At 72.5% G+C, this 57,671-nt stretch carries 49 protein-coding genes, 1 tRNA gene and 1 pseudogene (2 of these 51 cut by a window edge); 41 read left to right on the forward strand and 10 right to left on the reverse strand.

The window, feature by feature from the left end:
• Positions 1-75, reverse strand: partial view of a sugar phosphate isomerase/epimerase family protein gene (locus tag IE124_RS01260; protein WP_229832009.1) — the 5' portion only. Its footprint begins 861 nt before the window's first position; the window shows 75 of its 936 coding nt (coding positions 1-75); its start codon is at positions 73-75; the stop codon falls past the left edge of the window.
• A 231-nt stretch (positions 76-306) separates the two neighbouring features.
• On the opposite strand from IE124_RS01260, the gene iolC reads away from it, so the two are divergent.
• The 6 genes from iolC (at position 307) to IE124_RS01290 (ending at position 9,558) form a co-directional block, all read left to right on the forward strand.
• Positions 307-1,254 carry a 5-dehydro-2-deoxygluconokinase gene (gene iolC / locus IE124_RS01265; RefSeq protein WP_189504703.1) on the forward strand — a complete coding sequence of 316 codons (948 nt, stop codon included), beginning with the start codon at positions 307-309 and terminating at the stop codon, positions 1,252-1,254.
• Between the two features lie 303 nt (positions 1,255-1,557).
• Positions 1,558-2,352, forward strand: coding sequence for a 5-deoxy-glucuronate isomerase (iolB, locus tag IE124_RS01270; RefSeq protein WP_189504701.1), 795 nt, complete (start codon positions 1,558-1,560; stop codon positions 2,350-2,352).
• A complete protein-coding gene (gene iolD, locus IE124_RS01275) occupies positions 2,349-4,220 on the forward strand; it encodes a 3D-(3,5/4)-trihydroxycyclohexane-1,2-dione acylhydrolase (decyclizing) (RefSeq protein ID WP_189503870.1) in 1,872 nt (623 codons plus the stop codon). Before iolB ends, iolD begins: the two co-directional genes overlap by 4 nt.
• Positions 4,221-4,234: 14 nt before the next feature.
• On the forward strand, positions 4,235-5,746 hold the full coding sequence (mmsA, locus tag IE124_RS01280) for a CoA-acylating methylmalonate-semialdehyde dehydrogenase (RefSeq protein WP_189503871.1): 1,512 nt from the start codon (positions 4,235-4,237) through the stop codon (positions 5,744-5,746).
• A 192-nt stretch (positions 5,747-5,938) separates the two neighbouring features.
• Complete coding sequence (locus IE124_RS01285; RefSeq protein ID WP_189503872.1) at positions 5,939-8,686, forward strand: CocE/NonD family hydrolase; 2,748 nt, start codon at positions 5,939-5,941, stop codon at positions 8,684-8,686.
• The gene (locus tag IE124_RS01290) at positions 8,683-9,558 is read left to right on the forward strand and encodes an ABC transporter permease (protein WP_189503874.1); all 876 of its coding nucleotides are present in this window, start codon (positions 8,683-8,685) and stop codon (positions 9,556-9,558) included. Before IE124_RS01285 ends, IE124_RS01290 begins: the two co-directional genes overlap by 4 nt.
• 26 nt (positions 9,559-9,584) lie before the next feature.
• Here IE124_RS01290 and IE124_RS01295 read toward each other — a convergent pair whose 3' ends face one another.
• Positions 9,585-10,304 (reverse strand): helix-turn-helix transcriptional regulator, encoded by a 720-nt coding sequence (locus IE124_RS01295; protein WP_189503877.1) that lies wholly within the window; start codon positions 10,302-10,304, stop codon positions 9,585-9,587.
• Positions 10,305-10,519: 215 nt separating this feature from the next.
• Here IE124_RS01295 and IE124_RS01300 point away from each other — a divergent pair, with 215 nt between their 5' ends.
• The 4 genes from IE124_RS01300 to IE124_RS01315 all read left to right on the forward strand — a co-directional run bounded on the left by IE124_RS01300 (position 10,520) and on the right by IE124_RS01315 (position 16,108).
• Positions 10,520-12,166, forward strand: coding sequence for a vWA domain-containing protein (locus IE124_RS01300; RefSeq protein WP_189503879.1), 1,647 nt, complete (start codon positions 10,520-10,522; stop codon positions 12,164-12,166).
• A 33-nt stretch (positions 12,167-12,199) separates the two neighbouring features.
• Positions 12,200-12,676: an anthrone oxygenase family protein gene (locus tag IE124_RS01305; RefSeq protein WP_189503881.1), complete on the forward strand. Its 477-nt coding sequence runs from the start codon at positions 12,200-12,202 to the stop codon at positions 12,674-12,676.
• Positions 12,677-12,973: 297 nt separating this feature from the next.
• Positions 12,974-13,918, forward strand: coding sequence for an AfsR/SARP family transcriptional regulator (locus IE124_RS01310; protein ID WP_189503883.1), 945 nt, complete (start codon positions 12,974-12,976; stop codon positions 13,916-13,918).
• Between the two features lie 165 nt (positions 13,919-14,083).
• Positions 14,084-16,108, forward strand: coding sequence for a helix-turn-helix domain-containing protein (locus tag IE124_RS01315; protein ID WP_189504705.1), 2,025 nt, complete (start codon positions 14,084-14,086; stop codon positions 16,106-16,108).
• 58 nt (positions 16,109-16,166) lie between these two features.
• On the opposite strand, the gene IE124_RS01320 is transcribed toward IE124_RS01315, so the two are convergent.
• Positions 16,167-17,426 (reverse strand): IS701 family transposase, encoded by a 1,260-nt coding sequence (locus tag IE124_RS01320; RefSeq protein WP_189503885.1) that lies wholly within the window; start codon positions 17,424-17,426, stop codon positions 16,167-16,169.
• Positions 17,427-17,795: 369 nt separating this feature from the next.
• Here IE124_RS01320 and crcB (IE124_RS01325) point away from each other — a divergent pair, with 369 nt between their 5' ends.
• Positions 17,796-18,218, forward strand: coding sequence for a fluoride efflux transporter CrcB (gene crcB, locus IE124_RS01325; RefSeq protein WP_189503887.1), 423 nt, complete (start codon positions 17,796-17,798; stop codon positions 18,216-18,218).
• Complete coding sequence (gene crcB, locus IE124_RS01330; protein ID WP_189503889.1) at positions 18,215-18,568, forward strand: fluoride efflux transporter CrcB; 354 nt, start codon at positions 18,215-18,217, stop codon at positions 18,566-18,568. Before crcB (IE124_RS01325) ends, crcB (IE124_RS01330) begins: the two co-directional genes overlap by 4 nt.
• 125 nt (positions 18,569-18,693) lie before the next feature.
• Here crcB (IE124_RS01330) and IE124_RS01335 read toward each other — a convergent pair whose 3' ends face one another.
• Positions 18,694-19,842 carry a winged helix DNA-binding domain-containing protein gene (locus tag IE124_RS01335; protein WP_189503891.1) on the reverse strand — a complete coding sequence of 383 codons (1,149 nt, stop codon included), beginning with the start codon at positions 19,840-19,842 and terminating at the stop codon, positions 18,694-18,696.
• A gap of 342 nt (positions 19,843-20,184) precedes the next feature.
• On the opposite strand from IE124_RS01335, the gene IE124_RS01340 reads away from it, so the two are divergent.
• The 3 genes and pseudogenes from IE124_RS01340 to IE124_RS01350 all read left to right on the forward strand — a co-directional run bounded on the left by IE124_RS01340 (position 20,185) and on the right by IE124_RS01350 (position 21,849).
• Positions 20,185-20,574: a hypothetical protein gene (locus IE124_RS01340; RefSeq protein ID WP_189503893.1), complete on the forward strand. Its 390-nt coding sequence runs from the start codon at positions 20,185-20,187 to the stop codon at positions 20,572-20,574.
• Between the two features lie 63 nt (positions 20,575-20,637).
• Positions 20,638-20,922 (forward strand): annotated as a pseudogene (locus tag IE124_RS01345) (esterase-like activity of phytase family protein); the annotation flags it as partial.
• Between the two features lie 93 nt (positions 20,923-21,015).
• Positions 21,016-21,849, forward strand: coding sequence for a hypothetical protein (locus IE124_RS01350; RefSeq protein ID WP_229832011.1), 834 nt, complete (start codon positions 21,016-21,018; stop codon positions 21,847-21,849).
• A gap of 67 nt (positions 21,850-21,916) precedes the next feature.
• Here the strand turns inward: IE124_RS01350 and IE124_RS01355 are convergent, their stop codons facing one another.
• The gene (locus IE124_RS01355; RefSeq protein ID WP_189503897.1) at positions 21,917-22,819 is read right to left on the reverse strand and encodes a LuxR C-terminal-related transcriptional regulator; all 903 of its coding nucleotides are present in this window, start codon (positions 22,817-22,819) and stop codon (positions 21,917-21,919) included.
• Positions 22,820-23,112: 293 nt separating this feature from the next.
• Here IE124_RS01355 and IE124_RS01360 point away from each other — a divergent pair, with 293 nt between their 5' ends.
• The 14 genes from IE124_RS01360 (at position 23,113) to IE124_RS34600 (ending at position 37,718) form a co-directional block, all read left to right on the forward strand.
• The gene (locus IE124_RS01360; RefSeq protein ID WP_189503899.1) at positions 23,113-23,274 is read left to right on the forward strand and encodes a hypothetical protein; all 162 of its coding nucleotides are present in this window, start codon (positions 23,113-23,115) and stop codon (positions 23,272-23,274) included.
• 109 nt (positions 23,275-23,383) lie between these two features.
• Positions 23,384-24,667 (forward strand): lysine N(6)-hydroxylase/L-ornithine N(5)-oxygenase family protein, encoded by a 1,284-nt coding sequence (locus IE124_RS01365; protein WP_229832013.1) that lies wholly within the window; start codon positions 23,384-23,386, stop codon positions 24,665-24,667.
• Between the two features lie 16 nt (positions 24,668-24,683).
• On the forward strand, positions 24,684-25,049 hold the full coding sequence (locus IE124_RS01370) for a cupin domain-containing protein (RefSeq protein ID WP_189503901.1): 366 nt from the start codon (positions 24,684-24,686) through the stop codon (positions 25,047-25,049).
• On the forward strand, positions 25,046-26,617 hold the full coding sequence (locus IE124_RS01375; protein ID WP_189503903.1) for a class I tRNA ligase family protein: 1,572 nt from the start codon (positions 25,046-25,048) through the stop codon (positions 26,615-26,617). Before IE124_RS01370 ends, IE124_RS01375 begins: the two co-directional genes overlap by 4 nt.
• Positions 26,614-27,855, forward strand: a complete 1,242-nt coding sequence (locus IE124_RS01380) for an ATP-grasp domain-containing protein (RefSeq protein WP_189503908.1) — start codon at positions 26,614-26,616, stop codon at positions 27,853-27,855. Before IE124_RS01375 ends, IE124_RS01380 begins: the two co-directional genes overlap by 4 nt.
• Positions 27,852-28,670: a dimethylargininase gene (ddaH, locus tag IE124_RS01385; RefSeq protein ID WP_189503910.1), complete on the forward strand. Its 819-nt coding sequence runs from the start codon at positions 27,852-27,854 to the stop codon at positions 28,668-28,670. Before IE124_RS01380 ends, ddaH begins: the two co-directional genes overlap by 4 nt.
• On the forward strand, positions 28,663-28,986 hold the full coding sequence (locus tag IE124_RS01390; protein ID WP_189503912.1) for an avidin-fold protein: 324 nt from the start codon (positions 28,663-28,665) through the stop codon (positions 28,984-28,986). The genes ddaH and IE124_RS01390 overlap by 8 nt, the downstream gene beginning before the upstream one ends.
• Position 28,987: 1 nt before the next feature.
• Positions 28,988-30,241 carry an ATP-grasp domain-containing protein gene (locus IE124_RS01395; protein ID WP_189503913.1) on the forward strand — a complete coding sequence of 418 codons (1,254 nt, stop codon included), beginning with the start codon at positions 28,988-28,990 and terminating at the stop codon, positions 30,239-30,241.
• Between the two features lie 4 nt (positions 30,242-30,245).
• Positions 30,246-31,331, forward strand: coding sequence for an FAD-dependent oxidoreductase (locus IE124_RS01400; RefSeq protein ID WP_189503915.1), 1,086 nt, complete (start codon positions 30,246-30,248; stop codon positions 31,329-31,331).
• An 88-nt stretch (positions 31,332-31,419) separates the two neighbouring features.
• Positions 31,420-32,316, forward strand: a complete 897-nt coding sequence (locus IE124_RS01405; protein ID WP_189503917.1) for an isocitrate lyase/PEP mutase family protein — start codon at positions 31,420-31,422, stop codon at positions 32,314-32,316.
• A 31-nt stretch (positions 32,317-32,347) separates the two neighbouring features.
• On the forward strand, positions 32,348-33,739 hold the full coding sequence (locus IE124_RS01410) for an FAD-binding oxidoreductase (protein WP_189503919.1): 1,392 nt from the start codon (positions 32,348-32,350) through the stop codon (positions 33,737-33,739).
• Complete coding sequence (locus IE124_RS01415; RefSeq protein WP_189503921.1) at positions 33,736-35,019, forward strand: MFS transporter; 1,284 nt, start codon at positions 33,736-33,738, stop codon at positions 35,017-35,019. Before IE124_RS01410 ends, IE124_RS01415 begins: the two co-directional genes overlap by 4 nt.
• A gap of 91 nt (positions 35,020-35,110) precedes the next feature.
• A complete protein-coding gene (locus IE124_RS01420) occupies positions 35,111-36,376 on the forward strand; it encodes an ATP-grasp domain-containing protein (protein ID WP_189503923.1) in 1,266 nt (421 codons plus the stop codon).
• A gap of 37 nt (positions 36,377-36,413) precedes the next feature.
• Positions 36,414-37,718, forward strand: a complete 1,305-nt coding sequence (locus IE124_RS34600; RefSeq protein WP_229832015.1) for an MmcQ/YjbR family DNA-binding protein — start codon at positions 36,414-36,416, stop codon at positions 37,716-37,718.
• 25 nt (positions 37,719-37,743) lie between these two features.
• On the opposite strand, the gene IE124_RS01435 is transcribed toward IE124_RS34600, so the two are convergent.
• Entirely contained in the window at positions 37,744-38,196 is a 453-nt protein-coding gene (locus tag IE124_RS01435) for an Lrp/AsnC family transcriptional regulator (RefSeq protein WP_189503925.1), read from the reverse strand.
• Between the two features lie 112 nt (positions 38,197-38,308).
• Between IE124_RS01435 and IE124_RS01440 the strand changes: the two genes are divergently transcribed.
• The 5 genes from IE124_RS01440 to IE124_RS01460 all read left to right on the forward strand — a co-directional run bounded on the left by IE124_RS01440 (position 38,309) and on the right by IE124_RS01460 (position 42,447).
• Complete coding sequence (locus tag IE124_RS01440; RefSeq protein WP_189503927.1) at positions 38,309-38,926, forward strand: LysE family translocator; 618 nt, start codon at positions 38,309-38,311, stop codon at positions 38,924-38,926.
• A gap of 215 nt (positions 38,927-39,141) precedes the next feature.
• Positions 39,142-39,783 carry a hypothetical protein gene (locus tag IE124_RS34605; RefSeq protein ID WP_229832017.1) on the forward strand — a complete coding sequence of 214 codons (642 nt, stop codon included), beginning with the start codon at positions 39,142-39,144 and terminating at the stop codon, positions 39,781-39,783.
• A gap of 284 nt (positions 39,784-40,067) precedes the next feature.
• Positions 40,068-40,709, forward strand: coding sequence for a fasciclin domain-containing protein (locus IE124_RS01450; protein WP_189503930.1), 642 nt, complete (start codon positions 40,068-40,070; stop codon positions 40,707-40,709).
• 401 nt (positions 40,710-41,110) lie between these two features.
• Positions 41,111-41,698 carry an ECF RNA polymerase sigma factor SigK gene (gene sigK / locus IE124_RS01455; protein WP_370468726.1) on the forward strand — a complete coding sequence of 196 codons (588 nt, stop codon included), beginning with the start codon at positions 41,111-41,113 and terminating at the stop codon, positions 41,696-41,698.
• On the forward strand, positions 41,695-42,447 hold the full coding sequence (locus IE124_RS01460) for an anti-sigma factor (RefSeq protein ID WP_189503934.1): 753 nt from the start codon (positions 41,695-41,697) through the stop codon (positions 42,445-42,447). Before sigK ends, IE124_RS01460 begins: the two co-directional genes overlap by 4 nt.
• Before the next feature lie 240 nt (positions 42,448-42,687).
• Here the strand turns inward: IE124_RS01460 and IE124_RS01465 are convergent, their stop codons facing one another.
• Complete coding sequence (locus IE124_RS01465) at positions 42,688-44,535, reverse strand: TerD family protein (RefSeq protein ID WP_189503936.1); 1,848 nt, start codon at positions 44,533-44,535, stop codon at positions 42,688-42,690.
• A 250-nt stretch (positions 44,536-44,785) separates the two neighbouring features.
• A tRNA-Arg gene (locus IE124_RS01470) sits at positions 44,786-44,858 on the reverse strand.
• 302 nt (positions 44,859-45,160) lie between these two features.
• On the opposite strand from IE124_RS01470, the gene IE124_RS01475 reads away from it, so the two are divergent.
• From IE124_RS01475 to IE124_RS01505, 7 genes are all read left to right on the forward strand, one after another.
• A complete protein-coding gene (locus IE124_RS01475; protein WP_189503938.1) occupies positions 45,161-46,777 on the forward strand; it encodes a dynamin family protein in 1,617 nt (538 codons plus the stop codon).
• A gap of 1 nt (position 46,778) precedes the next feature.
• On the forward strand, positions 46,779-48,650 hold the full coding sequence (locus IE124_RS01480; protein WP_189503940.1) for a GTPase: 1,872 nt from the start codon (positions 46,779-46,781) through the stop codon (positions 48,648-48,650).
• Positions 48,651-48,807: 157 nt separating this feature from the next.
• A complete protein-coding gene (locus IE124_RS01485) occupies positions 48,808-49,266 on the forward strand; it encodes a single-stranded DNA-binding protein (RefSeq protein ID WP_189503942.1) in 459 nt (152 codons plus the stop codon).
• Positions 49,267-49,490: 224 nt separating this feature from the next.
• On the forward strand, positions 49,491-50,966 hold the full coding sequence (locus IE124_RS01490) for a Cys-Gln thioester bond-forming surface protein (protein WP_189503944.1): 1,476 nt from the start codon (positions 49,491-49,493) through the stop codon (positions 50,964-50,966).
• A 386-nt stretch (positions 50,967-51,352) separates the two neighbouring features.
• The gene (gene ettA, locus IE124_RS01495; protein WP_189503947.1) at positions 51,353-53,017 is read left to right on the forward strand and encodes an energy-dependent translational throttle protein EttA; all 1,665 of its coding nucleotides are present in this window, start codon (positions 51,353-51,355) and stop codon (positions 53,015-53,017) included.
• A 2-nt stretch (positions 53,018-53,019) separates the two neighbouring features.
• Positions 53,020-53,442 (forward strand): acyl-CoA thioesterase, encoded by a 423-nt coding sequence (locus IE124_RS01500; RefSeq protein ID WP_150270159.1) that lies wholly within the window; start codon positions 53,020-53,022, stop codon positions 53,440-53,442.
• Positions 53,439-54,104: a DUF8010 domain-containing protein gene (locus IE124_RS01505; RefSeq protein ID WP_189503949.1), complete on the forward strand. Its 666-nt coding sequence runs from the start codon at positions 53,439-53,441 to the stop codon at positions 54,102-54,104. Before IE124_RS01500 ends, IE124_RS01505 begins: the two co-directional genes overlap by 4 nt.
• 233 nt (positions 54,105-54,337) lie before the next feature.
• Here IE124_RS01505 and IE124_RS01510 read toward each other — a convergent pair whose 3' ends face one another.
• Both IE124_RS01510 and IE124_RS01515 read right to left on the reverse strand, forming a co-directional pair.
• Positions 54,338-55,309, reverse strand: a complete 972-nt coding sequence (locus tag IE124_RS01510) for an ABC transporter ATP-binding protein (RefSeq protein WP_189503951.1) — start codon at positions 55,307-55,309, stop codon at positions 54,338-54,340.
• A protein-coding gene (locus IE124_RS01515) for an FtsX-like permease family protein (RefSeq protein ID WP_189504713.1) crosses the window boundary here: on the reverse strand, positions 55,306-57,671 show its 3' portion. The gene runs 448 nt beyond the window's last position; the window shows 2,366 of its 2,814 coding nt (coding positions 449-2,814); its start codon lies off the right edge, out of view; its stop codon occupies positions 55,306-55,308. The genes IE124_RS01510 and IE124_RS01515 overlap by 4 nt, the downstream gene beginning before the upstream one ends.

A 57,671-nucleotide genomic window follows, 5' to 3' on the forward strand; every position in this document is an offset into this window, starting at 1 on the left:
CGGGGCGGAGCCGATACGGATGCGGGAGGGACTCGACGGCGACGGGGGCAACGACGGCTTCGGCGGCTTCGTCATGCCTGCCACCTTGACCGGGGCGCGAGAGCAGCGTCAAGCGGGCGGGCGCTCGGGCGGCGCGGCCGGGCCGGGGCGTCCGCGCTGCGTCCGTGCCGTATCCGACCGCCCTCCGCCCCGCGTCCGAATGTCCGGACATGTCGTTGACACGCCTCCGGACGGCCGACTAGACCTGAGGGCGGGGCCGGAGGCGAAAGGTGGCGCGTGGAGACGGAGCCGTACGAGCTGATCACCATGGGGCGCCTCGGCGTGGACCTGTACCCGCTGCAGAGCGGCGTCGGGCTCGACCGCGTCGAGACCTTCGGGCGGTTCCTCGGCGGCTCCCCGGCCAACGTGGCCGTCGCCGCCGCCCGGCTCGGCCGCCGCACCGCCCTCGTCTCCCGCACCGGCGCCGACCCCTTCGGCACCGCGCTCCACCACGACCTCAAGCGCTTCGGCGTGGACGACCGCTGGGTGACCGAGGTCGCGGCCTACCCCACCCCCGTCACCTTCTGCGAGCTCTTCCCGCCCGACGACTTCCCGCTCCACTTCTACCGCCGGCCCAAGGCCCCCGACCTGGAGATCCACCCGCACGAGCTCGACCTCGCGGCGATCCGCGCCGCCCGGGTCTTCTGGGCGACCGGCACCGGCCTCTGCGCCGAACCGAGCCGCGCCGCGACCCTGGAGGCCCTGCGCGCCCGGTCCGGCCGGGAGGTGACGGTCCTCGACCTGGACTGGCGGCCCGTCTTCTGGACGGACCCGGCCGAGGCCCGCCCGCACTACGCCGAGGCCCTGCGCCACGCGACCGTCGCCGTCGGCAACCTCGACGAGTGCGAGGTCGCCACCGGGGAGCGCGATCCGCACGCCGCCGCCCGCGCGCTGCTCGCCACCGGCACGGTCCGGCTCGCCGTCGTGAAGCAGGGGCCCGAGGGCGTCCTCGCGCTCGCCGCCGACGGCACGTCCGCCGAGGTGCCGCCGCTGCCCGTGGAGGTCGTCAACGGGCTCGGCGCGGGCGACGCCTTCGGCGGGGCGCTCGTCCACGGCCTCCTCGCCGGCTGGGACCTCGAACGGATCCTGCGCCACGCCAACGCCGCCGGCGCGATCGTCGCGGGCCGCCTCGCCTGCTCGTCCGCCATGCCGTACGCGGAGGAGATCGCCGAGGCGCTCGCCGCGGGCACGGGAACGATCCCGGAAAGGGGGTAGGGATCCGCCATGATTCCCGCGCACGACCCCACCTCCGACCTCACCCCCAGCACCACCCCGGAGCCCGCCTCCGGCTCCACCCCGGAGCCCGCTCCCGGCGCCACCCCGGAGCCCGCTCCCGGCGCCACCCCGGAGCCCGCTCCCGGCGCCACCCCGGAGCCCGCTCCCGGCGCCACCCCGGAGCCCGCTCCCGGCGCCACCCCGGAGCCCGCTCCCGGCGCCACCCCGGAGCCCGCGCCCGGCTCCACCCCTGACCCCGTCTCCGACCTCACCCCCGGCACCTCCCGCGCCGCGCGTCTCCATCTGCCCGCCGGCTCCGCCGCCCACGGGCCGTACGCGCTCCGCGTCGACCCGAAGCAGGCCGGCTGGGAGCACTCCGCCCTGCGGGTGCTCACCCTCGGGCCGGGGGAGACCCACTCCTTCGAGAGCGGGGATTCCGAATGGGTCGTGCTTCCCCTCGCCGGTGCCTGTAGCGTGCGCGTCGACGGCGAAGTCCTCGAACTCCTCGGCCGCGACAGCGTGTTCACGGCCGTGACCGACTTCGCCTACGTACCGCGCGACGCCCACGCCCAGATCGCCTCCGGCGCGGGAGGCCGCTTCGCTTTGGCAGGAGCGAAGTGCGAGCGACGACTCCCCGCCCGCTACGGCCCCGCGCCGGAGGTTCCCGTCGAGACGCGGGGCAGCGGCAACCGCGCCCGCCAGGTGCGGAACTTCGCCGCCGCAGGCGCCTTCGCCTGCGACCGGCTGATCGCCGTCGAGGTCGTCACCCCCGGCGGGAACTGGTCCTCCTACCCGCCCCACAAGCACGACGAGCACCGCCCGGGCACCGAGTCCGTCCTGGAGGAGATCTACTACTACGAGATCGCCGGCCCGCACGGCCTCGCCTACCAGCGGATCTCGCCCTCCCGGCCGGGCGGAGCCGAGCTCCTCGCCGAGGTCCGGGACGGCGACGCCGTCCTCGTACCGGACGGCTGGCACGGGCCGTCGATCGCCCAGCCGGGTCACGATCTCTACTACCTCAACGTCATGGCGGGCCCCGGCGCGGAGCGGGAGTGGAAGATCTCCTTCCATCCGGACCACACGGAGGGGTACGCATGAGCATCCGGCTGACCGTCGCCCAGGCCCTCGTCCGCTTCCTCGCCGCCCAGTACACGGAGCGCGACGGCGAACGACGCAGGCTGATCGCCGCCACCTGGGGCATCTTCGGCCACGGCAACGTCGCCGGGATCGGCCAGGCGCTGGTCGAGGACGCCGAGCGCATGCCCTTCCACCAGGGCCGCAACGAACAGGCCATGGTGCACGCGGCCGTGGGCTACGCCCGCCAGTCCAACCGGCTCTCCGCGCACGCCGTCACCACCTCCATCGGCCCCGGCGCCACCAACCTCGTCACGGGCGCCGCCCTCGCCACGATCAACCACCTGCCGGTCCTGCTCCTCCCCGGCGACACCTTCGCGACCCGCCCCGCCGATCCCGTGCTGCAACAGCTCCAACTCCCCCACACCGGCGACGTGTCGGTCAACGACTGCCTGCGGCCCGTCTCCCGCTACTTCGACCGCATCGGACGGCCCGAGGCCCTCGTGCCGGCCGCGCTCGCCGCCGTGCGGGTCCTCACCGACCCGGCGGAGACCGGCGCGGTGACCCTCGCCCTGCCCCAGGACGTCCAGGCGGAGGCGTACGACTGGCCGGAGGAGTTCTTCGCCGAGCGGGTCTGGCGGGTCCGCCGCCCCTCCCCGGACGAGGCGGAACTGGACGCGGCGGTCGCGGCGATCGCCCGGGCCACCCGTCCGCTGATCGTCGCCGGCGGCGGCGTGCGGTACAGCGGGGCCGAGGAGGCGCTCCACGACTTCGCCGCGCTGACCGGCATTCCGGTCGCCTCCACCCAGGCCGGCAAGGGGTCGCTGCCGCACGACCACCCCCAGGACGTCGGCGGTATCGGACACACCGGCACCGCCGTCGCCGACCACCTGGCCCGCACCGCCGACGTGGTCATCGGCGTCGGCACCCGCTGGACCGACTTCACCACCGCCTCCGGCACCCTCTTCGGCCACCCCGACGTCCGGTTCGTCAACCTCAACGTCGCCGCCTTCGACTCCCACAAGCTGGCCGCGCTCCCACTCGTCGCGGACGCCCGCGAGGGCCTCGAACAGCTCCACTCGCTCCTGGAGCCGCACCACGTCACCGAGCACTACGTCCACGAGTACGCCGAGGAGAAGCTCCGCTGGCGGAACCGTGTCGACGCCGCCTACGCCACCCCCGACGAGGACGCCCGGCCCACCCAGGCCCAGGTCCTCGGCGTACTCGACACTCTGGTCGACGGCAGCGACATCCTGATCAACGCCGCCGGCTCCCTCCCCGGCGACCTCCACAAGCTGTGGCGGACCCGCTCCACGGACCAGTACCACGTCGAATACGGCTACTCCTGCATGGGCTACGAGATCCCCGCCGCCCTCGGCGTCCTGCTCGCCGCGCCCGGCCGGCCCGTCTGGGCGCTCGTCGGCGACGGTACGTACCTGATGAATCCCACCGAGATCGTCACCGCCGTGCAGGAGCGGCTGCCGCTGCGGCTGGTCATCCTGCAGAACCACGGGTACGCCTCCATCGGCGGCCTCTCGGAGGCCGTCGGCGCCGAGCGGTACGGCACCGACTACCGCCACCGGGACGCGGAGGGCACCTTCACCGGCGCGCCGCTCCCCGTCGACCTCGGAGCCAACGCCGCCTCCCTCGGCATGCGCGTGCTGCGCCCCCGCACCGTGCGTGACCTGCGGGAAGCCCTCGCGGACGCACGGGCGGCGACGGTTCCCACATGTGTCTACGTCGAGACCGAAACGGCAGACACAGTGTCGGGCCCGCCCCCGGCCCAGGCATGGTGGGATGTGCCCGTGGCCGAGACGTCGACCCGCCCGTCGGCGGTCAAGGCCCGCGAGGAGTACGACCGGCACGTCACCGCCCGACGCCGCCATCTCTGAAGGAGCATCTCGTCATGACGAACACCGTCAAGACTGTCAACCACTGGATCGGTGGCAAGGCCGTCGAGGGCACGTCGGGCAACTGGGGCCCGGTCACCGACCCGGCCACCGGCGCCGTGACCACCCGTGTCGCGCTCGCCTCCGTCGAGGAGGTGGACGCCGCCGTCGCCGCCGCCAAGGACGCCTTCGCGACCTGGGGCACCTCGTCCCTCGCGCAGCGCACCACGATCCTCTTCAAGTTCCGCGCCCTGCTCGACGCCAACCGCGACGCGATCGCCGAGCTGATCGTCGCCGAGCACGGCAAGGTCCACTCGGACGCGCTCGGCGAGGTCGCCCGCGGCCTGGAGATCGTCGACCTGGCCTGCGGCATCACCGTCCAGCTCAAGGGCGAGCTCTCCACCCAGGTGTCGAACCGCGTGGACGTGGCCTCGATCCGCCAGCCGGTGGGCGTCGTCGCGGGCATCACGCCCTTCAACTTCCCGGCCATGGTGCCGATGTGGATGTTCCCGATCGCCATCGCGACCGGCAACACCTTCATCCTCAAGCCGAGCGAGAAGGACCCGTCGCCGGCCCTGAAGATCGCCGAGCTGCTCGCCGAGGCGGGCCTCCCGGACGGTGTCTTCAACGTCCTGAACGGCGACAAGGTCTCCGTGGACCGCCTCCTGGAGCACCCGGACGTCTCCGCGATCTCCTTCGTGGGCTCGACCCCGATCGCCCGCCACATCCACACCACCGCCTCCGCCAACGGCAAGCGCGTCCAGGCGCTCGGCGGCGCGAAGAACCACATGCTGGTCCTCCCGGACGCCGACCTCGACGCGGCGGCGGACGCGGCCGTCTCGGCGGCGTACGGCTCCGCCGGCGAGCGCTGCATGGCGATCTCGGCGGTCGTGGCCGTCGGCTCGATCGGCGACGAGCTGGTCCAGAAGATCCGCGAGCGCGCCGAGAAGATCAAGATCGGTCCCGGCACCGACCCGACCTCGGAGATGGGCCCGCTCATCACGGCCGTCCACCGCGACAAGGTGGCCTCCTACGTCACCGGCGCGGCGGACGAGGGCTGCGAGGTCGTCCTCGACGGCACCGGCTACACGGTCGAGGGCCACGAGAACGGCCACTGGATCGGCCTGTCCCTCCTGGACCACGTGCCGACGACGGCCGCGGCCTACCAGGACGAGATCTTCGGCCCGGTGCTCTGCGTGCTGCGCGCCGAGACGTACGAGGAGGGCCTCGCCCTCATCAACGGCTCGCGCTTCGGCAACGGCACCGCGATCTTCACCCGTGACGGCGGAGCGGCCCGCCGCTTCCAGATGGAGGTCGAGGCCGGCATGGTCGGCGTCAACGTGCCGATCCCGGTGCCGGTGGGCTACCACTCCTTCGGTGGCTGGAAGGACTCGCTCTTCGGCGACCACCACATCTACGGCAACGACGGCGTGCACTTCTACACGCGCGGCAAGGTCGTCACCACCCGCTGGCCGGACCCGTCCGACGCCCCGGCGGGCGTGGACCTGGGCTTCCCCCGCAACCACTGACGCGTGGCGCGGCCCCGGCCGCGCCGCAGTCGCCGAACGGCCCCCGGGGTGCGTACCGCCGCACCCCGGGGGCCGTCGTCACCGGATACTGCGTTCGCTGTACGCGGCGGCCGGCCGTACGACCCCAGGAGGTCGGGAGCCTCCCCCTGAGGAGAGCGGTGCCGCCGGGGCCGGTCCGCTTAGGCTCGACCCATGCGACTCCGACTTCCCCGGTGGGCCGCGGTCACCGCCGTCCTCGCCGTCCTCGCGGGTGCCGGCACCTGGACCGCCGTCGCCTCCGACGAACCGCCGCCCGTGCACCGCGCGGACCGGGCGCTCGACATCGACGGTGTACGGCTCGACACCTCGTACTTCACGAGCGGCGGAGACGGCCGGCGCCCCGCCGTCCTCCTCGGCCACGGCTTCGGCGGCTCCAAGAACGACGTCCGCGCCCAGGCCGAGCAGCTCGCCCGCGACGGTTACGCCGTCCTCACCTGGTCCGCCCGCGGCTTCGGCGCCTCCACCGGGGAGATCGGGCTCAACGACCCCGACCGCGAGGTCGCGGACGTCCGGAAGCTGATCGACTGGCTCGCGGCCCGCCCCGAGGTCCTCCTCGACAAGTCCGGCGACCCGCGCGTCGGCGTCACCGGCGCCTCCTACGGCGGCGCGATCTCCCTGCTCGCCGCGGGCCACGACCCGCGCGTCGACGCCATCGCCCCCCAGATCACCTACTGGAACCTCGCGGACGCCCTCTTCCCGAACGACGTCTTCAAGAAGCTCTGGGCGGGGATCTTCTTCTCCGCGGGCAACCAGCCGGGTGCGCCGAACCAGCCCGGTGCACCGAACCAGCCGGGCGCGGCCGACCAGCCGGGCGCGGCCGACCAGCCGGGCGCGGCGAACCGGTCGGCCGCGGCCGGTCAGCCGGGCGCGGCCAAGGCCGCCGGCTGCGGTCGCTTCACCGCCGAACTCTGCTCGCTCTACCAGCGCGTCGCCGTCAGCGGAAAGCCCGACGCCGCCGCCCGCGCGCTCCTCGAAGCCCGCAGCCCCTCCGCCGTCGGCGACCGGATCAAGGTGCCCGCGCTCATCGTGCAGGGCCAGTCCGACTCCCTCTTCACCCTCGCCCAGTCCGACGCCATGGCCCGCACCCTCACCGCCAACGGCGCCCCCGTCGCCGTCGACTGGACCGCCGGCGGCCACGACGGCGGAGACCGCGAGGCCGAGCGGGTCGAGCGGCGGATCAGCACCTGGTTCGACCGCTGGCTGAAGCGCGACACCGCCACCGACACCGGCCCCGCCTTCCGCGTCAGCCGCACCGGCGGCGTCGACTCCACCGACGGACAGGCCACCCTGCGGGCCGCGACCGCCGACCGCTACCCGGGACTCACCGCCGCCACGAAGAGCTACGCCCTGGCCGGACCGCCGCAGACCTTCGCCAACCCGGCCGGCGCCGCACCGCCCGCCATCTCCGCGGTCCCCGGCCTCGGCGGCGGCCTCTCCGGTCTCTCCTCCCTCGGCGTCGGTCTCTCCCTCGACTTCCCCGGCCAGTTCGCCCGCTTCGACGCGAAGCCGCAGACCGGGGCTGTCCGGATCACCGGCACCCCGACCGTCCGCGTCAAGGTCACCTCCACCGCGGCCGACGGCTCCGCCGTCCTCTTCGCCAAGGTGTACGACGTCGGGCCCGACGGACGGCAGCAAGTGCTGCCCTCCCAGCTCGTCACCCCCGTCCGCGTCGAGGACGCCAAGGCCGGACGCAGCGTCACCCTGACCCTGCCCGCGATCGACCACGAGGTGGAGGCCGGGCACAGGCTGCGCCTCGTCCTCGCCGCCACCGACCTCGGTTACGCCTCCCCGGCCGTCCCGGCCGGCTACACCGTCGCCGTCGAGGGCCCGCTCACCGTCCCGACCGCGCCCGGCGTCGACACCCAGGCCGCCGCGCTGCCCTGGTGGGTCTGGGGTCTGCCGCTCCTCGGCCTCGCCGTCGCCGCCGCCCTGCTCCTGACCGCCCGCCGCCGCACGACCGCCCCCGCGCCGGACCCGGAGCTCACCTCCGTACCGCTCCAGATCACCGGACTCTCCAAGAAGTACGCGGGCGGCGACAGGTACAGCGTCCGTGACCTCTCCTTCCGCGTGGAGCAGGGCCAGGTCCTCGGGCTCCTCGGCCCGAACGGCGCCGGCAAGACCACCACCCTGCGCATGCTGATGGGCCTCATCCGGCCCGACGAGGGCGAGATCCGGATCTTCGGCCAGGCCATCCGCCCCGGCGCCCCGGTCCTCTCCCGGGTCGGCTCCTTCGTCGAGGGCGCCGGCTTCCTGCCGCACCTCTCCGGCCGGGAGAACCTGGAGCTGTACTGGAAGGCCACCGGCCGGCCCGCCGAGGACGCCCACGTCGACGACGCCCTGCGGATCGCCAACCTGGGCAGCGCCCTCGAACGCGCCGTGCGGACCTACTCGCAGGGCATGCGGCAGCGCCTCGCCATCGCCCAGGCCATGCTCGGCCTGCCGGACCTGCTCATCCTCGACGAGCCGACCAACGGCCTCGACCCGCCGCAGATCCGCGAGATGCGCGAGGTGATGATCCGGTACGCGGCCGAGGGCCGGACCGTCATCGTCTCCAGCCACCTCCTCGCGGAGGTCGAGCAGTCCTGCACGCACCTCGTCGTCATGGACCGGGGACAGCTCGTCCAGGCCGGGCCGGTCGCCGAGATCACCGGTTCCGGCGACACCCTGCTCGTGACCCTGGCAGGCGAGGTCGACGACCCGCTCGTCGAGAAGATCGGCGCCCTCCCGGGCGTCGACTCCGCCGTCCGCGCCGACGGCGGGCTCCTCGTCCGCCTCGACGGGGCGGACGCGACCGCCCTCATCGGCGACCTCGTCCGCCTGGACGTGCCGCTGACGGGGGTCGGACCGCACCGGCGCCTCGAAGACGCCTTCCTGACCCTGATCGGAGGAGGATCCGCATGAGCACCACCAGCACCCTCACGGGCGCGGCGGACTCCGCCCCCGGCTACCGGGCCGGACGCACCCTGCCGCTGCGCGTCGAAGCCCTGCGGCAGTGGAAGCGGCGCCGCACCCTGATCATGGGCGGGATCCTCGTCGCCCTGCCCTTCGTCCTGATCGCCGCCTTCGCGATCGGCGGGGCCGGGGACGGCGACCGCAACGGCCGGATCACCCTCATGGACACGGCGACGGCCTCCGGCGCCAACTTCGCCGCGACCTGCCTCTTCGTCTCGGCCGGCTTCCTCCTCGTCATCCCCGTCGCGCTCTTCTGCGGCGACACCGTCGCCTCCGAGGCGAGCTGGTCCTCACTGCGCTACCTACTGGCCGCGCCCGTGCCCCGCTCCCGGCTCCTCGCCTCGAAGCTGGCCGTGGCGCTCGGCTACAGCGCGGCCGCGATGCTCCTCCTGCCGCTCGTGGCCCTCGCCGCGGGCACGGTCGCCTACGGCTGGGGGCCGCTCCAGCTGCCGACGGGCGGCTCCGTGCCCGCCATGGACGCGGTGCTGCGCATCGGCATCGCCGTCGCGTTCGTCTTCGTCTCCCAACTGGTCACCGCCGGGCTCGCCTTCTGGCTCTCCACCCGCACCGACGCCCCGCTCGGCGCGGTGGGCGGCGCCGTCGGACTGACCATCGTCGGCAACGTCCTGGACGCCGTCACGGCGCTCGGCGACTGGCGCGACTTCCTGCCCGCGCACTGGCAGTTCGCCTGGATCGACGCGCTCCAGCCGCAGCTGGAGTGGGGCGGCATGGTCAAGGGAGCGGCGATCTCCGTGACGTACGCCGTGGTCCTCTTCGCCCTCGCCTTCCGCGGCTTCGCCCGCAAGGACGTCGTCTCTTAGCAGCCCCCTACGGCCTCATCGGGCTCTCACACCCACCCCCTTCGAGCCGCTTCCGCGCCCGCGCGGAAGCGGCTCGTCGTGCCGAGGGCGGCCATCAGCTCGCCCACCCGCCGGCTGTACGTCCGCGCGGACATGCCGAGCCGGGCCGCCGCCGTCTCGTCCGTGAGCCCCGACAGGAGCGCGTCGAGGACCGGCCGCAGCTGCGGCGCGAGATCGCGCCGCGGGGGAGCCGGCGGCGGTATGTACGTCAGCTCCTCGGCCGCCGCCCAGCAGGCGTGGTGCGCCCGGACGAGGGCCTGCACCACCACCGGGTCGCGGATCAGCAGCAGGCCGTTGTACAGCAGTTCCAGGTCGAGCGGGACCGCCGCCACCGTCCGGTCCACGACGATCATCTTGAACGGGATCGCGTCCGCGAGCCTGGCCCGGCCGGGGATCCCGAGCCCGCTCTGCAGCCGGGGCAGGGCGTGCCGCGGCACGATCCGCCGGACCTCGTCGGCCCGCTCCGCCGCGGCCCGCATGCACGCTCCCGCCAGCTCCAGGAACGGCCCGGGGATCGCGCAGCCCGCGGAGGCGACGGGGTCGTCGAAGGTGAGCAGCTCGTGCCGGGTGGAAGCGGCCAGCCCGGCGAGCGCGGCACTGATGCGCCGCGCGCCCCGGACCGGGCGCCCCGCGGGCCGCTGTCCCTCGGTCGCGGCCCGGTTCATCGCCGAACGGGCGAGCATCACGGAGCCCGCGCTCTCTGCCACCGCTGAACCACCCCCGCCCGACCGATGTCCACTCCATGTACGCATGCGACTGCACACGGTGACAAGCCCTGTTGAGAAGGATGGCGAATCCATGCCACCCTCGTCCGCTCCGGCCGCCGTTGTCACATCGAGATCCATCCGCAACTCATCCGACGGCTCCCTCCGGGCCCTTCGTTCGTCACATTCACAAGTGCCTTACGAATGGGGGAGATGACATGAGTCGACAGGAAGCGGTGGCGCGAGGGCGCCGCCAGGCCCGGTTCGGGACCACGATCGCGGGACTGCTCGCCGTCGGACTGGCCGTCGGCGGCTGCGGCGCGTCGGGCGAGACCCGGGACGTGTCGCGCGCCGAGGGAGGCCGCACCGCACCGGGCGCCTCCGGTGGCGGCGGGGCCACGAAGCCCGGATACGTCGCCCCCGGAACGGCGACCCCGGGGGCCGACGCGCCCGCGCCCGAGGAGGGCGAGCAGCGCAGCAGGCCGCCGGCCCCCGACTACCTCTCCACCTTCGCGCTGGACGTGGACACCGCCTCGTACGGCTACGCCCGCCGCACCCTCGCCGAGGGCCGGCTGCCCGCCCCGTCGACCGTGCGCCCGGAGGAGTTCGTCAACAGCTTCCGCCCGGACTACCCGCGTCCGGCGGACAACGGCTTCGGTGTGAGCCTCGACGGTGCCCGCACCGGCCGGGACGGCTGGTCCCTGGTCCGGGTGGGGCTCGCCACCCGCGGCGCGGACCGGAGCGGTGAACGCCCGCCCGCCGCCCTCACCTTCGTCGTCGACATCTCCGGCTCGATGGACGAGCCCGGGCGCCTCGACCTGGTCAAGGAGTCCCTCCGGCTGCTCGCCGACGAGCTCCGCGACGACGACTCGATGGCCCTCGTCACCTTCAGCGACGAGGCGGAGACCCGGCTGCCCATGACCCGCGTCGGCGAGGCCCGGGGCCGCATCCGCGAGGTCGTGGAGTCCCTGGCGACGGCCTCGTCGACGAACGTCGAGGCCGGCGTCCGCACCGGATACGACGTCGCCGTCGAGGGCCGCCGCGAGGGCGCCACCAACCGGGTCGTGCTGCTCTCCGACGCCCTCGCCAACACCGGCGAGACCGACGCGGACGGGATCCTCCGCCGCATCGACGAGGAGCGCAGGGCCCACGGGATCACGCTCTTCGGCGTCGGGGTGGGCAGCGAGTACGGCGACGAGTTCATGGAGACCCTCGCCGACAAGGGCGACGGCCACACCACGTACGTCTCCACCTCCGAGCAGGCCCGGAAGGTCTTCGTCGACCAGCTGCCCGCCCACGTCGAGCTGCGCGCCCGCGACGCCAAGGCGCAGGTCGCCTTCGACCGGCGGACCGTCGAGAGCTTCCGGCTGATCGGCTACGAGGACAGGGAGGTCGCCGACGAGGACTTCCGTGACGACCGGGTGGACGGCGGCGAGGTCGGTGCCGGTCACACCGTCACCGCGCTGTACGCGGTGAAGACCCGGCCCGGGGCGACGGGCCGGGTCGCCACCGCCACGGTCCGCTGGCTCGACCCGGCGACCCGCGCGCCCCACGAACGCTCCGGCACGGTCGCGGTCGAGGCCCTCGGTGCGGGGCTGTGGGACGGCGGCCACGACAGCCTCCAACTGACCGCGATCACCGCCTACTTCGCGGACGCGCTGCGCGGCGGCGACCTGCCGGGCGACCCGGGGCTGCGGGTCCTCGGCGAGCGGGCCGAGGCGATCGCCGCCCGTTCGGGATCAGCGGTGGTACGGGAGCTCGCCGAGTCGATCGAGCAGGCCCTGCGGCTGTTCGGATCGGCCGCGGAGCTGGGTGAAGGAGCCTCCCGCGAGGGAGAGTTGAGGTCGGGTGACCCGTACAGCTGACGCTCGGGGCGGGTGGCGGGCCAGAATGGCCGCATGGCCACCCTGCTGCTCGCCCTCGCCGTCGGATGCACCGGGCTCTACGCCGGTTTCATGCTGATCTTCCAGACCGGGATCATGCCCGCCCTCGCCCGGCTGACGGACGCCGAGTTCGTCCCGGCGATGCGCCGGATCAACGAATGCGTCCCCAGGCCCGTCTTCCTGCTCGTCTTCCTCGGCGTCGTCGCGTTCCCCGCCGCCGCCTTCTTCGTCCCCGTCGACGGACGCACGGACACGCAGAAGTGGCTCGTGCTCGCGGGACTCGTCTGCGCGGCCCTCAACCACCTGGTCACCGTCGCGGGGAACGTCCCGCTGAACGTGGCGCTCGCCGCGTCGGAGCGCCCGGGCGGCGCCGACGAGGACCCCTCGGCGGTGCGGGCCGCCTTCGAGAAGCGGTGGAACGGATTCCATGCAGTCCGTACGGCGCTGATCGTTGTCGCGTTCGGACTGCTCACCGCCGCCGCCGTCCTCTGAACCGTACCTGCTGGCCGGTTTCTGGCGCGAAATAGCGGTTGAGGACCCCTCTGGCATCCGCAAGGTCTCTGCGAAAGCGTACCCCCGAGTCCTGAAACAGTCCTTCGAGGGGTAAAGGTCTAAGCCAGTGACGAAATCCTGACGCCGAAATATCCCCTCAAATGGGGTGAAGCACCCCGATATCACGGGTCAGGTTTCCGTACCCTACGGTTTCTTATTGACATGCCTACGGGGGTCTTTTCTAATCAACGAAGGTCAACCCGCGCGCAGACACCGCACAGGCACTGAGGGGGCAAGGTGGACGTCCGGATCCTGGGGGGACTGTCGGTACGGGAGAACGGCGCGTCCATCACCCCGACGGCAGCCGCGCCGAGGCAACTGCTCGCCCTGCTCACCGCCAGCGCGGACCAGGTCGTCCCCGTGACGGTCCTGACCGAGGAGCTCTGGCCCTCGGGCGCCCCGCGCGGCGCCCGGGCCGAACTCCAGTCCCATATAACGGAGCTGCGAAGACTCATCGCGTCCGCGCTGACCCGCGACGACGGCCCGGCCGAAACCCGACCCGGCTGGTCCGACCGGCGCACCGCCGACGCGGTCCTCGTCTCCCAGCCCGGCGGCTACCGCCTCGACACCGGCGGCGGCGTCCACGACGTCTGGCAGTTCGAGCGGGCCGCGGGCGCCGGCTACCGGGCCATGGACGCGGGTGACCTCCCGCGCGCCGCACTCCGCCTCGGCGAGGCCCTAGCCCTGTGGCGCGGCGAGCCGTACGCCGGCGTCGCGGCCGGCCCCCGGCTCCGCCGCGAGATCGAGCGCCTCGAAGCGTCCCGCCTGAGCGTCCTCGACCAGTGGATCGAGGCCCAGCTCGGCCTCGGTCACCACGCGGAGCTGGTCTCCGAACTCTCCGGACTCGTCGCCCGCTACCGCACCAACGAAGCGCTCCACGCCCACTACCTGGTCGCACTGCTGCGCTGCGGCCATCACGACGAGGCCCTCACCGCCTACGAGCGGCTGAAGGCGGCCCTCGCCGGGGAGAGCGGCGGGGAGCCCTCCGCACGCCTGCGCCGGCTCCACCGCTCGGTCCTGACCCTGCGGCACACCGCGGCGCGCTCCGTCTTCGACACCCACGCGCACGCCTGGACACCCACCCGGACGGCCGTGCACGCATCCGCCCCCATACCCGCCCACATACCCGCCCAGTACACCCCCGTAAGGCCCCGTCCCGTCCCCGTGGGATCGCTCGTCTGAGGGAACGCGCGATTCCGGGAACGAAGTACGTCAGGTCGCCGTTGTGGACGTGCGGCGGGACGATGTCGACGGACTCCCGAAGCCGGACCGGCTCCGGTGGACAGGGTGACGCGGTCGGCCTCCTGTCGACATGACTTGTTTCGCTCTACTACGGGGGTGGAGACCATGACCTCGCACGGCGCGGACGCGGCCGGCGGTGCCGACGCGCTGCTCGCGGTCCTCGAACTGCTCGCCGGACAGGCACCGTCCGCACACTTCGAGACGCTTCTCGACGAAGCCCGGCTGGCCGGCCTCTCCGGTGAGGGTCTGGAACAGCTGGAGCGGGCGGTGAAACTCGCCGGCGAGGTCCGCACCGGCCGGGAGGACGACGCGCGCCGCGAGGCCGGACTCACCGCCCTCACCGACACCGCGCGCGACCTGACCTTCTCCTACGACCTCGACAGCCTGCTCCGCGTCATCACCCGCCGCGCGCGCCGGCTCCTCGGCCTCGACATGGCGTTCGTGACACTGCGCGGACCGCACGGCAGCTGCTACGTCCACACCACCGAGGGCGCCCGCACCGGACCCGAAAGCGCCGGCCGGACGGCCGGACCACGCCTCGCCCCCGGGTTCAGGATCAGCGAGGGGTACGGACTCGGCGGCGCCGTCCAGCTCCACGGCGAGCCCGTCTGGACCGCCGACTACCTCGCCGACGAGCGCTTCGCCCCCTCGGGCTCGCTCGACGCCGGCGTCCATGCCCCCGCCTTCGACGAGGACGCCGAGGCCGCCGTCCGCGGCGAGGGGCTGCACGCCATCATGGCCGCCCCGCTGCGCAGCGGCGACGCCGTGATCGGCGTGCTGTACGGGGCGGACCGGCGCGTCCGCGACCACACCTCCGAGGAGCTCGGCCTCCTCGCCGCGCTCGCCGACCTCGCCGCCCTCGCCGTCGAGAAGGCCGGACTCCTCGACCGCACCCGCGCCGAGGTCTCCGAGCTGGAGCGGGACAGCTCCCGCGTGCGGACCAGCCTCACCCGGATGCGGCACGTCAGCGAGGCCCACAGCCGCATCATGAACCTCGTCCTCGCGGGCGGCGATCTCGGAAACGTGGCGAAGGCCGCCGGGGACGCCCTCGACGCGACCGTGCTCATCCGCGACCAGGGCGGCCGCGCCCTCGCCGGCGGCGACATCCCCGGACTCGACGAGGAGGCCGTCGCCAAGGCCTCGCTCGACGCGCACGCCCGCCGCCGCCCGGTCCCCGCCGACGGCGACACCTGGGTCGCGCCCGTCATCGCGGGCTCCGAGGACCTCGGCGGCCTGGTGATCCGCGCCGCCAGTGGGCTCACCGGCGAGGACGAGCGACTCCTCGAACTCGCCGCCCAGTCCGTCGCCTTCCTCCTCCTGATGCGGCGCTCCACGGCCGTCGCCGAAGGGCCCGTCCGCGACGAGCTCCTCGACGACCTCATCGCCGACCCGCCGCACGCGCCGCAGCAGATCGCGCAGCGGGCCCGCCGCCTCGGCGTCGACCTGCGCAGACCGCACGTCCTCGTGCTGGCCAGGCCCGAGGGCGGCGAGCAGGGCCGCGCCGTCGTGTGGGCGTCCTCCTACGCGTACCGCCTCTCCGGCCTGAAGACCGTGCAGGGCGGCTGCATCGTGCTGCTGCTGCCCGGCATCGACGCCTCGGCCGCAGCCAAGGCCGTCGCCGCCGAGCTCTCCCCGCTGCTCGGCCATCCCGTCTCCGTCGCCGCCGCCGGACCCGCCACCAGCCCGGACGGCGTCGGCCGCATGCACCTGGAGGCCGGGCGCTGCCTCGACGCGATGAGCGCCCTCGGCGGCACCGGTTCGGCCGCCTCCGTGAACGACCTGGGCTTCCTCGGCCTGCTGCTCTCCGACGACCACGACGTGGAGGGTTTCGTCGAGGGGGCGATCGGGCCCGTACTCGACTACGACGCCGAGCGGTTCACCGATCTGACGCGGACCCTGGAGGCGTACTTCGCCTCCGGCGGCAGCCCGACCAACGCCGCCGAGGCGCTGCACGTCCACCCCAACACGGTCTCGCGCCGCCTGGAGCGGATCGGTGAACTCCTCGGCCCCGAGTGGCAGAAGCCGGGCCAGGTCCTGGAGGTCCAGCTCGCCCTGCGCCTCCAGCGCACCCGCGAGGTCCTCGCCCGGGGCCGTGCCACCACCGACCCGACCCGCCCGGCCGCCCCGTAGGGGTGTCTTGCCGATCGGGTCGGGCTCGCGGTGCCCGGCCGGGCGGGCCGACCCGCGGTCAGCTCGCCGAGCGCCTCGACGCGTAACCGGAGTCGTAGGCCGCGTCCCATTCCGAGGAGGCCAGGAGCGTCGCCGCGTGGGCCGCCGAGGCCAGCGTGATGTGGCGGTGCCAGCCGCGGAACGAACGGCCCACGAAGTCCCGCAGCCCCGCACCCTCGCCGACCTCCACGAAGTCCCGCTCCACCCGGCGCGCGAGCTTGGTCAGCCGCAGCAGCGAGCCGACGGGGGAGTGGGTCAGATCGCTGATCCACACCCGGGCCGGGGCCCGCCGCGGGTCGTCCCACTCGCCGAGCAGCACCAGGGGCCGCATCCGCTCCCCGCCCGGCGTGGGCAGCGCGACCCGCACGGCCGTGGCGAGCGAGGTCCGCGAGGTCCGCACACCGGCCACCGTGTCCACCCAGCTCACCGGCCTGCGCAGGCCCTTGAGCGACTCCAGGATCTGCACCGCCGACAGCGGCCCCGCGCCGAAGCCCGGCAGCGAACGGTCCGCTATCGCCAGCCGCGAACCCGGACCGATCCGCGCCACGACCGGCACCCCTGCCCCGGCGAGCCGGGTGAGCGCCGCCCGGCCCGCGCCGCCGCGGATGTCGAGCAGCAGCGGCTTGCGGGTGACGTCCGTCCAGCGGGCGGTGTCGAGCGCCGCGGCGACCGCGCACTCCTCCAGCGTCTCCTCGCCGGCCTCCTGGGGAACCTCCGCGCGGTCGCGCCGCGTGCGGTCGTTGACCCACGGGTCCGGCAGGAACAGACGCCAGTTGACCGGAACGCTCAGCTCGTCGCTCGCGAACCACACCCCGAAGGCCTGCTGGCCGTGGAAGACCTGACCGCGCTCCGGATCGAAACGCCGGTCCACGCCCACCGAGTGCTCCCCGGCCTTCGGTATCGGCATCGGCCGGACGACCCAGGCCTGCGGGCAGCTGTTCCGCTCCAGGAACCGGGCGAGCGCGGCCCGCATGGGCTGCCAGTCCCAGGTGGAGCTGGAGACGAAGTGGTGCAGGCTCTGCTCGGCGGCGGGGCCGCCTATCTGCGCGGCGATGTTCCGGATCGACTTGCGGCCCTGCGCGGTGAGCAGGCCGTACAGGTACTGCTCGGCCTTCAGGCGCTGGTCGCGGCGCGGGAAGCCGGAGAAGAGCGCGGAACACAGCTCGGCGTAGGCCTCTTCGCCCGCGCCGGACGCACCGACGGACGTGCCGAGACTCCGGGGAACCGTCAACGACGAGACGGCCCCGGTGGTGGCCCTGCGCTTGGTGGATGTACTCACGACACTCCTGCCCGAAGGTTGCGCAGCTCCCTCCCGCTGCTCCACCACCGTCGCCCGCACCCGTCTCCCGGCACGAGGTGTACCCGGCACCCGAATCGGCCGCCGAATGGTGGCCGGACCACCTCCCCCTACATCACCCCAGGTCACAGCGGCCCCCAGCACCCGGCCCCGGACCCCCCTGAGGGTCCTCGGGAATACCCCGAGGGGGGATCTGACAGACTCACCGGCCCCGCTTTGACCCGTAGCAGGGAGTGGCCGGACCATCGCAGAGCGAGGCTGCACGGGCCGGATCCCGGTTAATGCCCCAGGCCGGGAACCGCGCCTGTGCGCCTCGCGCTCGACTTTCCGACACCCCCTAGGCTTCGAGGCATGGGAACGCGCGGAGAGCTACGGGTCGTCGGGGTCGTCGCCGCCGGCGGGGCCCTCGGCGCGACCGCCCGCTACGGCGCCTCGCTCCTCTGGCCGACTCCGGCCCACGGCTTCCCCTGGACGACCCTCACGGTGAACGCCGTCGGCTGCGCCGCGCTCGGCGTCCTCATGGTGCTGCTCACCGAGACGCGCGTCCGGGTGGCTCCCCATCCGCTGCTCCGCCCGTTCCTCTGCACCGGCTTCTGCGGGGGGTTCACCACCTTCTCGACGTACGCGCTCGACACCCGGCTGCTGCTGGACGCGGGCGACCCCACGCGGGGCCTTCTCTATCTGGTGGCGACCCTGATCGCCGCCCTCGCCGCCGTCTGGGCGGGGGGCGCCGTCACCCGCGCGGTCGTACCGGTCCGGGTGACGCCCGCGTGAACTGGCTGCTGGTGATGGCGGGCGCCGCCGTCGGCGCGCCCTTGCGCTACCTCACCGACAGGGCGGCGAAGACCCGGTTCGGCCTCCGCCTTCCCTGGGGCACGTTCGCGGTGAACGTCGTCGGCTCGTTCGTCCTGGGCCTGCTGACCGGCGTCTCCTCGGAGCGGCTGCACCTGCTGCTGGCCACCGGCCTGTGCGGCGCCCTCACCACGTACTCCACCTTCTCGTACGAGACGCTGAAGCTGTACGAGGGCGGGGCGAAGGGGTACGCGGTGCTGAACGTGGCGGGGAGCCTGGCCGCCGGACTCGGAGCCGTATGGCTGGGAGTCCGGACGGCCGGGCTGCTCTAGGCAGGACCTCGGGCGGTGACCAGGATCTCAGGCGGTGATCCAGGTCGCTGGTCGCGATCACCGGCTGCACGCCGTCGCGTTGGATCGTGCCCTCGATCAGGCCGTACATCCGGTCGGCGGGTGGGTCAACGGATGGGGATGACCTTCGTCTCCACCACCGGCAGCCCCTTGGCCCACCAGTGGTCGAAGCGCCGGTAGACCCGCGGATCCCGGCCCGCCAGGAAGGAGCCGAGCGCCTCCGCCTCCGCGGCCAGCTCCGCCCAGACCTCCGCCGGCAGCGGCTGGAACGCCGAGGCCTCGATGCCGCCGTCGACCGGCCGCCAGACCCCGGCGACGTACCCGTCGACGAGGAGCGTCGGCAGGACGTCGCCGTTCACGCGGATCACCGCCTTGCGGTACTCGGGCGGGATGACGCGGCCGCGGTCCGCGTACGCCAGCAGGATGCTGTCCCACATGGCCATCAACCGGGGCGGGGCGGGCACGTCCCCGTCGGGCCGGACCGCCCCGGGCACGTCGTACAGGATCGTTCCCTCGGGCCCTTCCAGGACGTCGAGCCGGCCGTCGAGCGCCGCCAGGGCCCCGCGCACCCGCCCCCGCTGAGTCATCGAGAACTGCGCGATGTCCGCCACCGACGCCGGCCCGAAGCCCTCCAGATAGCGCCGTACGAGCACCGCGAGACCCGCGGCGACCGCGTCCGGATCGGTGTGCTCCGGCAGTTCGGCCGCCGTGACGAAGGACTGCGCCGTGCCGTACGACCACGGCGGTCCCGTCGGGGCGTGCCACAGCGGCGCGTACTGCCGGATCATCCGCCAGACCACGGACTCCACCGGGCCGCCGCGGCCCTCTTCGAGACGGCCCAGCATCTCGGCGCCGGTCCGCGCGCGCTCGGCGTACGCGAGGAGCCCGGGCAGCAGCGCGTCGGCGTCGGCCGGCGTGAACCCGGCGGCCCTGAACCGGGGGTCGCCGAGCCGCGAACCGCGCAGCGTCGGCTCCATGCCCTCCCGGAACGCCCGGTAGTCCTCGACGTGCACCAGGTGCAGCGTGAGCCGCATCAGCGTGGACCGCACCGCCCGGAACTCCTCCACCGCCCCGTCGAGCAGGTCCGGTTCGAAGCCCGCGACGCGGTTCCACAGGGCCACGTACGGCGAACCGGGCAGCTGCGCCTGGAGGGCGACGACCCGCCGCAGGGCCTCCTCGACGTCGACCGGGGCCCGTTCGAGGAGCAACTGGCGCGCGAGGGTGGAGCGGTTGAGGGAGCGCGTGGTGATCACCATGGTCCGATTCTCACTCCCGGCCGACCGGAACACGTAGCGTTCCCCTCCATGGCATCGACCACCACCACGACGAGGCCTGCGACTTCGACACACCTACGGACACCGGAGCCGCCCGCCCACGTCACGGTCGGTGCCTCCGGCTCCCTTACTGTCGCCCTCTCCGTCCCGGCGTGGCCGGGGCGCAGTCCTCTCCCTGCTCTGTTTCCTCGTCTGCCTCGGCCTCGGGATGCAGTCCTGGACGGCCCTGCGGCTCACGGGCTTCGACCTCGGGATCTTCGACCAGGCCGTGCGCGCATACGCGCACTTCGAGCTGCCGAGGTAGCCGATCAAGAACCCCTCCTGATGCTGGAACGGGGGCCGGCCCGCCGCTACGGGGCGGCGGCGGAACTGATCCCGGACGGGGCGACGGTGGAGGCGGACAACACCATCGCCCCCCGCCTGACGGCCCGTACGCACGTGGTCATCGTCGACACGGTGCCCCGGGGCGCGGCCTGGGTCCTCCTGCGCGTGGACGACAGGACTTTCCCCTTCGCCACGACGGAGGACCAGGCGGCGCGCGTCGCGCTCCTCCTGGCCCACGGCTACACGGAGGTCCGGCGCCAGGACGGCACGGTCCTGCTCCACCGCACCACCCGGATCCCGATCCCGGACATGCGCGTCCTGGGCCCGGACAGCACCCCGGTCCGCGAGGCCGTCCCGGAGGACGTGGGCGCGAACCTGCTGCTGCGCTGAGGCCCGCGGCGGTGCGGGCCGCCCACGGAGGTCCGTTCACCCAGGGCTCACCCGGTCGCCCGCTGGGACACCCCGGCGACCCCCACCCTGGAACAGCTCGACGACGAGGCCGCGAAGGCCGCCCCGCTCCTCGCCAAGCGCCTGGTCCTCGACCTGAACACCGTCGAAGGAGTCCCCGGCAAGATCGAGGGCATCGCCCTCGAAGGCCGCTCCACCCTCGTCCTGCTCAACGACAACGACTTCGGCATGACGGACGGCCCCGCGGCCTTCGACGCGGCCGGCCGTCTGGTCGACAGCGGCGTGGAGACGACCCTCGTCCGCGTACGCCTGCCCCGCCCGGTCCGCTGAGAGTCCGTGCCCTGGACGGCGGCCCGCCGGGTGACCGGTGGGGGTCCGGCTCGTTGCCCGGTCGTCCATGACGACGACATGTGGAGGTGCGCGGTGAGCGGACGACGGACGGGCGCGGCCGGGGATCTGGTCCTGGGTGACATCGGAGACGTACGGAGGGCGGCCGAGGCGCTGGGCGAAGGGGCCGCCGTGGCCCACGGCTTCGGCAACTTCTACGCGCTCACGGCCCGCGCCGACCGGGAGGTCGTCGAGCGGGTCAACCGGCTGAAGGGCCGCCCGGCCGGCCAGGTCGGCAGCGTCACGACCGTCCGCGAGCACGTGGGATCCGTCTTCGACTGGACCCGGCTGCCGGCCGAGGTGCCGCGCCGGCAGATCGAGGACCTCGTGGAGGAGCTGTTGACCCTCGGGCCGTTCGGCTTCCGGGGTCCCGCCGCGGCGCGGATCCCTCCCCATCTCTCGGCCGTCCAGGACGGCGTGCCCACCGTGCAGTTGATCGCCCCCGGCTACCGCTGCCCGTCCAACGTCTTCCTCGCCGAGGCCCTCGGCCGCACCGGTGCCGGATTCCTCTCGGTCACCTCGGTGAACCGTTCCCGCCGTGCGACCGGTGCGGAGTACGAGCCGGCCCACTGGCGGGCCGCCGGAGTGACCAGGGACTTCGGCCACGAGCCGGACGTCCGGATCCTCGCCCACGACGACGAGGCCGTCGCCCGTCGCCACCACCCGTACCACGTGCCGATGTCGACGACGGTGCTGTCCTTCCACCGCACCTCGGGTCACGGCCGCTCGGGCCTGCCCGCCCTCTCCCTCGAACGGCACGGTTCGCTCTCGGCCGACCACACCCGCTCCGTCGCCGCGAACCACGGCTTCGCCCTCACGGTCCCGCCGCAGGCCGAACGCAGGCTGACCGCACGCACGTACACCGACTGACGCCGTGGCGGGCGTGGGGCCCGGGCGGGCGCGGTCCGGTAGGCTCGCCGGCGGCCCCGCGAGCCCTTCACGGCTGTGCCGCGGGCGTCTCCGGTGAGCCGTCGGCCGGCGTCGAACCCTTGTGGAGCCGCTTCTCGCAGAGCAGGTACCCCGCGTGGAGGCGGTTGCGCGCGCCGAGCTCCCTCATGATCTCCGCGATGTGCCGCTGGACGGCGCGGAGGGACAGCCCCAGGCCCTCGGAGATCCGCTTGTCGCTGATGCCGTCGACCAGTTGCTGCTCGATGGACGAGCGGATCGCGTTGGACGTGCTCTGCGTGACCTCGCGGTCATAGCTCACGGGGAAGTCCGTGGCCACCGCCCAGGCGTGCTCGAAGGCCTGTACGGCCATGTCGACGACGCTCGGGCTCCGGGCGATGAGCGCGCCCTCCTTGCTCCCCCGCAGGGAGAGCACGGCGACCCGGCGGTCGAAGATGAGGACGCGCGGGAACCCCGCCGCCGTGGTGCGGACCGCCGCGCCGCGTCTGGCCACGTGTTCCACGTAGCCGATGGTGCCCTGGTCGAACTGGGCGGAGTGCTGGTAGAGCGTCCGCATCCGTACGTTCCGCTGCAGGAGGCTCTCCGCCTTCGTCAGCGACTCGCGGATCAGCTCCTCCGGCCGGGGACCGCCCGGCTGTGACGTCAGCACCTCCTCCTGGGCGTCGACCGCCAGACCGGTGATGAGGTTGCGTACGGCCGGCAGGGAGTGGATCTCCTCCAGGTCGGGAACGCCTCGTGCCCCGGCGTGCGTCTCGTAGACCGGAGTGAGCATGTCGAAGGCCGCGCTGGTCTCCGCGATGGCGTGCTGCAGCCCCTGGACCTCCTGGTAGAGCGGGCTCAGTGCGACCCGGCGAGCCGTCTCCGGAGAGACGGCGTGGAAGTGGCCTTCCTCCGAAGGGCCTTGCAGCAGACCCCAGCCGATCAGGGCGCGCACGGCCTTCTCGGCGTCGGCGGGAAGGCACCGGACTTCTGCCTGAATCTCTTGGAATGTCGCCTGCTCCCGTGCGAGGAGGCAGGCGTAGACCTGCGCGGCTCCCGCCGCAACGGATTCCGCGGTGTCCGATCCGCCTGTTCTGATCACTAATGAACCTTACGTTCAAGGGTCGCATTTCTGCCAGCGGCAACATGATCCCTCAACTCCCTGGATCCGTGGTTTCTGCCTGGCGATAGTGGATGTCGCCGCAGGTCACGAGCCTGAGTGGCGCAAGATGACAGACGGGGAAACACATGATGAGCACCCTTTCCAGACACCTTCGGCGAGCGGCGGTCGTGGTGTCCGCACTCGGCGCACTGGCCCTGACCCAGGCCGACGCCTTCCTTGTCGACGACGACGCGCCGAACCGCGATGTCGTCGTGACCGCACTGGGTGTCGATCTCGGCTGGGGATGACGCCGATTCCGCGGACCGGGAATCCGCGGACCGGGAATGCGGAAGGTGATTCCGCCCGGGAACGCCCACTGCTTGTTCATTTCGCAACATCACGAATTTGGGGGGTCAAGTGTCGGAACGGCACGTGGAGTTGCTGGCGATCGGGGCCGGGCCGGCGAACCTCGCACTGGCGGTAGCGCTCAGTGAATCGGCGCCGTCGTGGCTGGTCGACAGTTCACTCGTGGTCGAGCAGGCCGAGGATGTGACCTGGCAGCGCGGAATGATGATGCCGTGGGCGCGCAGCCAGGTGTCCTTTCTGAAGGATCTGGTGACGCTTCGCAATCCCACCAGTCGCTTCTCCTTCCTGAACTACCTCCATTCGGTCGGCCGTCTCGATGACTTCATCAACACGGGCACCTTCACCCCGCACCGCATGGAGATCTCCGCCTATCTCCGCTGGGTCGCGACGGAAGTTCCGATTCCGGTTGAGTTCAACAAGAAGGCCGTCCGCATCCGCCCGGTCCGACCGGAGTCCGGAGATCTGGAGGGGTGGCAGGTCACCTTCTCCGACGGTTCCGTCATCTCCTGCCGGAACCTCGTCATCGGCGGCGGCCGCGACCCGTACGTGCCGGAGGCGTTCCGGTCGCTTCCGGCCGAACGCGTCATCCACAGCACGGAGTTCTCGGAGCGCATCGGCAAGCTCGACAAGTTCGGGGCGCACCGCATCGCCGTGGTCGGCGCCGCGCAGAGCGCCGGTGAGATGCTCTGGTCCTCCTACCAGGAGTTCCCGCACGCCCGGCTGACCCTGCTCATGCGGTCGATCGGCCTGGTGGCCTACGAGGGCAGCAAGTTCACCAACGAGCTGTTCTACCCCTCGTTCGTGGGCGAGTTCCACTCGTCGCGTCCGGAGGCCCGCCGCCAGATGCTCGACGAGATGTACCGCACGAACTACGGAGGCCTCGCCCCGGACCTGCTCAACAGCCTCTACCACCAGATGTACCAGGACCGGCTCACCGGTACCGAGCGCATCGACATGGTCAGCATGTCCGACGTGACGTCGACCCGCATGGACGGCGACGACGTCGTGCTCACCTTCACGGACCGCAGGACCGGACAGAGCGACTCCGTGCGCTGCGACACCGTGCTGCTCGGCACGGGATTCGTCCGCTCGATGCCCCGGCACATCCGCGACCTCGCCGACTCGCTGGGCCTCGCCGACGTCGAGGTCACCCGCGACTACCGCATGGTCGTGCCCGGCGGGACCGCCGCCGGCTGCTACCTGCAGGGGGTCAACGAGGCCACGCACGGCATCGCCGACTCGCTCCTCAGCGTGCTGGCGAGCCGCTCCGGGGAAATCGCGGCGGACATCGTCCGGCATTACGAGAACGACCGAGTGCCGTCCCGCACGGCCTGAACAGGGGGGGACCCTGATGGAGATTCGTCATCTCAACCGCGACGAGCTCGTTCACGAGAACGGGCTGGACGCCCAACGACTTGTTCCCTGGCCCGCGTTGAACGCGCCCTTCGAGGGGTCCTGGTGCGTCATCAGGCCCGGCACCGCTTCGACCCCGCACGCTCACCACGAGTACGAGATCTTCGTCGCCATGAAGGGCGAAGCCGTCCTCGACCACGACGGCGGGCGCACCCCCTTCGTCGCCGGCGACATCGTGCACTTCACCCCCGGTGAGCGGCACTCCATCGTCAACGAGAGCGACGACGACTTCGAGATGTACAGCATCTGGTGGGACCGCCCGATGGCCGACGTGTTCGTGGCGAAGCACGAGGCGGGCGAGTGAGCCCCACGAGCCCCACCACGGTCATCATCGCGCCCCCGCCCACGCCCAACGGGAATCTGCACGTCGGACACATCGCGGGCCCCTACCTGGCCGGTGACGTGTACGCGCGCTACCTGCGCGCCATCGGCCGGCCGGTCGTCTTCACGACCGGCACGGACGACAGCCAGACGTACGTGGTCGCGAGCGCCGCGAAGCTCCGCACCACCCCGCAGGAGCTCTGCGCGCTGTCCGCCAAGCAGATCGAGCGCACGCTCGAGGTCATGGGCATCTCCGTCGACGGGTTCGCCCCCTTCGACGACGGTTACCGCCGCACGGCCCTGGACTTCCTGACGGCACTGCACGCGACCGGCAAGCTCCGACTCCGCACCGGCACGTTCCCGTACCTGGAGAGCACCGGCGAGTTCCTGATGGAGGGCCTGGTCGCCGGCGACTGCCCGGTCTGCCTGGCCGAGAGCCGCGGCGGGCTCTGCGAGGCGTGCGGTCACCCGAACAACTTCTCGGAGCTGATCAACCCCCGCTCCACCATCGACCCCACCGAGCCCGTCGCCTTCCGCGAGGCCGAGATCCTCGTCCTCCCGATGGAGGAGTACCGCGAGCAGCTCACCGCCTACCACCAGAGCCAGGGCGCCGGCTGGCGGCCGCATCTCGTGCAGCTGTTCAAAGAGGTGCTGTCCCGGCCGCTGCCGGACTTCCCCATCACCTTCCCGACCGGCTGGGGCATCGCGGCGCCGTTCCCCGAGACGCCCGGGCAGGTGCTCAACGCGTGGGCCGAGGGCATGGCCGCGTCGATGTACTGCACCTGGTGGGCCGGCGACGACCACGCGGCGGCGACGGACGAGGCGTGGAGGGCCGAGCACTCCGCCCGGCTCGTGTACTTCCTCGGCTTCGACAACGGCTACTTCTGGGGCGGCACGCACCTCGCGATGCTGATGGCCCACGACGGCCGGTACGTCCTGCCCGACACCATCGTCTGCAACGAGTTCTACGAGCTCGAGCACGAGAAGTTCTCGACCAGCAAGGGCCACGTGGTGTGGGCCGAGGACCTCGTCGACGAGGTGCCCCGCGACCTGATCCGCTTCTACCTCTCGCTGACGTGCCCCGAGAACCAGCGCACCAACTTCAGCCGGGCGGCCTTCGAGCAGATCACGGCCGACCGACTGGTCGCCCCGTGGAACCGGCTGTCCGACCGGCTCGCGCAGCGGCTCGACGACGTCCGCCCCACCGGACCGCTCGCGACCTCCGCCGAGGGCAGGGCCCGGGCCGCGGCCATGGAGGAGCGGTTCCACACCTGCTACGAGCTGTCCTCGTACAGCCTCGCCCGCGCCGCGGACCTGATCATCACCCAGGTGCAGCGGCTTGAGCGGAACGCTGACGCCCCCGACACGGCACTGGGCGACCTCCTCCTGGAGACCCGGACGCTGCTGTCCTGCGCCTCGCCCGTCCTCATCGACGTGGCCGAGCAGGCCCGTGAGGCCGGCGTCGCCGTCGACCTCCGCGGCGAGAGCGCCGACGAGATCCCGCCGTTCCGACTGCCGCAGATCGCCACCCCTTCGAGGACCGCCCCATGAAGCTGCTCGCCATCGAGGCCGTCCAGTACCGCACGTACTTCCAGGCCCGCTACCGGCAGGTGGTGGACCTGGGCGTCGACGTCCACGTACTGAACGGCATCGGAACCGAAGACTTCTGGCCCGCGGACCGCTACCGCGTGGCCGGCAGCAAGCACGTCGACGACATCGTCGCCGCCGCACGGGAATGGCACGCCCAGGAGGACTTCGACGGGGTCTTCACCTTCAGCGAGTTCGGTGTCATGGCGGTGGCACACGTCGCCGAGGCGCTGGGCCTGCCCACGATCGGTGTGGAGGCCGCGCGGACGAGCCGCAACAAGTTCCTGATGCGGCAGGCCCACGAGGAGCACAAGGCGCCGCACGCGCGGTTCCGTTTCGTCTCCACCGTGGACGAGGCCGAGGCGGCCGCCGAGGAGTTCGGCTACCCCGTCATCCTCAAGCCCACGCTCGGGGCGGCGAGCAGCTTCGTCTTCCGGCTCGACGACGCCGGGGAACTGCGCGAGCGGTTCGCGACGGCCGCCGAGGGGATCACGGAAGCGGCCCTCTTCCAGCTGGAGGCCGACGGCATGGACGTCGGCCCGTCGGGCCTGCTGATCGAGTCCTTCCTCGACGGGAACGAGTACCTGATCGAGGCCGTGGCCTGGGACGGCGAGGTCCATCTGGGCTCCGTGGTCGACCGGGTCACCGTCGAGGGCGCCACCTTCGACGACGACGTGCACCACGCCCCGACCTCGCTCTCCGGGCCCCAGCTGGCCCGGGTGCACCAGGCCGTCACGGCCGCGGCGCACGCGCAGGGCCTCAGGCGGTGCGCGATGCACGCCGAGGTCCGCTTCCACGGCGACGAGCCGTACATCCTGGAGATCGCCGCCCGCCCCGGCGGCGGCGGCCTGGACCACATGGCGCGGCTGAGCGCCGGATTCTGCCCCATCCGCGCGACGGCCGACGTCGCCGCGGGGCAGCGGCCCGACGTCGACGGCTACACGCCCACCGGGACCCACACGGCGGCGATGTGCCTGATCAGCGGCCCCGGCGAGATCCGGTCGATCTCGGTGCCCGCGGAGGTCGAAGAGTCGGACCGGCTCTTCTTCTTCAACGTGACCGCGAAGCCCGGCGACCTGATCAAGCGCCCCCCCGAGGGCAACAGCATCCTCGGATTCCTCGGTGCCACCGGCACCTCCCTCGAAGACGCGATGAACACCGCCACCGAGCTGGCGAACAAGATTGAGGTGTCCCTCTCATGACCAGTGAGCGCACTGCCCGGCAGCGTCACTACCTGATGTGCCGACCGACGCACTTCGCGGTCGACTACTCCATCAACCCCTGGATGGACCCCGGAAAGCCGGTCGACGCCGACCTCGCGATCCTCCAGTGGGAGCAGCTGCACGCACTGTTCGTCTCCCTCGGGCACACCGTGGAGCTGATCGAAGGCCTGCCGGGTCTGCCCGACATGGTCTTCGCCGCCAACGGCGCGACCGTCGTGAACGGCCGCGTCCTGGCCGCGAAGTTCCGCTACCAGGAGCGCGAGGCCGAGGGCCCCGCGTACGCCGACTGGTTCCGCACCCGCGGCTACGACGTGCACGAGCCCGTGCACGTCAACGAGGGTGAGGGCGACTTCCTCGTCGACGAGGACGTCATCCTCGCCGGCACCGGATTCCGCACCGACCCGGAGGCCCACCGCGAGGCGGAGAAGCACCTCAGGCTGCCCGTCGTCGGGCTGGAGCTCGTCGACCCGCGCTTCTACCACCTGGACACGGCCCTGGCCGTCCTCGCCCCCGGCGAGATCATGTACTACCCGGCCGCGTTCTCCGAGCCGAGTCGGCAGTTCCTGCGCAACCGGTACCCCGACGCCATCACGGCGACGGACGAGGACGCCCAGGCGTTCGGCCTCAACGCGCTGTCCGACGGCCGCAACGTCATCCTGCCCGAGGCGGCGACCCACCTCGCGGCCCGGCTGGCGGAGCGCGGCTTCACGCCGATCGGCGCGTCCCTCTCGGAGCTGCTGAAGGCCGGCGGAAGCGTCAAGTGCTGCACGCTGGAGATCCGCGACCGTGACTGACCTCGACGGGAAGCGTTTCCGCAACCCCGCCTACGGAGACCGGGCGCCGGTCGCCCTGTACCGCCAGGACGGCGACCTGCTGTGGGCGGACTTCGAAGGCGGAGACGTACGCAAGGGGGCGCTGTCCGGGCGGCGACTGCCCGACGGCTCCCTGGAGTTCGGCTACACCATGGTCATGACCAGCGGCGACGTCATCACGGGCCGGTGCAACAGCGTCCCCGAGACCGGCGACGACGGTCGTGTCACCCTGCACGAGACATGGGAGCGCTACGGGCCGCACGCGGCCACCGGCGTCTCCGAGCTGCGGGAGGTCTAGCGTGCCTACCTCGCACGAGGCCCTCGTCCTCGTCGTCGGCAGTGGCGGGCAGGCCTACCGGGAGTACCTGCTCGCGAGCGCCCGCGACCACCACGACGTCTGGCTCCTGGACTCCACCGAGCCGACCTGGCAGCGGCCCTACGTCCGCGGCGCCACGGTGGTCGAACTCATCGACAGGGCCCGGCTGATCCCCGACCGGGAAGCGCTGGTGAAAGCCGCGCTCACGCTGGCCGAGGAGCACACGATCGCCGGTGTGTGGACGTACGACGAGACCCTCGTCGTCGCGACCGCGCACATCGCCGAGGAGCTCGGGCTCCCTGGCCTGTCCGTCACGGGTGCGGAGAACTGCCGCAACAAGGAGCACACCCGCCGGCTCCTCACCGAGGCCGGACTGCCGCAGCCCCGCTACCGCTACGTCACCTCGCTCGAATCGGCGCGCGCGGCGGCCGTGGAGTTCGGCTTCCCCGTCGTGCTGAAGCCCCGGGGGATGGGCGCCGGCATCGGTGTGATCCGCGCCGACGACGAGACCGCGCTCGACCACGCCTACGAGGTCGCCGAGCGGGGGAGCCACGGCGGCAACCCCGCGTACGAGGGTGGTGTCCTGGTCGAGGAGATGCTCGTCGGCCCGGAGATCAGCGTCGACGGCGCCGTCGTGGCAGGGGAGTACAAGCCCTTCGTGCTCGCCCGCAAGCAGGTCGGCATGGAGCCGTACTTCGAGGAGACCGGGCATGTGGTCGACGCCGCCGACCCCCTCCTCGCCGACGGCACGCTCCTCGACGTCCTGACCCGGGCCCACCGGGCCCTGGGCGTCCAGGACGGCATCACGCACACCGAGGTGAAGCTCACCCCGGCCGGCCCGGCCATCGTGGAGGTGAACGGGCGGCTCGGCGGGGGACTCATCCCCTACCTGGGAAAGCTGGCCACCGGCATCGACCCCGCACTCGTGGCGGTCCAGGTCGCCACCGGCCGGGAGCCGTCTCTCACCGCGACCACGCGGGACTGCGTCGGCATCCGGTTCGGCTATCCGCCGGAGGACGGCCGGGTCCGCGAGGTCGAGGTGCCCAGGACCGGCCCGGGCCTGATCGAGGCAGCCGCCCTGACCACGGCCGGCGCCGTGCTGCTGCTGCCCCCGCGCGGAATCGTGGCGCGCTTCGGCTACGCGATCTGCCGGGGCGACGGCCCGGACGCCTGCGAGACGGCGCTGGACACGGCGGAGCAGGCCTTCTCGTTGACTCTCGACCCGATCGGGGAATAGCGCGATGAACATCGCGGTGATCGGTGGCGGCATCGCCGGTGCGGCGCTCGCCTGGCGGCTGCGCCGGCTCGACCCCGACGTGGAGATCACGCTCTTCGTCGGCCACCACAGCGTCCGGGGGGACGCCACCGGTGCCTCCGGAGGAATGGTCCGGGGCTTCGAGACCGACGCCGAGTCGTGTCTCGCGGCCTCGGAGAGCATGGCCGAGCTGGCCGCCGATCCCGTACTGCGGGACCGGGCGGACTACCGCGAGGTCGGCTCCCACTACTTCCTGGAGCCCGGGAGCGCCGACATGGAGGCCCTGGCCTCGATCGTGGAGGCCAGACTGCCCGGCTCGCTGACGTGGTCGGCGGTCGAGGACCTCCCCGGGCCCTGCCCGGTGCGGGGCCTGCCCACGGGCACCGTCGCGGTGGTGGAGCGGCAGGGCGGGTACTTCTCCCCGCACCGGCTGCGCACGTCGATGACGGGCGAGCTGCTCAGGTCCCGGGTCACGGTCTCCCAGGAGCTCGTCACCGGAGTCCTGCCCGACGGCACGCTCCAGGGCGTCGACCCCGCGCACGCGAAGGGCTTCCGGGCCGTCGTGGTCGCGGCCGGCGCGTGGACGCCGCACCTGCTGCTCGACCACGATCCGGTGGCCGGCGGCTTCCGGACCAAGGCGATCCAGTACGTCCGCTGCCCCGTCGCCCCGCCCGGACTCGGCGCGTTCACCGACGAGACCAGCGGCCTCTACGGGCGTCCGCTGGCGGACGGCGGTCTGCTCCTCGGGATCCCCACGGACCGGTGGGGCGTCGACCCGGACGGCGTCGGCGTCGACCCTTCCCTGATCGGCACCCTGCTGGAAGTGGCCTCGGAGCGGCTTCACCTCGACCTGGAGCCGTCCGGCGTGGAGGGGTTCAGCTCGTCGGACTGCTACCACCGGGAGCCGGGGCTGGCCCTGCGCGACCTGGAGCAGGGTTCGCCGGTGTTCACGTTCACCGGGGGCAGCGGCGGCGCCGCCAAGACGGTCCTCGCCGCCAGCCGGACCGCGGCCGCCGGACTTCTCGACCGTCTCGCGGCGGCGCATCCGGGGGGCTCCCAGGCACAGAGATGAAGCCGGGTGGACACCGGACCGCCCTCCCCCCCACGAACTCCGCGACAAACGACGGCCCGACGGCGGCCGTCCTCCGAAAGGTGATCCCATGGCCACTGCCCACTCCTCCCTGAACGCCAAGGCCCAGCTGCTGCACTCGTACCACTCCGGAAGCACCCTCGTGCTGCCCAACGCCTGGGACGCCGCGAGCGCCGCGCTCTTCGCGGAGGCGGGCGCCAAGGCCGTCGCGACCACCAGCGGCGGAGTCTCCTGGGCCCTGGGGCGCCCGGACGGGCAGGGCCTGTCGCGGACCGAGATGCTCGCGATGGCGGAGCGCATCGCCTCCGTCGTCGACGTGCCGGTGACCGCCGACATCGAGGGCGGCTACGGCCCCTCCGCGCACGACGTGGCCGAGACCGTCCGCGCCGCCGTCGCCGCGGGCGTCGTCGGGATCAACCTCGAGGACTCGGGCGCCGCCGACTCCACGCTCTTCGGCGTGGAGGCCCAGGCGGAGCGCATCAGCGCGGCCCGTGAGGCGGCGGCGCAGGTCGGCGTCCAGGACCTCCTGATCAACGCCCGCACCGACGTCTTCCTCTTCGAGGTGGGCGCGGCGTCCGAGCGGTTCGACGAGGTCGTGAGCCGGGCCAAGGCCTACGCCGAGGCGGGCGCCGACTGCCTGTTCGTGCCGGGCCTGGTCAGCCTGCCCGTCCTCAAGCTGCTCGTCGCCGCCTCCCCGCTGCCGGTCAACGCGATGACCGGTCCGGGCGGCCCGGGCGTGGCCGAACTCGCCGCCGCCGGCGTGCAGCGCATCAGCGTGGGCACCGCGATGGCGGAGATCGCCTACACCGCGGCGCGCGCCGCCGCCCGCGAACTGCTCGCCGAGGACGGCGACGTCAAGGACGGCGAACCGAAGGACGCCGACTCCACGGGCGGCGAGTCCGGGACCGCCGACACCAAGGACGCGGACCCGCTGACGTACTTCGACCTCAACGGTCTCTTCGTCTGAGCGCGGGATCCGAGTCGAGGCAGGAGGACACGTGATCGACCCGAACTGGGCTGGGCTGGCCGGCGAGCTGCGAGGGCGACTGTTCCGGCCGGGTGACCCCGGCTACCGGGTGGCCACCCACGTACGCAACAAGCGCCACGAGGGTGCCCGTACCCCCGGGGCGGTCGTCGTGGCCGCCGACACCGAGGACGTCAGAAGGTCCGTCCTGTGGGCGCGCGAGCACGGGGTTCCCGTCGTCGCGCGCTCCGGCGGCCACAGCTTCGCGGGCTACTCGCTCAACGACGGCCTGGTCGTGGACCTCGGCAGGTGCTCGCTCGTCGACGTCGACGCGTCGACCGGACTGGTCACCGCGGGCGGCGGCGCGCGCACCGGGCAGGTGCACGACCGGCTGCGGCCCTACGAGCTGACCGTCCCGACCGGGACCAGCCCGCTGGTCGGCATCGCCGGGCTCACCCTCGGCGGCGGATGCGAGTACGCCTCCCGGTCGCTGGGCCTCACCTGCGACTCCCTCGTCGAGACCACGGTCGTCACCGCCGACGGCGACCTGGTCGTGTGCAACGAGACCGAGAACCCGGACCTGTTCTGGGCCTGCCGGGGCGGAGGCGGCGGGAACTTCGGCATCAACGTGTCGCTCACCTTCCGGACGCACCCGGCGCGCGACGTGTCGATGTGCCGTCTGACCTGGGAGTGGCCGGACGCGGAGCGCGTGGTCGACGCCGTGCAGCGCCTCATGCCCGAGGCGCCGCACGAGTTCTCCCTCAACCTCAGGGTCGCCACCTCCGGCGCCGACTCGGCCTCGGCCGCCGGGAACCGCTTCGTCGGGGTCTCGGGCTACTACTTCGGGCCCTCCGAGGAGCTGCGCGCGATCCTGGCGCCGGTGATCTCCGCGGCGGCCCCGAGCAGCAGCCACTTCGTGGACCAGACGTACTGGGAGGCGAAGGGGAACATGTCGCACCCCTCGCCGGTCGACGACCACTTCATGACCCGTACGAGATACGTGAAGGAGCCGGTCTCCGGGCAGGGAATCCACTCGATCCTGACCTGGATGGAGAAGTGGCCGGGGAGCAGGAACCCGGACGGCGGCGGCCTCGGCATGTTCGCCTGGGGCGGTGCCATCAACGACGTGCCCGCGGCCGACAGCGCGTTCGTGCACCGGGACACGATGTTCCTCGCCTCGATGGACGCCTCCTGGAGCCGCGAGGACTCCCCGCGGCAGGTCGAAGCGGTCCAGGACTGGGTGAACGGCCTCCACGCCGACATGGGCTCCTACATGTCCGACGCGTCCTACCAGAACTTCGTCGACCCGGAGCTCGACGACTGGCGACAGGCCTACTACGGGACGAACTACCCGCGGCTCGTCGAGGTGAAGCGGACGTACGACCCCACGAACGTGTTCGGTTTCGACCAAGGGATTCAGTCATGACAGACGACGCCAAGCGGATCGGTGTGTTCGCCGCGCTGAAGGCGACGCCGAGTACCGCCCGCTTCCTCCTCGGCGGGGTATTCGTCAACCAGATGGGCGCCTTCGTCCAGACCTTCCTGGTGCTCTACCTGGTACACAACGACTGGTCGATGAAGCGCGCCGGCATCTGCCTCGGGGCCTACAGTCTCGGTGCGCTGATCGGCGGCCTGATCGGCGGCGAGCTGACCCAGCGGCTCGGCCCCCGCAACACCATCGTCATCGCGATGACCTGCTCGGCCCTGCTGGTGGCGAGCCTGCCGTTCCTGAAGGACCCGTCGAACTTCGCCTACGTCGCGGTGCTGATCGGCGCGGCCGGTGCCGCGACGGCGGCGTACCGCCCGGGAGCCTCCGCCCTGCTGAACGCGGTGATGCCCGCGGAACTGCGGGTGATGGCCTTCTCGATGATGCGCACCGCGCTCAACCTCGGTGCCGTCATCGGCCCGTTCGCCGCGGCGGCCCTCACCCTGGCGAACTGGGACCTCCTCTACTGGGTGGACGGTGCCACCGCGCTGTCGTACGCCCTGCTCTCCCTGGTGTTCCTCCCGGGCAAGGCCGGCAAGCGGACCGACGGCGCGCCCGGCGCCGCGGCCGAGGCGCCGGTCGAGGCGCCGGTCGAGAAGGTCGGCTACCTCGCGATGCTGCGCGACACCAAGTTCGTCCTCTATCTGGCCTCCATGACGCTGAGCGCCATGTTCTACATGCAGTTCATGGCGGTACTGCCCCTCAAGGTCCAGGCGGACGGCAACCCGACGGCCCTGTACAGCAGCGCCCTCGCGCTCTCGTCGGGGCTCCTCATCGCCCTCGAACTGAAGATCACCAGCTACGTCTCCGAGTGGAAGGCGCCGGTCGCGGCCGGAGCGGGGACCTTCGTCATGGCCCTCGGCCTGACCGCCTACGCCATCTCCGGATCGCCCGTCGTGATCCTGCTGGGCACGGCCGTGTTCGTGAGCGGAATGATGGTGAGCGGCCCCACGCTGTGGGCGCATCCCGCCGGCAAGCCGGAGAACGTCAAGGGGCGTGCCATCGGCTCCTCGCAGGCCGCGTTCTCCCTCGGCTCGGCGACGGGCACGACCCTGGGCGTACTCGCCTGGGGGGCCTTCGGCAACGGCGTCTGGCTGCTGTGCGGGGCGGCCGGAGCGCTCGCGGCGCTCTTCGCCGCGTACGGGCTGAGCGAGGCCCGGGACAAGAACCCGAAGAAGGACGTCGACGAGGTCGCGGAGGCGGAGGCGGCGGCCGTGTAGCCCTCGTCGTCCCGCCCCCTGCACCATCCCCTCAGCCCAGAGCCAAGCCCCGAGTCCCTCGTGCCGCCGGACGGCGGAAAAGGAGTCAACAGTGACCGACCGCCCCGTCATCATGGTGGGCTTCGTCCCGGTGGCAGTGACCTCGCTCGCCGAGTTCCAGCCCGACCGGTCCGTGATCATCATCGATGAGCCGGACGTGATCCGTAAGCGTGACGTACGCGCGCAGGTGGCCGGCTCCCCGGTCGTGCGTGAGGTGATCGACTGGGAGTACCAACTCCCGGGCGCTGCGGACGCGTTCGTCAACGCGCATCCAGATCTGGTGCCGGCGGCGATCGGTCCCCTGCAGGAGTACGCGACGCCGTTCGCGGCCAGGCTCGCCGAGCGGTACGGCCTGCCGGGGGCGGGCTTCGGCGCGGCGCAGATTCTGCGGGACAAGGAACTGACGCGCAAGGTGACGGGCGCCGCGGGCGTCCCCAACCCGCGCTCGACCTCCGTCGCGGACGCCTCCGACGTGCGGAAGTTCATGGAGCTGCACGAGGGACCGGTGGTGCTGAAGCCGGCGAACCGGCAGGGCTCCACGGGAACCAGGATCCTCGCGTCGGCGGACGAGGTGGACGCCGCCTGGATCGAGTGCACCGACCACGACGAGGGCATCTTCGTGCCGGACCGGCCCCGCGAGGTCCGCATGCTCGTGGAGCAGTACGTGGCCGGTGCCGAGTACAGCGTGGAGATGCTGGTCGACCGGGGCACCCCGCTCTTCGCGAACGTGACCGAGAAGATCCTCTTCCCCGGCGACCGCCCGGTCGAGATGGGGCACGCCGTGCCCGCCGGCATCCCGGAGGAGCTGCGGGACGAGCTCTACGAGCGGACGCGGCAGGTGCTCCGGGCGGTCGGCTTCGGCAGCGGCGTGGTCCACTGCGAGTGGATCGTCTCCGACGGCACGCCGTTCCTCGTGGAGTGCGCGGGCCGCTTCGCCGGTGACGGGATCATCGACCTGATCGAGCGCGCGTACCCGGTGGAACTCGTCCGGCACTTCTGGACCCTGATGAAGGGCGAGCCGCTGCCGGGCCCCCTGCCCAGCAGCGCCGAGCGGGCGGCGGCGGTCCGTTTCCTGCACGCCCGGCCCGGGCTGGTCGAGACGGTCGGCGGACTGGAGCGGGCCAGGGAGGTGCCGGACGTGGTCTCCTGCAACGTCGCGGTGAAGGCGGGAGACCGCGTACGGAAGCTGAGCAGCTCCAAGGAGCGGATCGGCGCGGCGGTGGCCGTGGCCGGGACGGAGCGGGAGGCCCGGCGGCGTACCGAGGAGGCGCTCGCCGAGGTCGACGTCGTCACCGTGCCGGATACTCCGGAGAGCTGAAGGTCCTGGGCGGCGTGAGCGGGGAGAGGGGGACGGCATGGCGGTGACGGTCGAAGAGGTGAGGGCCCTCGCCCTCGCTCTGCCGCGTACGTACGAGGCGCTCGTGAGGGACCGGGTGAAGTTCCGGGTCGGCAGGATCGTCTACGTGGCGCTCTCGCCGGACGAGACGGTGATGGGCTTCTCGTACCCCAAGGAGGAACGCGCCGCCCTGGTGGCCTCACAGCCGGAGAAGTTCGCGATGCCCGCCCTCAGGGACGAGCGCTTCAACTGGGTGCGTGTACGGCTGTCCGCGATCGACGCGGAGGAGCTGCGGGAGATCGTCACCGAGGCGTGGCGGATGGTCGTCCCGGCGAGGGTGGCGACGGAACACCTGCGGGCCACGCCCGCACCGGCACCTCGACAGGCGCCGACCACCGGGACCCCGCCTGTCGAGGCGCCGACCACCGGATCACCGGTGGTCGAGGCGCCGGTCACCGAACCGTCGGTGGTCGAGGCGCCGGCCACCGAACCACCGGTCGTCGAGGCGCCGGTCACCGGATCACCGGTCATCGAGGCGCCGTTCACCGAACCGTCGGTGGTCGAGGCGCCGGTCACTGAACCGTCGGTGGTCGAGGCGCCGGTCACCGGACCGTCGGTGGTCGAGGCGCCGGTCACCGGATCACCGCCTGTCGAGGCGCTGGCCACCGAACCACCGGTCGTCGAGGCGCCCGCCTTCGCCGACCTCCGGGCGGCCGCCGAGGTCTTCAACGGCTTCACCGGCGTCGACAGGAGCTGGCTCGCCCTCCGCGAGCGCACCCACCCGGGCCTGGACCCGGCCCGAGTCGACCACCGCGACGCCCTGCTGCGCTGGCTCAACTCCTGGGGCTGCCGCATCCGCTATCCCCGGGCCGGCGAGCCCGCGCCCTTCGACACCGGACTCGCCGGCTGGTGGGCGGCCTGGTCCGACACCCTGCCCCGCGGGACGCTCGCCGGTCTGGACGACGCCGCCGTGGCCGCCTTCGGCCGCGCCTACGGCGACCTCGTGACGCTGCCCGTCACGACGGGCCGGTCGGTCCGCTCGCTCGGCCCGACCGCTGCCGCCAAGGCCCTGTACGCCCTGCGCCCGGAGGCGATCATGGCCTGGGACGCGGCGATCGCCGAGCGGCTGCACGGCACCCGCGACGCGGCCGCCTTCACCCGGCACCTCGCCCTCGGCCGCGACTGGGCCAGGGCGGTCCTCGCCGAGACCGGCGCCACCGAGGCCGCACTCCCCGGCCTGGTGGGCCGCCCCGACGTACCGCTGTCGAAGATCCTGGACGAGTTCCTCTACGTACACCTCTCCATGAGGAGCTCCGCCCCCTGAGGCCGACCCGACGGGGCGGGGCCGGCTACTCCGGCAGGGGGCGGTCGTCGATGACGTGCTTCATGACGAGGGTCGAGGTCAGGCGCTGGACCCCGGGCAGTCGGGCGAGCCGCTGGTCGTACAGCTCCTGGAACGCGGCCAGGTCGGCGGTCGCGACCCGCAGGAGGTAGTCGGGCTCGCCGAACAGGCGCTGGGCCTGCAGCACGTGCGGGACGGCGGACACGGCCTCCTCGAAGGCGGTGACCGTGTCGGCGTCCTCCCAGCGCAGGGTGGCGAAGACGAGGGCCTCGAAGTTCAGACCGACGGCGGCCGGGTCGACGACGGCGCGGTAGCCGCGGATGGCGCCCTCGCGCTCGAGGTCGCGCAGCCGGCGGTGGCAGGGCGAGACGCTGAGCTGCACGCGGGCGGCCAGCTCGGTGATCGTCAGGCGGCCGTCGAGCTGTAGCTCGGTAAGAATCTTCCGGTCCATGGCGTCCATAGCGAATATTCTCCCTCAGATCTCGCGATCATGGAGTAAAGACGCAAACACCTTCGGGCCTATCCGACCTAGCCTTCCCTCCGTAGCAAGAAAGTGCGAGAGGGAACGTTCGATGGACACGACGACACTGGCGGCCTTCCTGGCCGTGGACCTGCTGCTGGTGTTCACGCCGGGCGCGGACTGGGCCTACGCGATCTCCGCCGGTCTGCGGGGACGCTCGGTCGTCCCGGCCGTCGGCGGGTTGATCGTCGGGCACGCGGCCTATGCGCTCGTGGCCGTGGCCGGACTGGCGGTGCTCGTGGCGAGCTCCCCGGCCGTCCTCACCGCGTTGACCATGGTGGGCGCCGGGTACCTGCTGTGGCTGGGCTGGGGCGTCCTGCGGCAGCCGGCCGTGCCGACGGCTGCGGGAGGAGGCGCGGACGCCTCCCGACTGCGGGTCATGCTCAAGGGGGCGGGGATCAGCGGCCTGAACCCGAAGGCGCTGCTGCTGTACTTCTCGCTGTTCCCGCAGTTCATCGACTCCGCCACGGGCTGGCCGGTCGCCGCGCAGACCGGGCTGCTCAGCATGATGCACCTGACCGCCTGCGCCGTCGTCTACCTCGGCGTCGGCGTCCTGGCCCGCACGGTCCTCAGCACCCGGCCCTCGGCCGCCCGGGCCGTCACCCGCGTCAGCGGTGCCATGATGATCGCCATCGGCGCCTTCCTGCTGCTGGAACGCCTGGCCGGCTGAGGAACCGGTCCTGCTGCCCCGGTGCTGGTCGACAAGGGCTTCGTCGGCCACGCCGTACGCGGTCGCCCTCGCGCTCGACCTCGCGCTCGGCGACGGGTGAGGCCGGCGTCCCCGCCGACCGAACCGCACTGACCCGGGAAGGTTGAGCGTCTTTCCCCGCCCTCGTGAGTACGCGTACTCACGCGCGGGAATCAGCTTGATCAGAGGCTGTGCACATGAGACGAATCCCTGCCCCGACCGGCATGTTCACCCACTCCTCCTCCTCGCGCCGGCCCCGGCTCACCCTGGCCGTCACGGCCCTCGCTGTGCTGGCACTCGGTGCGTGCGGCACCGCGAAGGCGACCGGCGACGGACACCGGGCCGTGCGCGCGGAGACCGTGGGCAGCCGGCAGGCCGGTCCGACCCTCGCGGAGCTGCAGGAGTACATCGAGCGGACCTGCCCCGCTCCGGGCACCCCGGCCGAGCCGCCGCCGAGCCCGGCGCCGGCACCGCCCGGCTGGGAGCCGCCGGCCGACATGACCGAGCCGGTCGTTCCCACGGCGGGACCGGAGGTGGAGCTGGACGCGCGCGACTGGTGCGCGAGCAACCACCACGAGCAGCGCATCGCCGAGGCCCTTTGGGACCTGGTGGACCCCACCCCCACGAAGGTCAGGACGATCCTGAACGACCTCGGTTACGCCGACGAGCGCATCCACGACCTGAGGCAGTCCGGCGCGACCACGCGCTTCTTCCTCGACCTGCGCGAGCACGGCGGGAAGCTCTGCCTGGAGGGCTCGGCAGCCGGCGAGGAAACCGTCATCGACAAGTGCGTGGCCCCCGCGACCGGCCCGTTCACGCCTGACGACCAGAAGCGGTGACCACCGGCCCGGCGTGATCGACCTGTCGCGGCCGGCGGGTAGTTCGGGGTTCCGGGTCGTCGCTGCTATCGCTGTCGTCGCTGTCGTCGCTGTCGTCGCTGTCGCCGGTGGGGGCGTTGCTGCGAGCAGAGGCCAATCCGGGGCGGACCCCGCTCCGAACAGTGGCTGTGAGCACCGACGCGACGGCCGTACGACACGGGGAACCGCCACGTGCCGTGAACGGCCGCCGCCGGATGTTCTCCGCAGTCTGCAGCGCCCACACGACACGTCCAGGAGACCACCCCATGAACACCCTGCGCTTCCGTCGTTCCGCGGTGGCCGTCACCGCCGCGGCCACCCTGCCGTTCGCCCTCGCCGCCTGCTCCGACTCCGGGAACGACGCGACGTCCGGCGAGGCCACCTCGCAGGCCGCGCCGCCCCGGGCCCAGGAGTCCTCGGACGCGATGGCGTCCGAGGGCCCGTTCGGACCGGCCTGTGCCGGCGTGCCGAAGGAGGGGGCCGGTTCGTTCGACGGCATGGCCAAGGACCCGGTGGCCACCGCCGCCTCCCACAACCCGGCCCTGTCGACCCTGGTCGCCGCGGTCAAGCAGGCCGGTCTGGTCGACACCCTCAACAACGCCGAGAACATCACCGTCTTCGCGCCGACCGACGACGCCTTCGCCAAGATTCCCCAGGCCGACCTCGACAAGGTCCTCGCCGACAAGGAGCAGTTGACGAAGATCCTCACGTACCACGTGGTCGGGGAGAGGCTCACGCCGAAGCAGCTGGAGAACGGCTCCTTCGAGACCCTGCAGAAGGGCACGCTCACCACCGAGGGCTCCGGCGAGGAGTACACCGTCAACGACACCTCCGAGGTCGTCTGCGGCAACGTGCCCACCGCCAACGCCACCGTCTACATCGTCGACACGGTCCTCATGCCGAAGTAGTCGCCACCGGGACCGCCGAAGGGCGCTGCACCACCAGGACCGTTGAAGTGCGGTGCGCCACCGGGACCGCCGAGGGGGGCGCTGAGCCACCGGCCGGACCGATGGCGCACCGCCCTTCTCGCGTGGGCCACCGTCCACGTGGACTCTCCGGACGGGCGCGGCGGCACGGTCTCACTCGCGCGGGTGAACGGAGCCCGGAGGAGACGGCGATACCGACCCCCATCCGTACGCCTGTCCGCTACGAAGACTCTGCACAGGCCGCCTCCCGGCCTGTGGCCGCAGCCCGCGTCCCCCGCGGCCGGCCCCGCCTTCCGATCAAGGACCCGCATGCGATGGACACCCCGCCCCCGGCCGGCCGTCCCGGACGGCTGCGTCTGGTCCCCCCGCACGGGGCCCGCCCGGTGAACCGGCCTGTTCCTCTGGGCGACCTCGGACCGCCCCCTCGCCACGCCCTCGCCGAGGTGATGAGCAAGGTCGCCCAGGGCGACCAGCAGGCGTTCTCCACCCTCTACGATGCGCTCGCGCCGACGGTGTTCGGCATCGTCGTCAGAGTCCTGCGGGACCGCGCGCAGTCCGAGGAGGTCACCCAGGAGGTCATGATCGACCTGTGGCGGCAGGCCGCCCGCTACGAGCCCACCGCCGGGTCAGTCACCTCCTGGGCGGCGACCATCGCCCACCGCCGGGCCGTGGACCGTGTCCGCTCCGCCCAGGCAGCCACCGACCGTGAACACGCGCAGGCCGCACGCGAACACACCACCGCCTTCGACGAGGTCGCCGAGCAGGTCGAGACCCGGCTGGAGAGCGAACAGGTACGCCGCTGCCTGCGCGGCCTGACCGAACTCCAGCGCCAGGCCGTCACCCTCGCCTACTACGGGGGACTCACCTACCGTGAAGTGGCCGAGACCCTGCACACGCCGCTTCCCACCATCAAGACACGCATGCGCGACGGACTGATCCGGCTCCGCGACTGCATGGGGGTGACCGCATGAACCAGCACCGCTCCGACCTCCACGCCCTCGCGGCCGCCTACGCCCTCGACGCGCTCGACCCCGCCGAGCGGGACGACTTCGCCGCGCACCTCCCGCACTGCGAGGACTGCCGCAGGGACGTGGCCGAGTTCGAGGCCACCGCCGCCCGCCTCGCCGGGGCCACTGCCCAGGAACCGCCGCCCGCCCTCAAGCAGCGGACCATGGCGGGCATCGACGGTGTGCGCCAGCTCCCGCCGCAGGTCCCCACGACCGGCGCCACCCGAAGCCTCACCCACACCCTGAGGCGCAAGGCCGGGCCCCTGGCCCTCGCCGCCTGTCTGGCCGCCGCGGTCTCCTTCGCCGGCCTCGCCGCCTGGCAGTACCAGGAGAGCCAGCACGCCCGGCACCAGGCCCAGCAGGCCGAACAGCGACTCGACACGGTCAGTACCGTGCTGGCCGCACCGGACGCCCGCACCACTCACGGCCGGGCCACCAACGGCGCCCTCACCACGGTCGTCAGCTCCGACCGCCAGAACAAGGCCGTCATCACGGCCACCGGCCTCCCCGCCCCGGCGCAGGGCACCACCTATCAGCTCTGGCTCGACCAGGACGGCACCATGCAGCCCGCGGGGTTCCTCCACTCCGACGGCACGGTCGCCCTCGACGGCGACCCCGCCGACGCCACCGCCGTAGGCCTCACCCTCGAACCGACGGGGGGATCCCCCCGACCCACGACCACCCCCCTGCTTCTCCTACCCCTGCCGGCCTGACGCACCGCCCTCCACCCCTTTCTCCGACCGCCCCCGCCCTCACGTTCACACCCGCCGGGCCTCGGCCTCCCACCGAAAGAAGAAGCACAAAGGGCTGGATACGTCTCTGCGATCATGTCAGCGCAGACGACTACTCACCCCGACCTCGCAGAAGCGCCCTTCACCGGCAGCGCATCGACGAACCTGTCCTCTCGTGACCGATGTTCTGGGTCACCCTCGCCATCTGGCGGGCGACGAGGATTACTCCACGTCGACGCCGTATCCACGTACGAGGGTCTCCAGGCCATAGTCGTAGCCCTGGCCGACGGCGCGGAAGCGCCATCGTGGGCCCCGACGGTAGATCTCGGCGAGGAGCAGGGTGCGTTCGCTGGTGGCGGCGTCCAGAGTGGCCTGGGCCGTGGCCGGAGCATCGACGCCCGGTGCGAGGGTCATCTGGACGGCTCCGATGTCCCCGAAGGTGGCGGCACCGTCGATGGCGGCGGCGATCGCGATCCTGTGGGCGGCGGAGGGCAGTGCCGCGAGGTCGACGGCGATGGTCTGCTCGGTCGGGCCGTCGCAGAGGAGACGGGTGGCTCCGTCCGGACTTTCCGGCGCGCTGTAGAAGACGAAGTCCCCGTCGCAGGAGACCTGCTCGTCCTCGTCGAGGACGAAGGCGACGACGTCGATCTCGCAGCTCGCCTGCTGTGCCCAGGAGGCACTCACGTGCCACTGGTCGGGGGCGGGAAGTGAGGGAAGGTCGATGACTCCGCCGCGCGGCAGGATGTCGGTCATCGCATCGTCCTGGGCGGGGACGTCGGCCGGCTCGGGGGCGGGGGCTCCGAGCCAGGCGTGGGCATGGACCGCAAGCCCCAGCGCGGTGATGCGGGTCATACGTCGGTCGAGTTCGCCCCCGGGGAAGAGAACGACGTCGGTGACGCTCGCCGAGAGGTTGATCGCGGCGGCCCCACCCAGCTCGACGACCCTCGCCCGGGCAGCTGATGCCTCCTCGTGGGTGCCGCCCAGAATCAGGACCCGCCGACGGCCGAACGGCCTGGCGGAATGCTTGGGCTCGGGTCGCCTGGGCGCCGGCATGTTCGCGATAGCTGCGGTCGTAGTGGGGGACGGCGTCGGCGTGGTGGGCGGCGTGGCCGGGGTCGTGGCTTCCGGGGTCTTCTGCGGCGTCTGATTCTCGTGCGGTGTTCCGGGACGTACCTCTCCCAGCAGCTTCAGGAAGGTGTGCTCGTCGACGACCGTGACGCCTTCGGCCATCGCGCGCCGTGCCTTCGCCGAGCCCGAGGCCGCGTCGTTGGTGACGAGAGCGCTGGTGTGCCGGCTGACCGACGACATGATGTTCAGGCCGGCGGCGACGGCTCGGGCCACCAGCTCGGCCCGGGAGGTCGCGGCCTCGCCCGTGATGGCGATCTTCATGCCCTGGACGAGCGGACCGTTGGGTGTCAGCCGGCCCGGGTTGCGGTACGCGCACGGGGTCTTCGGCGGATTCGGCGCGAACTGCGGATCCTGCCGGGGAGGGCAGGGCACCAGCGGCAGCGGGACGTCCAGCCGTGCGGCTTCGGAGAGGGAGGACCGGAAGATTCCCGCGAGGACGCGCGTGTCGTCCAGCGCGTCATGAGCTCTGGTCTGCGTCACGCCGTAGTGAGCGGCAAGTGACGCCAGGCTGAGGTCGACGGAGGGCGGCTCCACTCGCCGGTTCAACGCCAGGGTGCACAGCCGCTGGGCGACGGGGAGATAGAGCCGGGCGCGGGCGAACTCATGGGCGAGAAAGTCATAGTCGAACTGCGCGTTGTGAGCCACCATGACGCGGTCCTGCAGGAGCGCTCCGATCCGTCCGGCTACTTGCTCGAAGCTCGGGGCGCCGCTCAGCCGTTCCGCGGTCAGGCCGTGGATGTGCACGGGGCCGGGGTCGCAGCCTGGGTTCAGCAGGGTGGAGTATTCGTCGGTCTGGGTCCCGTCGGGCCCGAAGGTCAGCACGGCGATCGAGAGGATCCGGTCACGCCGGGCGATCAGGCCGGATGTCTCGACGTCGACCAGAGCCCAGTCGTGTGTGTAGTCGGGCAGGTGTGACACGTCGAGCGCGGCGGCGAGAGACATGACGGCAAGGATGATCCGGGCGCGATCGAGGCTTCAACCCGAATGCCGATTTGTCCCCTCGACCCTGCCGAGAGATCGGCCCAACACTTCCGGCCGCTTTCGGGCCGAACGGCCGCTGGAGGCCGCCATTAGCTGGTTTTAGCCGGCCAGATCAAGCCATCCACGGGCTGCCCCCGAGCGCCCCTGCCACCGACCCAGAACCACCCCTGACCAGCAAAAAGACCCTCCCGAAGGAGGGTCTTCCGTCGTGCGCCCCCGGCAGGACTCGAACCTGCGGCCAAGTGCTTAGAAGGCACCTGCTCTATCCACTGAGCTACGGGGGCCGGGTGGTGGCCGTGTGGCCTGGAGGCCCTGGTGGGTGGGGTGTGGCCTGCCGGGACAAGGATAGGGCTCCGATCGCCTTGGCCCGGGTGCTTCACCTGCGTGGCACGATGTGGAGGTTCGGTGAAGCGGAACGATAATCGCAGGCAGGTGCGATTCGCGCAGCGGTTTTCACGCCACTCGGGGCGGGTGTTGTGCACTCGTTATGCCTGCGGGTCCGGTCGCCCTTCCCTTTCTCGGCGCGCAGGGCGCCTATACGCTTCAAAAACACTCATAAATTGGGCATTCTTCGCATGTGGTGACCTTGGACGAACGGCCTCAGCTGATCGACGCACTCTCCGCCCTGCGCGACCGTGTCGCCGCCGTGCGTCTCCCACTCCCTCTCCCGGGCGCATCACGCGCCCGGCAGACCCGGGCCGAGCTCCTCGCTCAGCTCGACGACTATCTGGTGCCCCGCCTGAAGGATCCCGACGCCCCCCTCCTCGCCGTCGTCGGCGGCTCCACCGGGGCCGGAAAGTCCACGCTCGTCAACTCCCTTGTGGGGCGGCGCGTCAGCGAGTCGGGGGTGCTCAGGCCCACCACCCGCACGCCGGTCCTCGTCTGTCACCCCGAGGACCACCACTGGTTCGCCGGGATGCGCGTCCTCCCGCAGCTCACCCGCGTCTGGCTGCCCCAGGCCGACGAGGAACACCCCGGCGAGGAACCGCCCGAGGAGAACGCCCTGCGGGTCGAGACCGCCTCCTCCCTGCCGCGCGGGCTCGCCCTGCTCGACGCCCCCGACATCGACTCCCTCGTCGTCGAGAACCGCCTCCTCGCCGCCGAGTTGATCTGCGCCGCCGACATCTGGGTGATGGTCACCACCGCCTCGCGGTACGCCGACGCCGTCCCCTGGCACCTGCTCCGTACCGCGAAGGAGTACGACGCCACCCTCGTCACCGTCCTCGACCGCGTCCCGCACCAGGTCATCGGCGAGGTCTCCCGTCAGTACGAGGCCCTCCTCGACAAGGCCGGCCTCGGTGACGTGCCCCGCTTCACCATCCCCGAACTGCCCGAGTCCACCGACGGCGGCAGCGGACTCCTGCCCGACAGCGCCGTCGCCCCGCTGCGCGGCTGGCTCGCCCACCGCGCCGAGGACCCCGCCGCCCGCCAGCAGGCCCTCGACCGGACCGCCACCGGCGTCATCGACTCCCTCGACACCCGGCTCCCCGAACTGGCCGGAGCCGTCGCCGCCCAGTACGCCTCCGCCGTCCGCCTCGGCGGTGCCGTCGAGGCCGCCTACCGCGAGCAGGGCAAGCGCGTGCGGCAGCAACTGGGCCGCGGCGCCGTCCTCGCCGGCGACGCCCGCGCCCGCTGGCGCGCCTACCCCCGCGACAGCACCGCCGACGAACTCCTCGACGCCCTCGCCGAGTCCCTCGCCGCCCTCCTGCACTGCGCGGTGGCCGCCGCGGAGGAACGCGTACGCGACGCCTGGCAGCGCGACCCCGCCGCCGACGCCCTCGGACCGCCGCGGACCGGCGGCGACCGGGACGCGGGCGAGCGGACCGGCGTGGAGGTGCGCCGCTGGCGCCGCGTACTCGAGGAACTGGCCGAGGAGGAGGTACGGAACGTCGAGCGGCCCACCGGTTCGCGCGCGGCCCGCACCGCCGTCCCCGAGGCCGACACCGTCGCCGCCCTCCTCGCCGCCTCCCTCCTCGGCGGCCGGCGCACCCGGGCCGCCGGTGACCGCCTCGCCGAACTCCTCGGCGCCCAGGCCGCCCTGCGGCTGCGCGACAAGGGAGGCGAGCTGGTCCTCTCGTGCGTCGACCGCGTCCTGCACGCCGAGCGCGACCGGCGCCTCGCGCCCCTCGACGGACTCGACGTGACCCCCGAGCCGCAGGCGGAGCTCATCGCCGCGCTCTCCGTACTGCAGAAGGAGAAGTGACGTGGTGGACGTGGATGTCGACGCGGATGGCGAGCGGGGGCGGGGGCAGGGGCGCGGGTCGGACGTTGGTCCCGGATCCCGATCCGGGGGTGGGGCCGGGAGTTGGGACGACGGGCTGATCGCTCGGCGGGCGAGCGAGCGGGCCGCCGTCGTGGCGGGCGAGAAGGAAGCGGAGGCACCCGAGGAGGACATGCTCCCCGCTCTCGGCGGGAACTACGGCGGCCCCCTCCGCACCCGCCTCGACGCCCTCCACGAGCTCGTCGGGCTCTCCCGCACGCGGGTCGAGGGCGAGGCCCTCGCCGAGGCCGGGCGCGTCCTCGACGAGGCCGCCGCCCGCCAGCGGCTCTCCGCCCGGCACACCGTGATCGCCATCGCCGGCGCCACCGGAAGTGGCAAGTCCACCCTCTTCAACGCCCTCGCCGGCGTCCCCGTCTCCGAGACCGGCCTGCGCCGCCCCACCACCTCCGCGCCCATCGCGCTCAGCTGGTCCGAGGGCGCCGCCGGCCTCCTCGACCGGCTCGCCGTCCCCAGCCGGCTCCGCCGCCGCCCCCTCGCGGGCGGCGCCGCCGACGCCGACCTCCAGGGCCTCGTCCTCGTCGACCTCCCCGACCACGACTCGGCCGTCACCGCCCACCGCGACCAGGTCGACCGGGTCCTCGGCCTCGTCGACGCCGTCATCTGGGTCGTCGACCCCGAGAAGTACGCCGACGCCGCCCTCCACGAGCGCTACCTCCGCCCCCTCGCCGGGCACGCCGAGGTCACCTTCGTCGTCCTCAACCAGATCGACCGGCTCGGCACCGAGGCCGCCGACCTCGTCCTCGACGACCTGCGGCGCCTCCTGGACGAGGACGGAGTGGCCCTCGGCGAGCACGGCGAACCCGGCGCCACCGTCATCGCCGTCTCCGCGCTCAGCGGCGAAGGCATCCCCGAACTGCGCGAACTCGTCGGCCGCTTCGTCCAGGACCGGACCGCCCCCGAACGCCGCCTCGCCGCCGACATCGACGCCGCCGCCACCCGGCTGCGCCCCTCCTACCTGGCCGACGGCCGTGCCGGCCTCGACGAGCGCGCCCGGGGTGACTTCACGGACCGGCTCGCCCTGGCCGTCGGCGCCCAGGCCGCGGGGGAGGCCGCCGAGCGGGTCTGGCGCCGGCACGCCATCCGCGCCTGCGGCACGCCCTGGCTGCGCCTCTACCGCTGGTACGAGCGCCTGCGCGCCCACGGTTTTGCCGACCCGCGCCTCGACACGCCCGCCGTCGAGGACGAACTGACGGCGCGCCAGCGCGTCGAGCAGGCGGTACGGATCGTCGCCGACGAGGCCTCGCGGGGACTCCCCGCCCCCTGGGCGCAGGCCGTCCGGGAGGCGGCGGCGCGCGGGGCCGAGGGGCTCCCGGAGGCCCTCGACGAGCTGACGGCCGGCCTGGGCGACCCGGCTGCCCGGCCGCCCCGGCCCGCCTGGTGGCCGGCCGCGGTCCTCGCCCAGGCCGTGATGACGCTCCTGCAGATCTTCGGTGCGCTCTGGCTGGTGGCCCAGATCGTCGGTGTCGTGGAGCCCGGGATCCTTCCGCCGGTCCTCGTCATGCTCGGCGGCATCGTCGGCGGGCCGCTCGTCGAATGGGCCTGCGAGGGCGCGGTCAAGGGCCCCGCCCGGCGGTACGGGCAGGAGGCGGAGCGCCGGCTGCGGGAGGCCGCCGCGGCCTGTGGCCGGGCCCGGGTGCTCGATCCGGTGGCGGCGGAGCTGATGCGCTACCGGGAGGTGCGCGAGCAGTACGCGACGGTGGTCGGCGTCCGTTCCTCGGTGCGGGTGGTCGGCGGACTGCGGTCCGGCGTCCCGTCGCGGCCGGGGGCGACGAGGGCGGGTGTACGGGGGAGGTAGTCCGGCGGCTCCCTCACCCGTACTTCCCCTTCCGGGTGAGGGAGTTGTCCCCAATCGTCAGTTCGTCCACAGGTCTCGGCGGGTACGTCCCCACCGCCCCCATCATGGTGCCGACCGAGAGAAACGCACAGGTGAACGCAGGAGTTGGGGGCGGACCATGAACGACACGACCGTGACGCTCGTCGGCAACGTGGCGACGGCGGTGGAGTACCGGGAGACGGCCGGAGGCGGGGTGGCGCGGTTCCGCTTCGCGGTGACCGCGCGACGCCGTGACCGGGAGACAGGTCTCTGGTCCGACGGAAATACGAGCTTTTACACGGTTTCGGCCTGGCGGTCGCTCGGGGCCAATCTCGCGGCCTCGGTCTCCGTCGGGGAACCCCTCGTGGTGCACGGCCGGTTGAAGGTGCGGGAGGACGAGCGCGACGGACAGCGCAAGACGTTCGTGGACGTTGACGCACTGGCCGTCGGGCACGATCTGACGCGGGGCACGGCGGCCTTCCGAAGGGTGGCGAAAGCGGAGCAACCGCCCCGGGCAGAGCCCGAGTCGACCCTTGTCCCGGCGCCCGAGGAGGACCCGTGGACCGAGGCCACGAAGCGGTTGGTGACCGCTCCCTGACCATGTGTGGTGGGGATTTGTCGACCAACTCGCCAGGGGGATAACGATTCTGATTCGGAATGGTTATCTGAACGTATGGCCGGGCACCGGGGGGTTCCGCATCCATAGGATTCCCGGGTACTCATGTGGCACGTGAGCCCATCGAGTCTGTGAGTCTGCTGGCGTGCGCTCCCCCCATGCGAATCGACCAAGTTCGCGGAGCGGTGCGCCCGGAGGGGAATGCAATGTTTTCAGTTCGTGGGCGTGGTGCTGCCCGTCTGGCCGCCGCGACCCTGGTCTCCGGCATAGTCGCCGTCGGTGCGATAGCCACCGCCGGCCCGGCGTTCGCCGATGAGCCCGCTCCGGGTACGGGCGGTGTCACGGCGAAGCTCGGCGGCCTGACCGAGGACGCCGGCGGCGTCCTGATCACCGAGAAGAACGGCGACAAGTGGCCGGTCACCGGTGGTCTCTTCAAGATGGAGGTCGGAGGCGGAGGCACGCTCTTCACCTACTGCATCGACCTCCGTACCCCGGCGAAGCACGACTTCGACTACAAGGAAGTCGGCTGGGACGAGTCCTCCCTGCACAGCAACGAGAACGCGGGCAAGATCCTCTGGATCCTGAAGAACGGCTACCCGGAGCTCTCCGCCGACCAGCTCGGCTCGAAGCTCGGCGTGGAGCTCTCCAAGAGTGAGGCCGCTGCCGGCACCCAGGCCGCGATCTGGACGCTCTCCGACGACGTCACGGCCACGCCGAAGAGCGACGACGCCAAGAAGCTCACGGAGCAGCTCCTCAAGGACGCCGTCACGCTGGAGGAGCCGAAGGCCTCCCTGGCGCTCTCCCCGTCCTCCGTCGCGGGCAAGGCCGGCGAGAAGGTCGGCCCGATCACCGTCACGACCAACGCCAAGCCGACCATCGCGGTCGCCCCGGGTGCCCCGGCCGGCGTCAAGATCGTCGACAAGGCCGGCCAGCCGGTCACCGAGGCGAAGAACGGCGACGAGATCTTCTTCGACGTCCCCGCCGGCACCGCCGACGGCAGCGCCGAGCTGACCGCCGAGGCCACCGCCGAGGTCTCCCTGGGCCGCGCCTTCGTCTCCGTCGACGGCCCGTCCCAGACGCTGATCCTCGCGGGCTCCACCGCCTCCACCGTCAAGGCCACGGCCTCCGCGACCTGGGCGAAGAAGGGTGCCGTCCCGGCCGTCACGGTCGCGAAGGACTGCGCCAAGGGTGGCCTGGAGATCATCGCCTCCAACGAGGGCGACGAGCCCTGGACCTTCGACCTGAAGGGCACCTCGTACACCATCGGTGCCGGTGAGACGAAGACCGTGACGGTCCCGCTCGCCGAGGACGAGGCGTACAAGTTCACGATCACCGGCCCGAACGGCTTCGAGGAGACCTTCGAGGGCGTCCTGGACTGCAAGACGGCCACCCCCGGCCCGAAGCCCTCCGAGACCCCCACCACGGAGCCCTCGACCGAGCCGTCGGAGACCCCCTCCACGCAGCCGTCGACCGAGACCCCGTCGGCCTCGCCGTCGACCTCGGCCCCGACCGGTGACACCACCGGTACGACCGGCACCACCGGCACCACCGGTGGCGGCGACCTCGCCGAGACGGGCAGCTCCAACGCGACCCCGATGATCGCCGGCATCGCCGCCGCGCTCGTCGTGATCGGTGGAGCCGCGGTGTTCATCCTCCGCAAGAAGAAGACCGCCGGTCACTGACGGCGACCGACTCCATGGAGTGATCCGCGTCACACGCGGATCACTCCGTGAGTCCCGCCCGATGACCGCACGGCCCTCACACGGCCGTCGCACGGCCCTCGTACGACCCTGATGCGCGTCCGCGCCCGGGGCCGTGCGGGGGCCGTCGCACGTCCGGGGCCTCTTCCGCCCCTCCACGGCCCCGCGGAGCCCCTCAGGAGCCCGCGGGCCGGCTTTCCGCGCGGCCCCGGCCTCCGCGCCCGCCCGGCCCCGCCTCCGGCCCTGCCTCCGCCCCCGTCTCCACCCCCGCTCCGCCCTCGCGCCGGTCTTACCGGTTTCCGCCTGAGGGTGGCGGTCAGGCAAGATGGGGTGTATCTGCCCACTCACTCTTCGCCGGACGGTTTCTCTTGGCTGAGTTCATCTACACCATGCGCAAGGCGCGTAAAGCGCACGGCGACAAGGTGATTCTCGACGACGTCTTCCTGAACTTCCTGCCCGGCGCCAAGATCGGTGTGGTGGGCCCGAACGGTGCCGGTAAGTCCACCGTTCTGAAGATCATGGCCGGGATCGAGCAGCCGTCCAACGGTGACGCGTTCCTCTCGCCCGGCTACAGCGTCGGCATCCTCATGCAGGAGCCGAAGCTCGACGAGTCGAAGACCGTCCTGGAGAACGTGCAGGACGGCGCTGCCGAGCAGATGGGCAAGCTCAAGCGCTTCAACGAGGTGGCCGAGCTCATGGCCACCGACTACAGCGACGAGCTGATGGAGGAGATGGGCAAGCTCCAGGAAGACCTGGACCACTCCAACGCCTGGGACCTCGACGCCCAGCTGGAGCAGGCCATGGACGCCCTGGGCTGCCCGCCCGGCGACTGGCCCGTCACCAACCTCTCCGGCGGCGAGAAGCGCCGTGTCGCGCTCTGCAAGCTGCTCATCGAGGCCCCGGACCTGCTCCTCCTCGACGAGCCCACCAACCACCTCGACGCCGAGTCGGTGAACTGGCTGGAGCAGCACCTCTCGAAGTACACGGGCGCCGTGGTGGCCGTCACCCACGACCGCTACTTCCTGAACAACGTCGCCGAGTGGATCCTGGAGCTCGACCGCGGTCGCGCGATCCCCTACGAGGGCAACTACTCCACCTACCTCGACAAGAAGGCCACCCGCCTCAAGGTCGAGGGCAAGAAGGACGAGAAGCGCGCCAAGCGCCTCAAGGAAGAGCTGGAGTGGGTGCGGTCCAACGCCAAGGGGCGTCAGACCAAGTCCAAGGCCCGTCTCGCCCGCTACGAGGAGATGGCGGCCGAGGCCGACAAGATGCGGAAGCTGGACTTCGAGGAGATCCAGATCCCGCCGGGCCCGCGTCTGGGCTCCATCGTCGTCGAGGTCGAGAACCTCTCCAAGGCCTTCGGCGACAAGGTCCTCATCGACGACCTGAGCTTCACGCTGCCCCGTAACGGCATCGTCGGTGTCATCGGCCCGAACGGCGCCGGCAAGACCACGCTCTTCAAGATGATCCAGGGTCTGGAGACCCCGGACTCCGGCTCCATCAAGGTCGGCGAGACCGTCAAGATCTCGTACGTCGACCAGAGCCGCGCCAACATCGACCCCAAGAAGACGCTGTGGGCCGTCGTCTCCGACGAGCTGGACTACATCAACGTCGGCCACGTCGAGATGCCGTCCCGCGCCTACGTCAGCGCCTTCGGCTTCAAGGGCCCGGACCAGCAGAAGCCCGCGGGTGTGCTGTCCGGCGGTGAGCGCAACCGCCTCAACCTGGCGCTCACGCTCAAGGAGGGCGGCAACCTGCTGCTCCTCGACGAGCCCACCAACGACCTCGACGTCGAGACCCTGTCGTCGCTGGAGAACGCGCTCCTGGAGTTCCCCGGTGCCGCGGTCGTGATCTCCCACGACCGGTGGTTCCTGGACCGGGTGGCCACGCACATCCTCGCGTACGAGGGCGAGTCGAAGTGGTACTGGTTCGAGGGCAACTTCGAGTCGTACGAGAAGAACAAGATCGAGCGCCTCGGCGCCGAGGCGGCCCGCCCGCACCGCGCCACGTACAAGAAGCTGACCCGAGGCTGAGCGTGCGCCACATCTACAGCTGTCCCCTGCGCTGGTCGGACATGGACGCCTTCGGGCACGTCAACAACGTCGTCTTCCTGCGGTACCTGGAAGAGGCGCGGATCGACTTCATGTTCCGGCTGGCGCCGGGGGACGGTTCCCCCTCGTTCTCCGGCGGGTCCGTCGTGGCCCGGCACGAGATCGACTACAAGCGGCCGTTGGTCCACCGGCACGAGCCGGTGACCATCGAGTCCTGGGTCACGAAGATAGGCGCGGCGTCGCTGACGATCGCGTACGAGGTCAAGGACGCCGACGTCGTGTACGTCCGGGCGTCCACGGTCGTCGTGCCCTTCGACCTGGAGGCCCAGCGTCCGCGCCGGATCACCTCCGAGGAGCGCGAGTTCCTCCAGGTGTACGTCGACGACGGGATGACGTCCGCCGCATGACCGTGCTCGCTCCGCTGCACTTCGCCGACCCCCGGGAGGCGGCGGCCCTCGCCGCCTTCCTGGGCCGGCTGGTCCACTACGACCGGGCCGCGGCCGTCCGCCTCCAGGCGGGCGGCGGGGCGCTGGCCGTCTTCGGCCGGCCGCCGTCCTTCGAGGTGCTCGCGATCCGTACGGCCCGGCTCGTCGACGCCGTGGACCTGGACGTCACCGTCTCCGCCGGCGAACTCCTCGAAGGCATCGAGGAGTCGGCCGGCAAGGCGGTCGTCCCGGAATCCGTCACCGGCCCGCCCTGGGCGGGCGTGCTGCCGCCCCGGGCCGGCTGGCAGCCGGTCGCCGGACTGCCGGGCGCCGCGGAGATGCGGGGCGCGGTCGCCGCGGCCGTCGCCGAATTCCGGGCGCGCGACGAGGCGCTGCCCGAGGAGCAGCGGACCAGGGCCGAGCGCGACCACCTCGGCCGCGACATCTGGTCCCGGACCCTCGGCGCCACCGGCCTGCCCCTGCGGGCCGTGCACGCCGCGCAGTCGCTCGGCTTCCTGCCGCCCGGGCAGGAGGACGCGCCGGTCGCGCTCTTCGTCTCCGGCCCGTGGCTCCGACTGCGCACCCCGTACGGCTCGATCGCCGTCCGTACCGCGCCGATGTCCCTCTCCGTCACCCCCGGGTGATCGCCGTCGCGCGCATCGCGGTCGACCCGAGCGCGGCGCGCACCGGCAGAACGTGGACCACGAGCCCCATCTCGCCGGCTTCCACGAGCGGTGCGGCTTTCCGGCCCACGGCCGCCGGAATCATGACGCTGAATGGCGACCAGGACCTGTCCGGCCGATCATGGCCGGGGCCGGGGCCGGGGCCGGGGCCGGGGCCGGGGCCGCGGCGGCCGGGCAGGTCCTGGAACCCTCGGTCAGTGCTTCTCGTCGTCCGGCCAGACCCCGATGTGGTCCTGCTCCAGCTCCAGCGCCACCCGGTGCTCCATCCCGAGCGCCCGCGTGTAGTCCGCCGGGAGCTGGAGCCGGCCCGCGCGGTCGAGCATCGCGTACTCCCGCGCCACCGTCGACTCCTGTCCCAGCTCGTCGACCTCGGTGCGGCGCAGGACCTCCGAGGAGGTGCGGCCGTCGCGGATGGCGACCGTGCGGCGGACCTCGGAGGCGACCGCCTGGTCGTGGGTGACGATGACGATCGTCGTGCCCAGCTCCTCGTTGGCGCGGCGGAAGGCCGCGAAGACCTGCTCGCCGGTGGCCGAGTCCAGCTCGCCGGTCGGTTCGTCGGCGAGGAGCAGCGCCGGGTTGTTGGCGAGGGCGACCGCGATGGCCACCCGCTGCTGCTGGCCTCCGGAGAGCTGGTGCGGCCGCCGGTCGCGGGCCTCCGCGATGCCCAGCATGGCGAGGAGCTCCTCCGCCCGCTCGGCCTTCCGCTTCGTACGGCCCCGCAACTGCATGGGCAGCGCCACGTTCTGGGCCGCCGTCAGGTAGGGGAGGAGGTTGCGGGCGGTCTGCTGCCAGACGAAGCCGACGACCTCGCGGCGGTAGCGGAGCCGCGCCTTGCCGTCCATCGCCAGCAGGTCGCTCCCGGCGACCCGCGCCGCGCCGGCCGTCGGCACGTCGAGGCCCGCCAGGATGTTCATCAGCGTCGACTTGCCGGAGCCGGAGGCGCCGACGAGGGCCATCAGTTCGCCCTCCTTCACCAGGAGGTCGAGGCCCTGGAGCGCCTGCACCTCCACCCCGTCCGTGGTGAAGATCCGCACCAGCCGGTCGCAGGCGATGAGCGCGTCGTGGCCGTACGAGGGCCGGTCGCGCCGCGCGGTCGCGCGCTGCTCCAGCTCCTCCAGGGTGGTGCCCGAGGAGTCGGCGGGGAGGGTCGTACCGGTCTTCGTCATCGTGCGTCTCCTGCCCTCAGTTCCTTGATCGAGCCCTTGCGCCCCGCCCACCAGGCCTGTCCGAGCGCGGCCACCGCCGTGATCAGGACGACCGCGACGGCGGGCACCGCGAGCGACCACGGGTCGGCCCGCAGGGGTGCGCTGTCCAGCGGGGCGTACGCCGGTGTCGTGGCCAGCGCGAGCCGGAACAGGTCGATTCCCGGGGCGACGAGCGGCACCGTCGCCCAGCCGACCAGCGTGCCGCCGAGCGCGGCGAGGACCGCCTGTGGCAGCGCTTCGAGGCCGAGGAGCCTGCGCCCCTGCTTCCGGGTCAGGCCCATCGTCCGCAACCGGGCGAGGAGCGTGGTCCGCTCCGGAGCGGACTGCAGTAGGGAGAGCAGTACCGCCACGACCGCGTACCCGGCGCCCGCGCCGATCGCCGCCGTGTAGATCTGTTCGGCGCCGGTCTGGAGCGGCGAGTCCACGTAGCCGGCCCGTTGCTCGGTCCGCATCGTCACCAGGAGGGTGCCCGACTTCGCCTTCGCGGCGGCCCGCAGCGCGGTGCCGTCCTTCGGCCCGGTGACGAGCAGTGCCGTGGGCGTCCGGTGGGTGAGGTCGGCGGCGTTGACGAGGAGGAAGTCGGCGTCCTGCAGGGCCGGGGTGGCCGGGCGGACCGCGACGACCTTCACCCGGAACACCCCCGCCGCGGTGACGAGTTCCTGCGGCTCGTCGCCGAGCCGCTCGGCGACCGACGGCGAGGCGACTGCGGGCAGCACCCGCTCCCGGTCCGCCGCGACCTCCTTGCCGCCCTTCCCCGTCGAGGCGAGCAGCCCCGGCGGGAACGGACCGAAACCGGTCCGCTTCGCGAGCCGGGTGTACGAGTCCGGTTCGACGCCGACGAGCGGCGAGCTCATCTTCGGCGCGGAGGCGCCCAGCCGGGACGGCAGGTCCACGGCGTACTCGATCTGCAGCGGGGTCACGTCGCGTACCCCAGCCGTCCCGCGCACGGCCTCGGTGAGTCCGGCCGGCAGGGGTGTCCCCTCCACCGAGCCGTCGATACGGGCGTCGGCGCCGGTCGCCAGGAGCGCGGCGCGGTCGCGGGCGTCGGCGATGCCGGCCAGGACGGAGCCCCCGAAGGCGGCCGTGGCCAGCGCGAGGACGAGCGCGAGGAGCGCTCCCGTCGAGGAGACGCGTCCGGCGCGGGCCAGGGCGAGCGGGCCGACCACGCCGCGCAGCCGGCGGGCCGGGCGGCCCAGCCAGCGCAGCGGCAGCGGATAGATCCGTACGAGGACCAGGGCGGCGATCAGGCCGACGAGCACCGGGGCGGCGCTCACCAGATGGTCACCGCCGTCACCGGTGCCCCGCAGGCGCAGGGAGGCGACGGCGCCCACGGCGAGGACGAGGAAGGTGAGTTCGGCGACCGTGCGGCGCCGGCTGGGCCGGGCGGTCAGCAGGTCGTCACGGCCGCCGTGCAGGCGCGGGCGTCGGTGCAGCACGACGGCTCGCACGGGCAGGACGAGCATCGCGAGCAGGGCGACGGCGGAGGCGGCGAGCAGGGAGGGGAGCAGTGGGATGCCGTCGGAGCCGGCGGCGTACGCCGGCGCGTCGCCCGTGCCGGGGACGGTCGTCACGGCCAGGGCGAGGGCGAGCGCCGCGGCCGGGACGACGACCGCCGAGGTCTCGCCGAGCAGGCGCAGGCCGATGCCGGTGAGCGAGCCGCCGCGGGAGCGGAGCAGGGCCAGTTCGCTGTCCCGGCGGGCGAGGAAGAGGCCGCCGGTCATGGCGAGGACGACCACGGCGACGGTGCCGACGCCGAAGACGGCGACGGCCACGACGGGGCTGATCGCCTCGCGCGTCGAGACGTACGCGTCGACGATCCCGTCGAGGTCGGTGCCGAACGTGCCGGTGGGGCCGACGACCTCGCGCATTCTGGCCAGGTCGGGTCCTGCGGCCGCCGAGGAGAGGGCGGAGTCGAGCCGTTCCGCGTCGTCGCCGGTGAGGTGCCCGGACGTGGGCAGGAAACGGAAGAAGACCTCCGGCTCGCCGGCGGTGGCGAGCAGCGCGGGCGCCGAGGCGGGGGAGACGAGCAGCGCGGCCTGCCAGTAGCGCTTGATGTCGACGACGCCGATCGTGGCGAGCGTCGGGGTGTGGAGGATCGGTTCGGCGGCCCAGTACGCCTCCTCGGGGCCGCGCGGTTCCACGATCCCGGTGACCGTGACGGCGATCGGCTCCAGGCCGAAGCGGCTGGGCACGTGGACGACGGAGCCGGCCTTCAGGCGCAGCGTCTCGGCGGTCTTCGTGGTCGCGACCGCCTCCGGCCGGGCGGCCGTGCCCGCGGCGAGCCGGCCCTGCTTCAGGGTGGCGTGGGAGGTCAGGCCGGAGA

The organism is Streptomyces narbonensis (assembly GCF_014649015.1).
In the GTDB taxonomy this organism is placed as follows: Bacteria; Actinomycetota; Actinomycetes; order Streptomycetales; family Streptomycetaceae; genus Streptomyces; species Streptomyces narbonensis.

What these genes read in the sequence shown, in the direction of transcription:
- iolC (WP_189504703.1), top strand. Translation starts at nt 307, where the DNA reads ATGGGGCGCCTCGGCGTGGACCTGTACCCGCTGCAGAGCGGCGTCGGG.
- iolD (WP_189503870.1), top strand. Translation starts at nt 2,349, where the DNA reads ATGAGCATCCGGCTGACCGTCGCCCAGGCCCTCGTCCGCTTCCTCGCC.
- mmsA (WP_189503871.1), top strand. Translation starts at nt 4,235, where the DNA reads ATGACGAACACCGTCAAGACTGTCAACCACTGGATCGGTGGCAAGGCC.
- IE124_RS01285 (WP_189503872.1), top strand. Translation starts at nt 5,939, where the DNA reads ATGCGACTCCGACTTCCCCGGTGGGCCGCGGTCACCGCCGTCCTCGCC.
- IE124_RS01290 (WP_189503874.1), top strand. Translation starts at nt 8,683, where the DNA reads ATGAGCACCACCAGCACCCTCACGGGCGCGGCGGACTCCGCCCCCGGC.
- IE124_RS01300 (WP_189503879.1), top strand. Translation starts at nt 10,520, where the DNA reads ATGAGTCGACAGGAAGCGGTGGCGCGAGGGCGCCGCCAGGCCCGGTTC.
- IE124_RS01305 (WP_189503881.1), top strand. Translation starts at nt 12,200, where the DNA reads ATGGCCACCCTGCTGCTCGCCCTCGCCGTCGGATGCACCGGGCTCTAC.
- IE124_RS01315 (WP_189504705.1), top strand. Translation starts at nt 14,084, where the DNA reads ATGACCTCGCACGGCGCGGACGCGGCCGGCGGTGCCGACGCGCTGCTC.
- crcB (WP_189503887.1), top strand. Translation starts at nt 17,796, where the DNA reads ATGGGAACGCGCGGAGAGCTACGGGTCGTCGGGGTCGTCGCCGCCGGC.
- IE124_RS01335 (WP_189503891.1), bottom strand. Translation starts at nt 19,842, where the DNA reads ATGGTGATCACCACGCGCTCCCTCAACCGCTCCACCCTCGCGCGCCAG.
- IE124_RS01340 (WP_189503893.1), top strand. Translation starts at nt 20,185, where the DNA reads ATGCTGGAACGGGGGCCGGCCCGCCGCTACGGGGCGGCGGCGGAACTG.
- IE124_RS01360 (WP_189503899.1), top strand. Translation starts at nt 23,113, where the DNA reads ATGATGAGCACCCTTTCCAGACACCTTCGGCGAGCGGCGGTCGTGGTG.
- IE124_RS01370 (WP_189503901.1), top strand. Translation starts at nt 24,684, where the DNA reads ATGGAGATTCGTCATCTCAACCGCGACGAGCTCGTTCACGAGAACGGG.
- IE124_RS01380 (WP_189503908.1), top strand. Translation starts at nt 26,614, where the DNA reads ATGAAGCTGCTCGCCATCGAGGCCGTCCAGTACCGCACGTACTTCCAG.
- ddaH (WP_189503910.1), top strand. Translation starts at nt 27,852, where the DNA reads ATGACCAGTGAGCGCACTGCCCGGCAGCGTCACTACCTGATGTGCCGA.
- IE124_RS01400 (WP_189503915.1), top strand. Translation starts at nt 30,246, where the DNA reads ATGAACATCGCGGTGATCGGTGGCGGCATCGCCGGTGCGGCGCTCGCC.
- IE124_RS01405 (WP_189503917.1), top strand. Translation starts at nt 31,420, where the DNA reads ATGGCCACTGCCCACTCCTCCCTGAACGCCAAGGCCCAGCTGCTGCAC.
- IE124_RS01415 (WP_189503921.1), top strand. Translation starts at nt 33,736, where the DNA reads ATGACAGACGACGCCAAGCGGATCGGTGTGTTCGCCGCGCTGAAGGCG.
- IE124_RS34600 (WP_229832015.1), top strand. Translation starts at nt 36,414, where the DNA reads ATGGCGGTGACGGTCGAAGAGGTGAGGGCCCTCGCCCTCGCTCTGCCG.
- IE124_RS01435 (WP_189503925.1), bottom strand. Translation starts at nt 38,196, where the DNA reads ATGGACGCCATGGACCGGAAGATTCTTACCGAGCTACAGCTCGACGGC.
- IE124_RS01440 (WP_189503927.1), top strand. Translation starts at nt 38,309, where the DNA reads ATGGACACGACGACACTGGCGGCCTTCCTGGCCGTGGACCTGCTGCTG.
- IE124_RS34605 (WP_229832017.1), top strand. Translation starts at nt 39,142, where the DNA reads ATGAGACGAATCCCTGCCCCGACCGGCATGTTCACCCACTCCTCCTCC.
- IE124_RS01450 (WP_189503930.1), top strand. Translation starts at nt 40,068, where the DNA reads ATGAACACCCTGCGCTTCCGTCGTTCCGCGGTGGCCGTCACCGCCGCG.
- IE124_RS01460 (WP_189503934.1), top strand. Translation starts at nt 41,695, where the DNA reads ATGAACCAGCACCGCTCCGACCTCCACGCCCTCGCGGCCGCCTACGCC.
- IE124_RS01465 (WP_189503936.1), bottom strand. Translation starts at nt 44,535, where the DNA reads ATGTCTCTCGCCGCCGCGCTCGACGTGTCACACCTGCCCGACTACACA.
- IE124_RS01485 (WP_189503942.1), top strand. Translation starts at nt 48,808, where the DNA reads ATGAACGACACGACCGTGACGCTCGTCGGCAACGTGGCGACGGCGGTG.
- IE124_RS01490 (WP_189503944.1), top strand. Translation starts at nt 49,491, where the DNA reads ATGTTTTCAGTTCGTGGGCGTGGTGCTGCCCGTCTGGCCGCCGCGACC.
- IE124_RS01505 (WP_189503949.1), top strand. Translation starts at nt 53,439, where the DNA reads ATGACCGTGCTCGCTCCGCTGCACTTCGCCGACCCCCGGGAGGCGGCG.
- IE124_RS01510 (WP_189503951.1), bottom strand. Translation starts at nt 55,309, where the DNA reads ATGACGAAGACCGGTACGACCCTCCCCGCCGACTCCTCGGGCACCACC.